This is a genomic window from Ruegeria sp. CDSA079 (assembly GCF_059612245.1).
Genome location: NZ_JBXWQF010000004.1, coordinates 229197 through 273310, shown reverse-complemented (window position 1 = coordinate 273310; position 44114 = coordinate 229197). Strand labels below are relative to the sequence as shown.

The 44114-nt window shown below is 56.7% G+C and carries 46 protein-coding genes and 2 tRNA genes (1 of these 48 only partly in view); 22 read left to right on the top strand and 26 right to left on the bottom strand.

Translation table 11 applies throughout. The features are described 5' to 3' along the window. Window positions 1-77, bottom strand: a tRNA-Asp gene (locus tag AC2FJZ_RS06440). 181 nt (window positions 78-258) lie between these two features. On the opposite strand from AC2FJZ_RS06440, the gene AC2FJZ_RS06435 reads away from it, so the two are divergent. Next, window positions 259-333, top strand: a tRNA-Val gene (locus AC2FJZ_RS06435). Between the two features lie 111 nt (window positions 334-444). Next, window positions 445-2031: an APC family permease gene (locus AC2FJZ_RS06430; protein WP_496776599.1), complete on the top strand. Its 1587-nt coding sequence runs from the start codon at window positions 445-447 to the stop codon at window positions 2029-2031. Window positions 2032-2080: 49 nt separating this feature from the next. Here the strand turns inward: AC2FJZ_RS06430 and lon are convergent, their stop codons facing one another. The 4 genes from lon to AC2FJZ_RS06410 form a co-directional block, all read right to left on the bottom strand. Then, a complete protein-coding gene (lon, locus tag AC2FJZ_RS06425) occupies window positions 2081-4489 on the bottom strand; it encodes an endopeptidase La (protein ID WP_050603494.1) in 2409 nt (802 codons plus the stop codon). A 223-nt stretch (window positions 4490-4712) separates the two neighbouring features. Further along, window positions 4713-5120, bottom strand: a complete 408-nt coding sequence (locus tag AC2FJZ_RS06420) for a DUF6636 domain-containing protein (RefSeq protein ID WP_050603495.1) — start codon at window positions 5118-5120, stop codon at window positions 4713-4715. A 91-nt stretch (window positions 5121-5211) separates the two neighbouring features. After that, window positions 5212-6342: a tRNA guanosine(34) transglycosylase Tgt gene (tgt, locus tag AC2FJZ_RS06415; protein ID WP_496776598.1), complete on the bottom strand. Its 1131-nt coding sequence runs from the start codon at window positions 6340-6342 to the stop codon at window positions 5212-5214. A 63-nt stretch (window positions 6343-6405) separates the two neighbouring features. After that, complete coding sequence (locus AC2FJZ_RS06410) at window positions 6406-7317, bottom strand: nucleoside hydrolase (RefSeq protein WP_496776597.1); 912 nt, start codon at window positions 7315-7317, stop codon at window positions 6406-6408. A gap of 175 nt (window positions 7318-7492) precedes the next feature. Between AC2FJZ_RS06410 and AC2FJZ_RS06405 the strand changes: the two genes are divergently transcribed. From AC2FJZ_RS06405 to AC2FJZ_RS06395, 3 genes are all read left to right on the top strand, one after another. Continuing rightward, entirely contained in the window at window positions 7493-8383 is an 891-nt protein-coding gene (locus tag AC2FJZ_RS06405) for an SPFH domain-containing protein (RefSeq protein WP_496776595.1), read from the top strand. Continuing rightward, window positions 8383-8661, top strand: a complete 279-nt coding sequence (locus AC2FJZ_RS06400; protein ID WP_496672955.1) for an NfeD family protein — start codon at window positions 8383-8385, stop codon at window positions 8659-8661. Before AC2FJZ_RS06405 ends, AC2FJZ_RS06400 begins: the two co-directional genes overlap by 1 nt. A 94-nt stretch (window positions 8662-8755) precedes the next feature. Continuing rightward, window positions 8756-9118 carry an SUF system Fe-S cluster assembly protein gene (locus AC2FJZ_RS06395; RefSeq protein ID WP_496776594.1) on the top strand — a complete coding sequence of 121 codons (363 nt, stop codon included), beginning with the start codon at window positions 8756-8758 and terminating at the stop codon, window positions 9116-9118. Window positions 9119-9157: 39 nt separating this feature from the next. Here the strand turns inward: AC2FJZ_RS06395 and AC2FJZ_RS06390 are convergent, their stop codons facing one another. Then, window positions 9158-9499 (bottom strand): hypothetical protein, encoded by a 342-nt coding sequence (locus AC2FJZ_RS06390; RefSeq protein ID WP_496776592.1) that lies wholly within the window; start codon window positions 9497-9499, stop codon window positions 9158-9160. Window positions 9500-9707: 208 nt separating this feature from the next. Between AC2FJZ_RS06390 and AC2FJZ_RS06385 the strand changes: the two genes are divergently transcribed. Next, the gene (locus AC2FJZ_RS06385; RefSeq protein WP_050603502.1) at window positions 9708-10073 is read left to right on the top strand and encodes a HesB/IscA family protein; all 366 of its coding nucleotides are present in this window, start codon (window positions 9708-9710) and stop codon (window positions 10071-10073) included. A gap of 109 nt (window positions 10074-10182) precedes the next feature. Further along, window positions 10183-10932 (top strand): triose-phosphate isomerase, encoded by a 750-nt coding sequence (gene tpiA, locus AC2FJZ_RS06380; protein ID WP_496776590.1) that lies wholly within the window; start codon window positions 10183-10185, stop codon window positions 10930-10932. Between the two features lie 9 nt (window positions 10933-10941). On the opposite strand, the gene AC2FJZ_RS06375 is transcribed toward tpiA, so the two are convergent. The 7 genes from AC2FJZ_RS06375 to AC2FJZ_RS06345 all read right to left on the bottom strand — a co-directional run bounded on the left by AC2FJZ_RS06375 (window position 10942) and on the right by AC2FJZ_RS06345 (window position 18392). Further along, entirely contained in the window at window positions 10942-11439 is a 498-nt protein-coding gene (locus tag AC2FJZ_RS06375) for a nucleoside deaminase (protein ID WP_496776607.1), read from the bottom strand. 14 nt (window positions 11440-11453) lie between these two features. Then, entirely contained in the window at window positions 11454-11765 is a 312-nt protein-coding gene (locus AC2FJZ_RS06370; protein WP_050603504.1) for a DMT family transporter, read from the bottom strand. A gap of 154 nt (window positions 11766-11919) precedes the next feature. Then, on the bottom strand, window positions 11920-13296 hold the full coding sequence (locus AC2FJZ_RS06365; RefSeq protein WP_496672965.1) for a TRAP transporter large permease: 1377 nt from the start codon (window positions 13294-13296) through the stop codon (window positions 11920-11922). Beyond that, window positions 13296-13973 (bottom strand): TRAP transporter small permease, encoded by a 678-nt coding sequence (locus AC2FJZ_RS06360; RefSeq protein WP_050603506.1) that lies wholly within the window; start codon window positions 13971-13973, stop codon window positions 13296-13298. Before AC2FJZ_RS06360 ends, AC2FJZ_RS06365 begins: the two co-directional genes overlap by 1 nt. 117 nt (window positions 13974-14090) lie before the next feature. Further along, a complete protein-coding gene (locus AC2FJZ_RS06355; RefSeq protein ID WP_050603507.1) occupies window positions 14091-15092 on the bottom strand; it encodes a DctP family TRAP transporter solute-binding subunit in 1002 nt (333 codons plus the stop codon). Window positions 15093-15384: 292 nt separating this feature from the next. Further along, window positions 15385-16614: a sigma-54-dependent transcriptional regulator gene (locus AC2FJZ_RS06350; RefSeq protein ID WP_496776589.1), complete on the bottom strand. Its 1230-nt coding sequence runs from the start codon at window positions 16612-16614 to the stop codon at window positions 15385-15387. Further along, on the bottom strand, window positions 16611-18392 hold the full coding sequence (locus tag AC2FJZ_RS06345) for a sensor histidine kinase (RefSeq protein ID WP_496776587.1): 1782 nt from the start codon (window positions 18390-18392) through the stop codon (window positions 16611-16613). Before AC2FJZ_RS06345 ends, AC2FJZ_RS06350 begins: the two co-directional genes overlap by 4 nt. Between AC2FJZ_RS06345 and AC2FJZ_RS06340 the strand changes: the two genes are divergently transcribed. Then, complete coding sequence (locus tag AC2FJZ_RS06340) at window positions 18391-19572, top strand: cytochrome P450 (RefSeq protein WP_496776586.1); 1182 nt, start codon at window positions 18391-18393, stop codon at window positions 19570-19572. The genes AC2FJZ_RS06345 and AC2FJZ_RS06340 overlap by 2 nt on opposite strands. Window positions 19573-19596: 24 nt before the next feature. On the opposite strand, the gene AC2FJZ_RS06335 is transcribed toward AC2FJZ_RS06340, so the two are convergent. Then, window positions 19597-20079, bottom strand: coding sequence for an Lrp/AsnC family transcriptional regulator (locus AC2FJZ_RS06335; RefSeq protein ID WP_050603511.1), 483 nt, complete (start codon window positions 20077-20079; stop codon window positions 19597-19599). 144 nt (window positions 20080-20223) lie between these two features. On the opposite strand from AC2FJZ_RS06335, the gene cobA reads away from it, so the two are divergent. The 7 genes from cobA to infC all read left to right on the top strand — a co-directional run bounded on the left by cobA (window position 20224) and on the right by infC (window position 25845). Then, window positions 20224-21000: a uroporphyrinogen-III C-methyltransferase gene (gene cobA / locus AC2FJZ_RS06330; RefSeq protein WP_496776584.1), complete on the top strand. Its 777-nt coding sequence runs from the start codon at window positions 20224-20226 to the stop codon at window positions 20998-21000. Beyond that, a complete protein-coding gene (locus AC2FJZ_RS06325) occupies window positions 21000-21314 on the top strand; it encodes a DUF2849 domain-containing protein (protein ID WP_496672979.1) in 315 nt (104 codons plus the stop codon). Before cobA ends, AC2FJZ_RS06325 begins: the two co-directional genes overlap by 1 nt. 64 nt (window positions 21315-21378) lie before the next feature. Then, window positions 21379-23043 carry a nitrite/sulfite reductase gene (locus AC2FJZ_RS06320; RefSeq protein WP_496776582.1) on the top strand — a complete coding sequence of 555 codons (1665 nt, stop codon included), beginning with the start codon at window positions 21379-21381 and terminating at the stop codon, window positions 23041-23043. Beyond that, complete coding sequence (locus AC2FJZ_RS06315; protein WP_050603515.1) at window positions 23033-23794, top strand: phosphoadenylyl-sulfate reductase; 762 nt, start codon at window positions 23033-23035, stop codon at window positions 23792-23794. Before AC2FJZ_RS06320 ends, AC2FJZ_RS06315 begins: the two co-directional genes overlap by 11 nt. After that, window positions 23791-24198 (top strand): DUF934 domain-containing protein, encoded by a 408-nt coding sequence (locus AC2FJZ_RS06310; RefSeq protein ID WP_050603516.1) that lies wholly within the window; start codon window positions 23791-23793, stop codon window positions 24196-24198. Before AC2FJZ_RS06315 ends, AC2FJZ_RS06310 begins: the two co-directional genes overlap by 4 nt. 107 nt (window positions 24199-24305) lie before the next feature. Continuing rightward, window positions 24306-25139, top strand: a complete 834-nt coding sequence (locus tag AC2FJZ_RS06305; RefSeq protein ID WP_496776580.1) for a ferredoxin--NADP reductase — start codon at window positions 24306-24308, stop codon at window positions 25137-25139. 115 nt (window positions 25140-25254) lie between these two features. After that, window positions 25255-25845: a translation initiation factor IF-3 gene (gene infC / locus AC2FJZ_RS06300; protein ID WP_496776605.1), complete on the top strand. Its 591-nt coding sequence runs from the start codon at window positions 25255-25257 to the stop codon at window positions 25843-25845. Between the two features lie 68 nt (window positions 25846-25913). Here infC and AC2FJZ_RS06295 read toward each other — a convergent pair whose 3' ends face one another. Next, window positions 25914-27230, bottom strand: a complete 1317-nt coding sequence (locus tag AC2FJZ_RS06295; RefSeq protein WP_496776577.1) for an aspartate aminotransferase family protein — start codon at window positions 27228-27230, stop codon at window positions 25914-25916. Beyond that, a complete protein-coding gene (locus AC2FJZ_RS06290) occupies window positions 27227-28003 on the bottom strand; it encodes a beta-keto acid cleavage family enzyme (protein WP_496776574.1) in 777 nt (258 codons plus the stop codon). Before AC2FJZ_RS06290 ends, AC2FJZ_RS06295 begins: the two co-directional genes overlap by 4 nt. An 84-nt stretch (window positions 28004-28087) precedes the next feature. On the opposite strand from AC2FJZ_RS06290, the gene AC2FJZ_RS06285 reads away from it, so the two are divergent. After that, window positions 28088-28987 (top strand): MurR/RpiR family transcriptional regulator, encoded by a 900-nt coding sequence (locus tag AC2FJZ_RS06285; protein WP_496776572.1) that lies wholly within the window; start codon window positions 28088-28090, stop codon window positions 28985-28987. Window positions 28988-29019: 32 nt separating this feature from the next. Here AC2FJZ_RS06285 and AC2FJZ_RS06280 read toward each other — a convergent pair whose 3' ends face one another. Together AC2FJZ_RS06280 and AC2FJZ_RS06275 are read right to left on the bottom strand one after the other, a co-directional pair. Next, window positions 29020-30021, bottom strand: a complete 1002-nt coding sequence (locus AC2FJZ_RS06280) for a molybdopterin-binding protein (RefSeq protein ID WP_496776571.1) — start codon at window positions 30019-30021, stop codon at window positions 29020-29022. Continuing rightward, window positions 30018-30986, bottom strand: a complete 969-nt coding sequence (locus tag AC2FJZ_RS06275; protein ID WP_496672998.1) for an XdhC family protein — start codon at window positions 30984-30986, stop codon at window positions 30018-30020. The genes AC2FJZ_RS06280 and AC2FJZ_RS06275 overlap by 4 nt, the downstream gene beginning before the upstream one ends. A 230-nt stretch (window positions 30987-31216) precedes the next feature. On the opposite strand from AC2FJZ_RS06275, the gene AC2FJZ_RS06270 reads away from it, so the two are divergent. Further along, on the top strand, window positions 31217-31717 hold the full coding sequence (locus AC2FJZ_RS06270; RefSeq protein ID WP_050603522.1) for a hypothetical protein: 501 nt from the start codon (window positions 31217-31219) through the stop codon (window positions 31715-31717). Window positions 31718-31721: 4 nt separating this feature from the next. Here AC2FJZ_RS06270 and AC2FJZ_RS06265 read toward each other — a convergent pair whose 3' ends face one another. Together AC2FJZ_RS06265 and AC2FJZ_RS06260 are read right to left on the bottom strand one after the other, a co-directional pair. Continuing rightward, window positions 31722-32981, bottom strand: coding sequence for a vWA domain-containing protein (locus tag AC2FJZ_RS06265; protein ID WP_496776603.1), 1260 nt, complete (start codon window positions 32979-32981; stop codon window positions 31722-31724). 58 nt (window positions 32982-33039) lie between these two features. Next, on the bottom strand, window positions 33040-33948 hold the full coding sequence (locus AC2FJZ_RS06260) for an AAA family ATPase (RefSeq protein WP_496776569.1): 909 nt from the start codon (window positions 33946-33948) through the stop codon (window positions 33040-33042). Between the two features lie 161 nt (window positions 33949-34109). Between AC2FJZ_RS06260 and pyrC the strand changes: the two genes are divergently transcribed. After that, window positions 34110-35147 (top strand): dihydroorotase, encoded by a 1038-nt coding sequence (gene pyrC, locus AC2FJZ_RS06255; protein ID WP_496776568.1) that lies wholly within the window; start codon window positions 34110-34112, stop codon window positions 35145-35147. On the opposite strand, the gene AC2FJZ_RS06250 is transcribed toward pyrC, so the two are convergent. Further along, window positions 35144-36436 (bottom strand): MmgE/PrpD family protein, encoded by a 1293-nt coding sequence (locus AC2FJZ_RS06250; RefSeq protein WP_496776567.1) that lies wholly within the window; start codon window positions 36434-36436, stop codon window positions 35144-35146. The two genes, pyrC and AC2FJZ_RS06250, sit on opposite strands and share 4 nt — an antisense overlap. Window positions 36437-36473: 37 nt before the next feature. Then, the gene (locus tag AC2FJZ_RS06245; RefSeq protein ID WP_050603671.1) at window positions 36474-36920 is read right to left on the bottom strand and encodes a type II toxin-antitoxin system RatA family toxin; all 447 of its coding nucleotides are present in this window, start codon (window positions 36918-36920) and stop codon (window positions 36474-36476) included. Between the two features lie 72 nt (window positions 36921-36992). Here AC2FJZ_RS06245 and hpt point away from each other — a divergent pair, with 72 nt between their 5' ends. Next, window positions 36993-37535 carry a hypoxanthine phosphoribosyltransferase gene (gene hpt / locus AC2FJZ_RS06240; RefSeq protein ID WP_496776565.1) on the top strand — a complete coding sequence of 181 codons (543 nt, stop codon included), beginning with the start codon at window positions 36993-36995 and terminating at the stop codon, window positions 37533-37535. A gap of 108 nt (window positions 37536-37643) precedes the next feature. Then, window positions 37644-38000 carry a hypothetical protein gene (locus AC2FJZ_RS06235; protein WP_496776564.1) on the top strand — a complete coding sequence of 119 codons (357 nt, stop codon included), beginning with the start codon at window positions 37644-37646 and terminating at the stop codon, window positions 37998-38000. Window positions 38001-38011: 11 nt separating this feature from the next. Here AC2FJZ_RS06235 and AC2FJZ_RS06230 read toward each other — a convergent pair whose 3' ends face one another. Next, complete coding sequence (locus AC2FJZ_RS06230; protein ID WP_496776563.1) at window positions 38012-39163, bottom strand: amidohydrolase; 1152 nt, start codon at window positions 39161-39163, stop codon at window positions 38012-38014. Then, on the bottom strand, window positions 39160-40110 hold the full coding sequence (gene lipA / locus AC2FJZ_RS06225) for a lipoyl synthase (protein WP_496673013.1): 951 nt from the start codon (window positions 40108-40110) through the stop codon (window positions 39160-39162). Before lipA ends, AC2FJZ_RS06230 begins: the two co-directional genes overlap by 4 nt. A gap of 262 nt (window positions 40111-40372) precedes the next feature. Between lipA and AC2FJZ_RS06220 the strand changes: the two genes are divergently transcribed. Next, window positions 40373-40921 carry a peroxiredoxin gene (locus AC2FJZ_RS06220; RefSeq protein ID WP_496776561.1) on the top strand — a complete coding sequence of 183 codons (549 nt, stop codon included), beginning with the start codon at window positions 40373-40375 and terminating at the stop codon, window positions 40919-40921. A gap of 61 nt (window positions 40922-40982) precedes the next feature. On the opposite strand, the gene AC2FJZ_RS06215 is transcribed toward AC2FJZ_RS06220, so the two are convergent. Then, on the bottom strand, window positions 40983-42065 hold the full coding sequence (locus AC2FJZ_RS06215) for a DUF6456 domain-containing protein (protein WP_496776560.1): 1083 nt from the start codon (window positions 42063-42065) through the stop codon (window positions 40983-40985). A 241-nt stretch (window positions 42066-42306) separates the two neighbouring features. Between AC2FJZ_RS06215 and AC2FJZ_RS06210 the strand changes: the two genes are divergently transcribed. Continuing rightward, window positions 42307-42606: a DUF6477 family protein gene (locus AC2FJZ_RS06210; protein WP_496673020.1), complete on the top strand. Its 300-nt coding sequence runs from the start codon at window positions 42307-42309 to the stop codon at window positions 42604-42606. Here the strand turns inward: AC2FJZ_RS06210 and AC2FJZ_RS06205 are convergent, their stop codons facing one another. After that, window positions 42607-44114, bottom strand: partial view of a trimethylamine methyltransferase family protein gene (locus AC2FJZ_RS06205; protein ID WP_496673023.1) — the 3' portion only. It continues 37 nt past the right edge of the window; the window shows 1508 of its 1545 coding nt (coding positions 38-1545); the start codon falls outside the window, past its right edge — the gene reads right to left on this strand; its stop codon occupies window positions 42607-42609.

Here is a 44114-nt window from a genome sequence, read left to right as displayed (position 1 = left end):
TGGCGCGGTTGACGGGGCTCGAACCCGCGACCCCCGGCGTGACAGGCCGGTACTCTAACCATCTGAGCTACAACCGCCCGCTGCATGTTCATTGCTGAACGTTTGGGTGTATTATGGCTACGGTCGGGCAGCGTCAAGCGGCGTTTTGAAGTTTTTTGTCAGAATCCAGGTTTTTGTTCTGCGCTTCGATTTTTACGTGCAGATCAAAGCCTAATTCGCTTGCAGCCGTTCCGCTGGACAGATATCAACACGTCCCATGGGTGATTAGCTCAGTGGTAGAGCGCTTCGTTCACATCGAAGATGTCAGGAGTTCAAATCTCTTATCACCCACCACTCCCTTTCGAAGATTACGCTTGAAATTGAGGGGCTTGCCAGCGCGCAACCTCGGTGACTATCGTGTTCTATCGGCCAAGTCTTGGACCGATTGCAGAGTCTGGGGTCATCATGGCAGAGCTAAAGCGGGACATCGGCCTGATCGGACTGACCTTCATTTCGGTTGGAGGAATCATCGGTTCAGGCTGGTTGTTCGGCCCTCTTCTGGCAGTTCAGCACGCTGGGCCCGCGGCCATTCTTTCTTGGCTGATCGGCGCTGGTGCGATGTTCATTTTGGCGATTACATTCGCGGAAATCTCAGCCATGTTGCCCATTTCCGGGGGGATTGCCCGGGTTCCTCAGTTTTCACACGGCAATATCGTATCAATGGCCATGGGCTGGACTGCATGGATTGGTTATAACACCACCGCCCCCATCGAAGTGGAGGCGATGCTGAAATACCTTGCGCCCTACGCCCCCTGGTTGCACGCTGCCGATACGGGCGATCTGACCGGTGCAGGTATCTTTGTGGCACTTGTCTTCATGTTGCTTTTTGTTGCGGTCAACGCGCTTGGGGTCAAGTTCTTCACACATGTGAATGCAGCGCTGACCTGGGCCAAAATCGCCATTCCGGTGGTTCTGTCTGTTCTACTGATTGCCAACCGTTTCAACGCTGACAATTTCACCCAACCGGACGGGTTTGCCCCTTACGGGTTGCAGGGAATCATGGCTGCCGTTTCGACCGGAGGTGTCATTTTCTCGTTCATAGGATTTCGCCATGTGGTCGATATGGCGGGTGAAGTACGCAATCCGAAGTTGGCCATCCCGGCGGCTTTGATCCTGTCGATCATCATGTGCGCCGCAATTTACCTTGGCCTGCAAGTGGCCTTCATCGGCGCGCTGGACCCTTCTTTGCTGGCCAAAGGCTGGGCGCAATTAAGCTTTGGGGGCGAAGGCCCTTTGGATGCCGTGATCATGTCCGTCGGACTGGTCTGGTTCCTCAGCCTTTTGAATGTGGGATCCGTCGTTGGCCCCTTTGGCAACGGTTTGGTCGCGACGGGGTCGAATGCCCGGATTGCCCTCGCCCTTTCTCAGAACGGATTTCTGCCAAAACGTCTGCAAACCCTGTCTTCATTCGGGGTTCCTGTATGGGCTCTGGCATTAAATTTTCTGATCGGAACATTGTTCTTGCTGACCATTCCCTTCACCACGGTCATTGCCCTGAACGGAGCGGCAATTGTCTTGTCCTTCGCCGTTGGTCCCATCGCCGTCGTTTGCCTAAGGGACCTTCTGCCAGACCAACCCAGATCGATCCGCATTCCAGCGGTGCGTCTGGTGGCGTTGACCGCATTCGCCATCGCAACTCTGATCGTCTATTGGAGCGGATGGGACACGGTCTGGCGACTTGGCATCGCCCTGATCGTCGGAAAAATTCTGCTGCTCATCCGGTTCCGAGGGCGGTTGGACGAAATGGACCTGACAGAAGCCATTTGGCTGATGCCTTATTTTGCCGGGCTTGGTTTGATCTCATTTCTGGGTCAATTCGGTACCGGGTCTTTGAAACAGATCCCGTTTGGGTGGGACATTCTGCTTTGCGTCTTGTTTTCCGCAATCATCTTCGCCTTGGCCATACGTTCGGCGCTGTCGGACGAAAAATTCATGAAATACATAGCGGAAGAAGAAATACTTGATCCTAAACAACCTGTCATAGGGCTATGAAAAAAGGCAGAGCAATGCTCTGCCTCTTCCGGAATTCATTTTACGCTTCTTAGTGCGCAGTGGCTGATGCATCAGCAGGTTTTACCGAAGCAGCAGCCGCAGCTGCAGCTTCTTCAGCTGCCTCATCCCACTCGATCGGTTCGGGCTTGCGCACCAGCGCCTGCTCCAGAACTTCCGAGACATGCTTCACAGGGATGATCTCCAACCCTTCCTTCACATTGTCAGGGATTTCCGCCAGATCCTTTTCGTTCTCTTCCGGGATCAGGACTGTCTTGATACCACCACGCAAAGCCGCCAGCAGTTTCTCCTTCAAACCACCAATCGGCATTGCGTTACCGCGCAGCGAGACCTCTCCGGTCATAGCGATGTCCTTGCGCACAGGAATGCCGGTCAGAACCGAGACAATCGATGTCACCATCGCCAAACCAGCCGACGGACCATCCTTGGGGGTCGCGCCATCCGGCACGTGTACGTGGATATCCAGGTTATCGAATTTCGGCGGCTTGACCCCGATCTTTGGCGAAATCGACCGAACGTAAGACGAGGCCGCATCAATGGATTCCTTCATCACATCGCCCAGCTTACCTGTGGTCTTCATCCGCCCCTTGCCGGGCAGTTTCAACGCCTCGATATGCAGCAGATCGCCACCCACGGATGTCCAGGCCAGACCAGTAACGACGCCGATCTGATCGTCCTGCTCAGCCAGACCATAGCGGAACTTTGGCACACCCAGGAAATCATCCAGATTATCCGGCGTTACCGTGACCGAGTCCGCCTCTTTCTTGATGATCTTGGTCAGCGATTTCCGCGCCACCTTGGCGATCTCACGTTCAAGGTTCCGAACGCCCGCTTCACGGGTATAGGTGCGGATAATCTTTTGCAGCGCTTCATCCGTCAGGTCAAATTCCTTGGCTTTCAGACCATGGTTCTTGACCTGCTTGCTGATCAGGTGCTGTTTCGCGATCTCGCTCTTTTCGTCCTCAGTGTAACCGGCCAGTGGGATGATCTCCATCCGGTCCAGCAGAGGCCCAGGCATGTTATAGCTGTTCGACGTGGTCAGGAACATCACGTTTGACAGGTCGTATTCAACCTCCAAGTAGTGGTCCATAAACGTGTTGTTCTGCTCTGGATCCAACACCTCAAGCATTGCCGACGCCGGGTCGCCACGGAAGTCCTGCCCCATCTTGTCGATCTCATCCAACAAGATCAGCGGGTTCGTGGTTTTTGCCTTTTTCAGCGCTTGGATGATCTTACCCGGCATCGAACCGATATAGGTCCGCCGGTGGCCACGAATCTCGGATTCGTCACGCACGCCACCCAGCGAGATTCGAATGAACTCGCGCCCAGTGGCTTTCGCAACCGATTTACCCAAGCTGGTCTTACCCACACCCGGAGGGCCAACAAGGCACAAGATTGGGCCTTTCAGCTTTTTCGAACGCTGCTGAACGGCGAGGTATTCGACGATCCGTTCCTTGACCTTTTCAAGGCCGTAATGGTCGTCGTCGAGGATTTCCTGCGCCTTACCCAGATCCTTTTTGACGCGGGATTTGGTGCCCCAGGGCAGCGCCAGAATCCAGTCGAGATAGTTGCGCACCACCGTCGCTTCGGCTGACATCGGTGACATGTTGCGCAGCTTCTTCAGTTCGCCCTCGGCCTTTTCGCGGGCCTCTTTGGACAGCTTGGTTTCGGCGATTTTCTCTTCCAGCTCGGCAACTTCGTTCTTGCCGTCCTCGCCATCGCCCAGTTCCTGCTGAATGGCTTTCATTTGCTCATTCAGGTAATACTCGCGCTGGGTCTTCTCCATCTGGGATTTAACGCGGGTCTTGATCTTTTTCTCGACCTGCAGAACCGACATTTCGCCCTGCATCAGGCCATAGACTTTCTCAAGCCGCTCGCTGACGCTGAGGGTTTCCAGCAGTTCCTGCTTTTGCTCGACCTCAATACCCAGATGACCCGACACAAGGTCAGCCAACTTTGCGGGCTCGGTGGTTTCACCTACGGCGGTCAGGGCTTCTTCAGGGATGTTCTTGCGCACTTTGGCATAGCGCTCGAACTCATCCGTGACGGTTCGTAACAGGGCTTCCGTCGTGGTGACGTCGCCGGGAATTTCGGTCAGATATTCAGCCCTGGCCTCGAAAAACTGGTCGTTTTCAAGAAACTCGGTGATCTGCACACGCGCCTGCCCTTCGACCAGCACCTTCACGGTGCCATCGGGCAGCTTCAGCAGTTGCAGCACATTGGCCAATACGCCCGCGCGATAAATCCCATCTTCATCGGGATCATCAACGCCAGGGTCGATCTGGCTGGACAACAGAATTTGCTTGTCATCCTGCATCACCTCTTCCAGTGCGCGGACCGATTTGTCACGGCCCACGAAAAGCGGCACGATCATATGCGGGAACACCACAATATCGCGCAGCGGCAGGACGGGGTATGAGGAATTCAGAGGCTCTTGCATGCTCTATCCTTATCGTTGGCAAGACGGCTCTTGTCCCTCATCGAGGCAACACTTGGCCGTCTCCTGTCTTGGACGATAAAGGTGGGGCCTCATCGCCCTTTTTCAACCTTACCGCCATGTATCGTCATTCAGAATGAACCGAGGTTTGACCGACTGCAAGGCGTCCCGCGAACATATCCACCGAAATTAGCACGACAAGCATAGGCAACGCGCAATTCAAAGGTCAGAACACCCGCTGTACTGCACGAGACAAGAAAAACCCGTGACCGTCCAAGTTGCGACATTCCAGACCTTTCGTTGAAGAACTGCAGGTGAATCCTCCAAACTGACCTGTGACACCGTATTCCGCGCGGTCAAATCCGTCTTTGTTTCGGTTCAGCGGCTGGCACAATATCTCTACCGGGCCAGTGTCGAACATTAGAAAATCATGCCCCCAGTCTGATTGACAATTCGCGGGGCGCGGCATCGCAGGTGGGCCGGATTTCTCTATGATCGTGCACTGGATATCCGAGGACGACGCGCTTTCCCCGACTGAGCACTGAATATTTTCGGACGGCGTTTCGAAGGTCCAGACATCTGAAATAGCGGGTGTCGCGCTCAAAAGCGCGGCGCCTAGAAAAAGGCGAAACATGAAAAATCTCCGGGTCACGAACTAAAATAGTATTGCTTGAAGTGGCCCAAGTTTACTGGAAAACCACTCAATTGTCACCCGAATGGAAAGGCTACAAGGGCTCGATATCGCCTTGGGCACGTTGCGCGTGGAACTCGGCCTGCCAGGCATCGAAGGTGCCAGCGGCAATCGCATCGCGCATGCCCTGCATGATTTCCTGAAAATAATGAAGATTATGCCAGGTCAGCAACATGCCCGAGATCATCTCGTTGGCGCGGAATACATGGTGCAGATAGGCCCGCGAATAGTTCGAGCAGGCAGGACACGAACACTGTTCGTCCAGCGGGCGCGGATCGTCAGAATGGCGCGCGTTCTTAATGTTCACCACGCCATAACGGGTAAACACCTGACCAGTACGCCCCGAGCGGGACGGCAAAACGCAATCCATCATGTCGATACCGCGAGCGACTGCCCCAACGATATCGTCAGGCTTGCCAACCCCCATCAAATAGCGCGGCTTGTCCGTCGGCAGACATTCGGGGGCATAGTCGAGGCAAGAGAACATGGCCTCCTGCCCTTCGCCCACGGCCAGCCCACCCACCGCGTAACCTTCAAATCCAATGGATTTAAGTGCTTCGGCGCTTTCTTCGCGCAAATCTTGTTCAAGACCGCCCTGCATAATGCCAAACAGGGCGTGACCCGGACGATCCCCGAAGGCCTCACGAGACCGTTCTGCCCAACGCATCGACAGGCGCATGGACTCGGCAATCCTGTCCCGGTCGGCTGGCAACGCGGGGCACTCGTCGAAACACATGACAATATCCGAGCCCAACAGTCGCTGAATCTCCATTGACCGTTCCGGAGTCAGCTCATGTTTTGACCCGTCGATATGAGATTTGAACGTCACGCCTTTTTCAGTCAGCTTCCGTAGCCCGGCCAGCGACATGACCTGAAACCCGCCCGAGTCGGTCAGAATGGGGCGTTCCCAGTTCATGAACTTGTGCAACCCGCCCAAACGGTCAATCCGTTCCGCAGTTGGGCGCAGCATCAGGTGATAGGTGTTGCCCAAAAGAATATCCGCCCCCGTGGCGCGTACGCTTTCCGGCATCATCGCTTTGACCGTGGCGGCTGTCCCGACCGGCATGAAGGCCGGCGTCCGCACCTCTCCGCGCGGTGTGCTGATCACACCGGTGCGTGCCTTGCCGTCTGTGGCCTTTAGCTCAAATGAGAATTTCTGGGTCATGTCATCGCCTCGGATCGCCGAACCGGGCAGGCTTTGCCCGATCCGATCCGTCTTTGCAACCCGTCAGGGCAACGAGGCAACGCGGTCGGTGAACAGACGAACAACCCCTGCCCCGTCCACGTCGCGGCACACCCGGATCGTGGGTCGTTCGGGATCTGGTTGTGTCGCCCCCATCATGTCGCCGTCGGTGACAACCCGCAGCCCTGTTTCGACCATGTTGAACATGGCCTGATGGGAACACGCGATCACGGCGGTTGAATCGTGCAGGCCGCAGCCTTCCAGCCCCCCAATTTCTTTGTAAAACTTCAGATAGAAGCGGGAGATGTCGCGCAGAAATGATCCCATGCCCGGTGACCTCTGCGCCAGGGCTTCGAAATCGGCTGTTTCGTAAAGCGTCTTCAGCGTCACGTCCAATCCGACCAGAACAGTGTTGGGCGGTGTGGAAAAGACCTCCTCGGCTGCGAGGGCGTCGTGATAGATATTGGCTTCAGCGTGTTGGGTGATGTTGCCCGGGCAATAGACTGCGCCCCCCATGATCACCAGTTGGCGCAGATTACCTGCAAACTCTGGGTCCAGACGCATTGCATTCGCGATATTAGTCAATGGACCCACAGCACAGACCACCAGTTCACCCTTGTGGGTTCGTGCCATTTCAACCAGAAACTCAGCTGCTGGCAGCGCGTGGTTTTGTCCAATCTCGGGAATTTCGGTCAGATCACCAAAACCTTCGGGACCGTGAACATGTTCCGACGGGGCATGGGTATCTGCCCCTAATGGGTATGAGGCACCTTCGGCAACCGGAAGGTCGAGACCCAGCTTATCCAACAGAAACCGAGCGTTACGGCTGGATTGATGAACCTGTGTGTTGCCGAACACCGTGGTCAGCCCGATCAGGTTAAACTCAGACGCAGCGGCGGCGTAAGCGATAGCCATGGCATCGTCGATGCCGGGATCTGTATCGATAATCAGTTTCATCCCCGCCCGATACCGCAAACAAGTCAGGATGCAAAGCGGTCACAGCAGTTCAGTTCAATGTCGAATTCCCATATTGGGACGTTTGCATTTAGCGGCTTTCCCGCCATACCAGAGTTGAAATCGGGCGACTCAATTCCCACATGTATACCATAGTACACAATAATAAGAGGACAGAATGACCGAAGATCAGATTATCGGATTGATTTCGTCAAACATCATTTACCTGCTGGCCGCTGCGCTGGTGATTATCGTTATCCTCAAAGGCATCAAGATTGTGCCGCAATCTGAGAAATACGTCGTTGAACGTTTTGGTCGCCTGCATTCGGTGCTTGGCCCCGGCATCAACTTTATCGTTCCGTTTCTGGATGTTGCACGCCACAAAATCTCGATCCTTGAACGCCAGCTGCCCAATGCGACACAAGACGCGATCACCAAGGACAACGTGCTGGTGCAGATCGACACCTCGGTCTTCTATCGCATTCTTGAGCCGGAAAAGACGGTTTACAGAATCCGCGACGTCGATGGTGCGATTGCAACCACCGTGGCCGGTATCGTCCGCGCCGAGATCGGCAAGATGGACCTGGACGAAGTACAGTCTAACCGGGCACAACTGATTGAACGCATTCAGGAAAGCGTTGAAACCGCCGTTGACGATTGGGGTATCGAAGTGACCCGCGCCGAAATTCTGGATGTGAATCTGGATCAGGCGACCCGCGATGCTATGCTACAGCAGCTAAACGCTGAACGCGCCCGCCGGGCACAAGTGACCGAAGCCGAAGGTCAGAAGCGTTCTGTTGAACTGCAGGCTGATGCCGAACTTTACGCCGCTGAACAAACCGCCAAAGCCCGCCGCATTCAGGCCGATGCCGAAGCTTACGCCACTGGCGTTGTCGCCAAAGCCATTCAAGACAACGGTATCGAGGCCGCCCAATATCAGGTTGCTTTGAAACAGGTCGAAGCCCTTAATGCACTGGGTAATGGTTCCGGAAAGCAGACCATCGTAGTTCCGGCAAACGCACTTGAAGCCTTTGGTGACGCGTTCAAAATGCTCAAAGGAGGAAAATGATGGCTGATCCCTTTTGGCTGACCTGGTGGATCTGGCTGGCCGCCGCGCTGGCACTGGGGATTCTCGAGATTGTTCTGCCAGGATTCATCTTTCTTGGCTTCGCGATTGGCGCTGCAATCACAGGTCTTGTCCTGATCATTCCGGGTCTGACACTGTCGCTTCATGTCCTTGCGCTGGTTTTTGCGGTACTGTCGCTGATCGCCTGGCTTGTCTTGCGCAAACTCTTTGCCCTGCCGCATGGTCAGGTCAAAACTTTCAAGCATGATATCAACGATTGAATCGCTGTGGCGCTCGCTCGAGCGCCACTCCCCTACTGGACGCTGTCGCAGCTATTCCCTATATAATCACTCAGGCAACTGACCCGAGGCAAAGATGACTCACCCGAGCGAACAGTTTGAAGGCACCCCGCTGATAGCGCCGTCAACGATTGAACACCCGTTGTACGACCTCGTGGTTGAGGCGTGCCGCACGGTCTATGACCCGGAAATTCCGGTCAATATCTACGACCTTGGCCTGATCTACACGGTTGATATTTCTGCGGATAACGCAGTCAAGGTGATCATGACCCTTACTGCGCCCGGATGCCCGGTGGCCGGCGATATGCCCGGCTGGATCGTCGAAGCCGTTGAACCCGTTGCAGGTGTCAAAGAGGTTGATGTCGAGCTGACCTGGGAACCGCCCTGGGGTATGGAGATGATGTCGGACGAAGCGCGTCTTGAACTGGGCTTTATGTAAAACCAGCACCCGTCGCGCCTTACTCATCTGAAAACGCGATTAATTTAGATTGCAGGTTTCCTTGATCTCTGCGGCACGCGCATCCAGCTGTTTGATGTAGTCACCAGACAACATCTGAAGGTGTTTCTGCTCGGTTCCGGTGACCAAACCCAACAGTGCCCCGGCAGGTGTAATCGCAGCCACGCTTTCCAATTGCTTGTCTTCAGCGTGTTTCTTTTCTGCCGCAATGGCACGCAAATCACCTTCGGCGGTCGCACAATTGACTGGGTGCCGTTCGGCATCAGATGCGGCCTGTGCATCAACCGGTGCAAAACATGCAACAAAAACGGCTACTGCCCCACACAGAAATACTGGTTTAGAAAACTTTCGTAAAACATTCATTTATATAACCTTTCCCACCCAAGTTGCACATGTGTCAGCACTGGGCCTTACATATACAAGAACAGCTAAACCCGCTTTCTTATCCAAAGCAAGGTCGCATGGCACTTCTTGCACCTTTCAAATGAACATCACGCTTTATCCCTCACCATCTTGAGCCTGAGGGACTTGGACCCTAAGTTAGAAGGGACGCGCGACAACGGAGACTTAAATGTTCGGCATTCCCGGCAAACAGGCTGTGACCATGACGCCCAAGGCCGCAGAGCAGATCACCCGCCTGATGAGTTCAGGCGGACACGCTGGCCTGCGCATCGGTGTCAAGAAAGGCGGCTGCGCAGGCATGGAATACACCATGGAATATGTCGATCAGTCAGATCCGCATGATGAGGTGGTTGAACAGGACGGCGCCTGCATAATGATCGCGCCAATGGCGCAGATGTTCCTGTTTGGGACCGAGATCGACTATGAAGTGTCACTGTTGGAATCGGGATTCAAATTCAAGAACCCGAATGTCGTTGATTCCTGTGGATGCGGTGAATCGATCAAGTTCGACGAAAACATCGCCCAGCAAAGCTAGATCATCGTTCTTGTGCTGACCTTAGCGAGGTCGGCAGGCGGAATTGTAAGATCCTGCAGACAATGCTATCCGCATCCTTAAATCATCGAATGATCAGGGAGATACGGGTATGCGGCGGAAGCTGGCGGCTGGAAACTGGAAAATGAACGGAACCGGCGCAGCGCTGAGTGAGCTAGAGACGCTGTCGCAAAGCCACCCCCAAGCCTCGGTCGATATCCTGATCTGCCCCCCCGCCACCTTGCTCAGCCGCGCCGCGGACTCAGTGGCAGGCACTGAGGTTTCGGTTGGCGGGCAGGATTGTCACTTAGAACATTCAGGTGCGCACACAGGCGATATCAGCGCGGATATGCTTCTGGATGCCGGCGCGACTTCGGTCATTCTGGGCCATTCGGAACGGCGCGTGGATCACAGTGAACATGACGAAGATGTTCGTGCCAAGGCGCGAGCGGCAATGGATGCGGGTCTCAAAGCGATCATTTGCGTCGGCGAAAGTCTGGAACAGCGAGAGGCAGCCAACACGCTCGATATCATTGGCGGCCAGATGTCTGGTTCGATCCCGGATCAGTCTACCGGCGAGAATCTGATCGTCGCGTATGAGCCGATCTGGGCGATAGGAACCGGCAAGGTTCCGACCCTGGAAGAGATCGGGGAGGTTCACGACTTCATGCGCACGCGGCTGGAACGTCGTTTTGGCGAAGGCGTAGGTCGGTCGGTGCGACTGCTGTATGGCGGATCTGTCAAACCCAGCAATGCGGCCGACATTTTTGCAGTCTCGAATGTGGACGGCGCTCTGGTCGGTGGTGCCAGCCTGAAGGCTGCGGATTTCTCGGACATCATTCAGGCGCTGGAAAGCGCCTGACCCCAGACTTCATTCCGCAATATCTTCGGCCCAAAGCTCGGGCTTTTCTTCGATAAACCGCTGCATCAAAGCGATACAGTCGGGGTCGTCGGCAATAACAACCTCGACCCCGCGCTCACGCAGGAAGTCTTCATTGCCTCCGAAGTTCTGCGTGTCACCGATCACAACGCGCGGAATGCCGAATTGAACGATAGTGCCGGAACACATCATGCAGGGCGACAGCGAGGTATAGAGCACCGTGTCGCGATAGGTTTTCTGCCGCCCTGCTTTGCGTAAGGCATCCATTTCCCCATGCGCGATGGGATCACCCCCCTGCACACGCTGATTGCGACCTTGCGAAACAACCTCGCCGCCCCGCGCCAGAACGGACCCAATGGGGCATCCGCCCTCGTCAAATCCGGCTTTGGCCTCTTCATAAGCCACGCGTAGCAGGCGTTTGTCGGTCTCGGTCAGCATTCCGGGCTCCATGTCTTGAGTTTCGCGCAGACTGCCGAAGACCAAGGGCATGGTCAATGACGGGCTCAGGCCAGCTTCATCACGACAAGACCGGTCACGATCAGTATCGCCGCTGCAATCCGTGCCGGTGTCAGGGCTTCGCCCAGAAACAGGATACCCACGCTGAACGCCCCCACCGCGCCGATCCCGGTCCAGATCGTGTAAGCGGTGCCCAATGGCAGGTCGCGCATCGCCAGCGCCAGCAGACCGAAGGAACCAATCATCGAAACGCCCATCAAAGCCGTCGGCCACAATCTGGTGAAACCAGCCGATTGCTTCATGGCTACGGCCCAGACGATTTCCAACAGGCCGGCAAAAAGAAGAAAGATCCAGGGCATAAGAGAACCTCGTATCTGTTCGGGTCGTCCCGAAAGATGTCCCAAAATGGGGAGGTCGTCCTCTGAAACCTGAGATAAGTACCCGATATATGGTTTCAAGACACGAAAAAGCCGGGCAGTCGAAACCACCCGGCAGTGTTCATTGTCAGACCATCTAATTGGTAATGATTTCCGGCCCCATGAAGGTGTTGGGCAGGAAGGTCGATATCCAAGGTATGTATGTAACCATGATCAGGAAGACGAAGAGTACGGCCAGGAACGGCAGCGCCGCCTTCACAACACTCATCATCGGCATTCCCGCAACGCCCGAGGTCACAAACAGGTTCAGACCGACCGGAGGCGTGATCATCCCGATTTCCATGTTCACCACCATGATGATACCCAGATGGATCGGATCGATGCCCAATTCGATGGCAATCGGAAACACCAGCGGAGCCACGATGACCAGCAGACCCGAGGGTTCCATGAACTGACCGCCAATCAGCAGGATGACGTTGACTACAATCAGGAAAGTGACCGGTCCAAGACCCGCTGAAAGCATGGCGCTTGCAATGTGCTGTGGCACCTGCTCGTCCGTTAGCACGTGCTTGAGGATCAGCGCGTTGGCAATGACGAACAGCAGCGTGACCGTCAGCTTACCCGCCTCAAACAGTGTGTGTTTGGTGTCTGGGTGAAAGAATGCCGTAACCAGCGCATAGGGCTTTTTAAGCAGTGACGCGTTGGATTGACCTTCTTCGGTGCTGAGCGGGCCCATGTCTTTGTAGACAAAGCTGGCAATGAAGAACGCGTAGACAGCAGCGACGGCAGCGGCCTCAGTCGGAGTAAAGATGCCCCCATAGATACCACCCAGAATGATGACGATCAGGAACAGGCCCCAACCGGCCTCACGGGCCGAGGTAAAGACCTCTCCCCAGCCTTTCCAGTCACCCTTGGGCAGATTCTTGACCTTGGCCATAACATAGATGGTGATCATCAGCATCAGACCAGCCATCAGGCCCGGAATGACACCCGCCAGGAACATTCGCCCAACCGAGACCTCAACGGCTGCCGCATAGACAACCATCACGATGGACGGTGGGATCAGGATGCCCAAAGTACCGGCGTTGCAGATCACACCAGCGGCGAATTCCTTGGAATACCCAACCTGACGCATCCCGGCGATGACAATGGAACCAATGGCCACAACTGTTGCTGGGGACGATCCCGAAAGTGCTGCAAAAAGCATACAGGCAAACACGCCAGCAATTGCCAGACCACCGGGCAAGTGCCCCACACAGGCAATCGAGAACCGGATGATCCGGCGCGCCACGCCGCCTGTTGTCATGAAAGACGAGGCCAGGATGAAGAACGGGATCGCCAGCAGGGTAAAGTGTCCCTCGAACGCCTCGAACAACGTGCCCGCGACCGAGGCCAACGAACTGTCCGAATAGATCAGCAGAAACAGGGTCGAGCTGAGGCCAAGCGCAACCGCAATCGGAACACCGATCAGCAGCAGGCCGATGACCATCGAGAAAAGAAGTACAACGTCCATCAGTCATGCTCTCCCTGCTGAGCGCGGACTTCTTCGATCTCGTCCTCGACTTCGTGGCTGGCGACAAGGCGATCCGTTTCACCGCGCCAGATTTGAACGGCGACCTGCGCGAACCGGATCACCAACAGCAGCATCGAAACTGGCAGAACCAGATACGGCACGACCTTGGGCAGTTTTTCGTAGTACTCACCGTAGTTGATCAGGTCTTCCAGGAACCGCAAAGGCGCAACCATCGGGATGTCGTCGACCTCGTAAAAACTCTGACTGCGGGCGTCGACATTGAACCCGGTAGGGAACCAGCGCCCCGACGTGGGCGGCAAATCGGCGAACACAGCCCAATAGTCATAAGCCCCTTTCAGCAGAAGCAGCGAAAACACCAGACAGCAGCCCACTGCAATTAGCGCCAGAATGCGGCGCGGCGCCGGGGCCAGCATGTTCAGAATGGCATCCACGCCCAGATGCGCATGTTTTTTCACCGCATAAGACGCACCCAACAGCACCAGCCACCCGAAGGTGAACACCGTCAGCTCCAGCGCCCACAGGATATTTGAGTTAAAAACAAACCGCGCAATCACGTTGGCAAATGTCACGACCGTCATCAGGCCCAACAGCAACGCAATCAGGGTTTCTTCGATATGGTCGACCAGCCCGCCTTGGCCGGAATTCGCACCAGACATCTTTCTGTCCCCGCATTTTTTTGATGATGAGAGAGTGTGTAAGGGCGGGCCTGATCAGCCCGCCCGGCCAACGCGTCAAATACTCCCCAGTCCCCGGACGCGTGGCCTATGACCGGTTTAGAAACCGGCGTTGATGGCCTGCGCGGCGTCGATCTTGTCCTGACCCACATCACCAGAGAACTGGTCCCAAACCGGCTTCATTGCGTCGACCCAGGCCTGACGCTGTTCAGGGTTCAGTTCACGAATGATACCGCCTGCGTCTGTAATCGATGCTTTGGCTGCTTCGTTGACGGTAAAGGCTTCTTTGTTCCGGGTTTCGGTCACTTCGGTCAGAATGGTCATGAACTGGTCACGCACCGCCGGATCCAGGCTGTCCAGCCAGTCAACCGAGGTCACAACAAGATAGTCGATAATACCATGGTTGGTCTCAGTGATGCCGTCCTGAACTTCGAAGAACTTCTTGCCATAGATGTTCGACCAGGTGTTCTCCTGCCCGTCCACAACGCCTTGTTGCAACGCACCGTAAACTTCCGAGAACGCCATTTTCTGCGGGCTGCCACCGATCGCTTCCATCTGCGCAACCAACACGTCCGAGGACTGAACACGGAACTTCAGGCCGTTTGCGTCCGAGGGATCTTCCAACGGCTTGTTGGCCGACATCTGCTTCATGCCGTTGTGCCAGAAGGCCAGACCCTGCAGGCCGCGGCGCTGCATGCTGTCTTTCATTGCCTGACCATCGGCCGACGCTTGGAATGCGTCCACGGCATCAATGTTCTTGAACATGAACGGCAGGTCGAACAGGCGGAATTGTTTGGTGAACTTCTCAAACTTCGACAGAGACGGCGCGGCCAGTTGAACGTCGCCTTGCAGCATCGCCTCAAGCACCTTGTCGTCATTATAGAGGGTCGAGTTCGGATAGACCTCCATGCACATCACACCGTTCATCTCGTCATTGACGCGCTGCTCCAGCAGCGAGGCGGCGATGCCTTTGGGATGTTTGTCGGTGTTCGTCACATGCGCGAACTTCACAACAATTTCACCGTCGTCACAGGCTGCCATACCCGCAGTTGCGGTGACTGTCAGCGCCAGAGCCGTTGCGGCTGTTGTCAAAATCTTCATCTGTTTTCCTCCCAGACTTCCTAAATACAAGCGATCAGCGCCAGACAGGCACCGTATGGCGTGCAGTGAAGCGACTCAGCCGTAAGCACACAACTTTTCCCTCCAGAAGCCGATTCAGTTGTTTTAAGTGTTTATTACCAGCGCTTTACACCACACCAAACACAAGGAGAAGAATCACCTTTTCTTCGACGTGCGAAAATCCGCACACAAAAAATTGCTGATTGTGCGGATTTCCGCACAATTTGCGAATCAATCATGCGAATCAATGTGCAGCGTAAGTTTGCCAGGCGAATTACCTGCGATAATCCTCTGGGCGGATTTGATAACGGGCCAGCTTGTCATAAAATGTTTTGCGCGGAAGCTTCAGCGCCTTTGCCGCGTCTGACGCCTTTCCATTGTGCCGCCCCAGCGCCGCGATCAGCAGCGATCGTTCGACCCGCGCCATCTGTTCACTAAGACCCAGATCCGTAGCCTGTGCGACCTCTTCCGGCATCCCCAACACAAAACGCATGGCAGCGGACATAAGCGACCGCGCATTCCCCGGCCAGTCGCTGGCCATCAATGCTGCCAGATGTTCCGAGGATATTTCGGGAACAGGGATTCCAGCCTGTTCAGCCGCCTGTGCCACATAGAGACGAAAGACAACGGGAATATCGTCAGGCCGCTCCGCCAGGGATGGAATACGCACGCGCATCACATCCAGCCTATAGAACAGATCAGCATTGAAACGGCCTTCGGAGCTTAAGGCAGACAGATCAGCGGTGGTACCAGCGATGATCCGCCCTCCCGGCCCACGTTCAATCAGCTCAAGGGCCGCAAATTGCGTGGCCTGCGGCATGGCCGAAACTTCGTCAAGAAACAGCGACCCACCCGCTGCATCCTCGCAACTGCGGGTCAGTTCTTCGGGGCTGAGCGTCGAGGCCGGGCGTTTCACAAACGGCCCCTGCCCCATCGACGACATAAGATGAACAACTTCGGCCACTTTTGAAATCCCGCTGCCTGGCGGGCCAGTCACCAGAACTTCGGCCCCTGTGGGCGCAACAGTTCGAACCCTTTCACGCAACGCCTCCGCCTGCGGCGACAGGCCAAACAGCAAGCGCGCCGCCGGGTCTCCACGTTCGAGTTCGGATTTCACAGCTCTCTGCTCAATGACCTCGGATCGGGCTGCAAAAGCACGCTCCAGCACATCCAACAGATCAGACGCCGCGCAGGGTTTTTCCAGAAAGTCGAACGCGCCCTTACCCATCGCGTCAACAGCCATGGGAATATCCCCTTCACCGGTCAGAAGAATGACGGGAAGATCGGGATCAACCTCTCTTGCATAGGTCAAAAGATGGAACCCATCCCGGCCCGGCATTCGGATGTCCGAGATTATGACACCGGGAAAATCCGCTCGGATATGATCCTTGGCCGCCACAAAAGAGCCTGCAGTTGTCGGCTGAAAATCTGCCAGTTCAAGCGTTTGTGCCAAAGCCTCGCGAACGGCTGCGTCATCATCGACCAAAAGGACTTTTCGGGTCATGCCGCCTCGTCTTCCCGATAGTATTCCAACTCCACAGTGAACATCGCACCTGTTGGCGCATTGGTCCCGCGAATGTTCCCACCAAAACTCTGGACCAGACCGTAAGAAATCGAAAGCCCCAGCCCCATTCCTTCGGACGAACCCACGGCCTTGGTGGTGTAAAACGGCTCAAAAAGCTTTTCCGTGTTCTCGATGCCAGGGCCGATATCTCGCACGGTGACTGAAAGCCTGTCCCCAGTGTTGATCACAACTTGAATAAGGCGGTCATCCTGCTGGCTCATCGCATCTGCGGCGTTGTTGATCAGATTCACAAAGACCTGTACCAACCTCACTTCGCCGCCCCATGCGTAGACCGGTTCGTTGGGCGGCTGCCAATCCATCGTAACATTTTCTGCGCGTAACCGAGCATCGGTCAGTTCAACGGCCGTATTCAGAACTTGCACCAAATCCACACGCCCCATCGGTTCGCTTTCGTTGCGGGCAAAGGCTCGCAGGTTCTTGATGATCCGCGCCATGCGCGCAGCCATTTCGGAAATACGGCCCAAATTTTCCGCGGCCTTTTCGGGCTTTCCGCGTTCCACGAAAGCCGCGCCATTATCCGCAAACTGCCGGATCGCCATAAGTGGCTGGTTCAGTTCGTGGCTGATCCCTGCCGACATCTGCCCAAGCGCGCTGAGTTTTCCGGCCTGAACCAAATCCGCCTGCGCCCGCCGCAGCGCCGCTTCGGCTTCCTGACGTTCCGCGACTTCCTTGTGCAAGCTGGCATTTGCAACGGTCAGGTCAAGAGTTCGTTTGGCCACTCGACTTTCCAGAACGGCATTGGCTTCTGCCAACGTCCGCCGCCGCTCCATCGCAAGAAAAAGCATTGCACCGAAAGCCAAACAGATCGCTGCAACTGCTGCCGCCTGAAGCCGCGCAAGTTGCAGGGCTGGCGCCACGTCTACCAAAACCTCAGCGGTCATATCGATCACCGGCAAATCGAGGGTAAGGTGCAGAGCATCGCGCGGCAGATAGCGCCCCCAGTTCAATTGCCATAGCTCGTGCCCACCGACCCGCGTCGACGCAAAATTGACGGTCGCGCCATTTGGCGGTGTAAGTCCTGCCTCTCCTTCCTCCCGAGACCAGAACAGCAGGTCCGATCTGTTCGAAATGAAGACAACACCATCTGCATCGACAAAGAAGACCGCCTCGGTACTGCCGCGCCACGTCTGCTCGACATCCTGAACGTCGGCAACGACCATCACTACGCCTTTGATCCGGCCAAATGGGCCGAAAGCAGGTGCAGCGTAGGAGTAGATCCGATCATCTCCGACCGGTGTAACCTCATGCGCACTGCCTAAGGCCCCTTGCATCGCACGACGGAAAGCGGGGTGCCCGGCCATGTTTCGCTGCGGCACCGGCTGCGCCGAAACCAAGACCTGCCCATTTTGGTCCAAGTAGATCATGTTGACTGCCGCAGTCTTGTCTGCAACGTCCAACAACATCGCCTGAGCTTGGCGTATGTTGGCTTGCCGATCCAATTCATGCAGAATCGGATGGGTTGCCATCAGCACTGCAAGCTCTTGATACACCTGCATTTGTGTACTGAGCCGGTCGGCCGCCAGTTCAAGATCAGCCTCGGCCTTTTCGCTCAGCTGAGACAGCGCCTGACGATAGCCATAGGACCAGACGAGTCCGGACAACACCCCGACGGCAAGCAGAAAACCGACAATGATCGAAACCCTGTGCATATACAGGGTCTTGCATTCAATGCGTCGCGTGGCAAGTGTGCGTCGCATGGAGTCACTCTCACAATCTCCGACAGACCCCGGGTTCGTCCAGAACCCCTATCCGTTCTACGACACAGCCCGACAAGCCGGTGACCTGTTTTATTGGGCTGATTACGGCATGGTTGCTGCTGTGTCCTGCCATGCCGTCCGCACCTTGCTGAAAGATCGCCGGTTCGGGCGCGAAGTTCCCCCCGAGCACGCAACGCAAGGCCCCGCGCATCTGGCTCCATGGTTGTCTGTCGAGGCCCATTCGCTGCTTGAAGCCGAGCCACCACGGCACACGCGCCTGAGGGCGCTGGTTATGCGGGCCTTCACATCGCGGGCGATTTCCGCTCTGCAACCCTCGATCGAAACCCTCTGTCACGATCTGATCCGGGATTTTCGGCAAGAGCCGTTTGACCTGTTGCACGCCTACTGCACACAGGTCCCGGTGATCACCATCTGTCGCCTGCTGGGCGTACCCGAAGACATGGCCCCTGACTTGTTGCGTTGGTCACATGATATGGTTGCCATGTACCAAGCCAACAGAACACGTGACACCGAAGACAAGGCCGCGCAATCGGCACAGGAATTTACCGCGTTCCTGGAACGTTATGTCGACCAGCGGCGGCGTGACCCGCGTGACGACCTGATCACACGATTGATTTCTGCTGAAGAGGAAGGCGAGAAACTGTCCCGCGATGAGTTGGTTGCAACCTGTATTCTACTGCTGAACGCCGGTCATGAGGCGACGGTTCATTCGTTGGGAAACGGGGTCAAAACCCTGCTGGAAACACACACCGGCCCCAGCGTTTTGCGGCCAGACAAGATTGACGCAACTATCGAAGAAATCCTGCGCTATTATCCACCCCTGCACATGTTCACGCGCTACGCCTATGAGGAAGTGGAGATTTTTGGCCATACGTTCAAACGCGGCGATCAGGTTGCCCTGTTGCTGGGGGGTGCCAACCGCGATCCCACTGTCTGGAATGAACCGAACACATTCCGCCCCGCACGATCCGTCGATATGAACACAAGCTTTGGCGGCGGCATACATTTTTGCGTCGGCGCACCTTTGGCGCGGTTAGAAATGCGTATCGCCCTGCCTATCCTGTTCGACACCTGTCCAAATTTGCGGCTGGCTGCGCCTCCGACGTATTCGGACAGCTATCACTTCCATGGCTTGGAACAGGTTCTGGTACATATCTGAGGACGCGTTACCGCCTACGCCTCGTTACGCCTTCTCTACCAATGCGTTTAACGGCAGCATTGTGGTGGATTTGATTTCCTCCATCGACAAAAGCGCCGTCACGTTGTGCACCCGCACCTCTGATATCAGAGATTGATAGAACACGTCATAGGCACGGGCATTCTTGACCCTGACTTTGAGGATATAGTCGATGTCGCCCGCCAACCTGTGGGCCTCTTGCACTTCGGGGTGATCGCGCAAGGCTTTCAGGAACTTGTGTTGCCACTCGGCCTCGTGTTCCGATGTGCGGATCAATACAAAGAATGTCGCCTCGAACCCAAGCGCTTCGGCATCCAACAGAACCGTTTGCTGCCCAATGATACCCGCCCCCTTGAGCTTGCGGATGCGATTCCAGACCGGGGTCTTTGAACTGCCCACACGGGCCGCAATTTCATCCAGTGACTGACCCGCATCGCGTTGCAACTCGGCTAGAATTTTCCGATCCGTTTCGTCTATTCGCACCGACATTCCAGTTTTCCTTCCAATTCGAGGTCTTCGTTCCATTTTTCAATCTCAATGGAACGAATGTTCTTATTTGAGCGCCCATATGGCGCTTTGGCGGGAATATTTCCTATATTGCAAGGTAAGTCAAACCACACCCAAGGCGATCCGATGCAGGACTTGCATACATTCAGACCCAAAGGACATGTCGATTTTGTCGGCGCTGGTCCCGGTGATCCCGATCTGCTGACACTCAAGGCGCTCACCGCGTTCGAGAAGGCAGACATCGTACTTCATGACCGCCTGATCAGCGCGGCGGTGCTGGATCTTGCAGGTCAGAACGCCAAGTTGGTTGATGTTGGCAAAGCTGGGTTTGGTCCATCCTGGAAGCAAAGCGATATCGATGCGCTTTTGGTGGAATATGCCCTTAAGGGCAACCATGTCGTGCGCCTGAAGTCAGGGGATCCCACCGTCTTTGGTCGTCTGGACGAAGAAATCCAAGCTGTCGAGGCCGCAGGCATTTCGTGGCAGATCGTCCCCGGAATCACGGCCGCTTCGGCGGCGGTTGCAAGCATTGGCCAAAGCCTGACCCGCAGGGGCCGCAACTCTTCCGTGCGATTTCTGACGGGTCACGACATGAAAGGCTTTGCCGACCACGACTGGACGGCGCTGGCGCGCGAAGGATCGGTTGCTGCGATCTACATGGGCAAAAAGTCCGCCCGGTTCATTCAGGGCCGCCTGATCATGCACGGCGCGGATCGCGCCACACCCGTCACCCTGGTCGAAAACGCCTCGCGCCCGAACCAACGCATTCTGGCCACCACATTGGATCAGCTGCCCACCGATCTGGCCGCCGCCGAAATGGACGGCCCGGCCCTGACTTTCTACGGCCTTGCCCCGCGCGAAGCGGCGCAGGCTGCGACCGAATTCAATAAGGAGCTTGCCTGATGGCCCGCGCTTTTACCCCCAAAGTCGTCACCGCAAATGATTTGCTGGAAGGTGATGTAATTTATCAAACCGAAGATGACCGCTGGTCGCGCGATCTGTCCGAAGCGGAACTGATCACCGACGAAGCGCACGCTCAGGTACGTCTGCTGGATGCCGCACGTCAGGCAAGTAAGATTGTCGGCGCGTATCTGGCTGACGCCGTCGCCGGCGACAACGGCCCTGAGCCAGCCCATTTTCGGGAAGATTTCCGCCGGACTGGTCCGTCCAACTATGCCCACGGCAAACAGGAAACTTCCCCGCAGCCCCGGGCCTGATCTCTGGCCCTTCTCTCTCCCCTTCAAGGCCCCGGTTCGGGGCTGCAACTAAGGACAGCTAATCATGTATCGCTACTCCGAGTTCGACACAGCATTTTTGGCAGAACGTAACGCGCAGTTCCGTGCGCAGGTTGAGCGCCGCATAGACGGATCGCTGACCGAAGACGAATTCAAACCACTGCGCCTGATGAACGGCCTGTATCTGCAGCTGCACGCTTACATGCTGCGGGTCGCTATCCCCTATGGCACGCTCTCCAGCGCGCAAATGCGCCAACTGGCGCTGCTGGCCGAGAAATGGGACAAGGGCTATGGCCACTTCACCACCCGTCAGAACATCCAGTACAACTGGCCGAAACTGAACGATGTACCGGATATGCTGGACGCGCTGGCCGAGGTTGGCATGCACGCCATTCAGACCTCGGGCAACACCATCCGTAACGTGACCGCCGACCACTTTGCCGGTGCCGCCGCGGATGAGGTCGCCGATCCGCGCCCTTATGCCGAACTGCTGCGTCAGTGGTCCACCGACCACCCGGAATTCCAGTTCATGCCGCGCAAATTCAAGATTGCCATCACCGGTTCGGAAAACGACCGCGCCGTGATCAAGGCCCATGACATCGGCCTTCAACTGGTCGAGCGCGACGGCGTTCTGGGCGCGCGCGTGATTGTTGGCGGTGGTTTGGGCCGTACGCCGATGATCGGCAAGGAACTGTCCGAATTCGTCGCCTTTGACGACCTGCTGGCTTACCTCGAAGCCACCGTTTCAGTGTGGAACCAGATCGGCCGTCGTGACAACAAATACAAAGCACGTATCAAGATCACCGTTCACGAAAACGGCATCGACACGATCCGCGCCAAGGTCAACGAGCGCTTTTTGCAGGTTCGCCCGCAGTTCAAAGGTGCCGACATGAACCTGCTGGAAGAGATCAAGGGCCACTTCGCCCCGCCCGCCTTCCGCGAAGGTTCGGTTGCGTCGTTCGAAAGTGCATATACCAACGATCCGGTCTTCCGCTCATGGGTCGACACCAACATCGCGCCGCACAAGAACGCGGACCACGCGATTGTCACGATCTCGATCAAAAAGCACGGCCAGACACCGGGTGATGCGACAGCTGAACAGATGCGCGTGATGGCCGATCTGGCCCAAGAGTTCGCCTATGACGAGCTGCGCATCAGCCATGAGCAGAACGTGATCCTGCCGCATGTCCACAAATCGGACTTGCCCGCGATCCATGCCAAGTTGAAGGAATACGAACTGGCGACCGCCAATATCGGCCTGATCAGCGACATCATCGCCTGCCCCGGCATGGATTACTGCGCGCTGGCCACGGCGCGCTCGATCCCGGTCGCTCAGGAAATTGCGACACGCTTTGAAGATATGAAGCTTGAGCATGATATCGGCCACCTGAAGATCAAGATCTCGGGCTGCATCAACGCTTGTGGTCACCACCATGTGGGCCATATCGGCATTCTGGGTCTGGATCGGGCCGGCGTCGAGAACTACCAGATCACTCTAGGCGGCGACGCGACAGAGGCGGCTGCCATCGGTGACCGCACCGGCCCCGGCTTTGCATATGATGAGATCGTGCCCGCCGTGGAACGCATCGTAGACACCTACCTGGAACAGCGTGAGAGCGCTGAAGAAACCTTCCTGGAAACATACCGCCGCGTCGGCATGGCTCCGTTCAAAGCGGCGCTTTACCCCGAGGCACAGGCCAATGCCGCTTGATCTGATCCAGACGGAACTGGGGGCGGACCGGCGAGCGTTGACCGAACGGGTCGACGCGCTGAACGACCGGTTTCGCCACCACAGCGCCCATGATGTCATGCATGGTGCGCTGGATGAGATCGAGGAGCTTGCCCTCGTCTCCAGCTTTGGTGCGGAATCCGTCGTGCTGCTGCACATGGCAGCGGTTGTCGACAAGATGACCCCGGTTCTGTTTGTGGACACGCAGATGCTGTTTGCTGAGACACTGGAATACCAGCAGGACGTCAGCGAGCGTCTCGGTCTTAGAAACGTCCAGATCATCCACGCGGATGACGAGGATGTTCAGCGCGACGACCCCTATGGTGCACTTCGCATGCGGGACACAGACGCGTGCTGCAACCTGCGCAAGACCTTTCCACTGCAGCAGGCTCTTTCGGGCTATTGTGGCTGGATTACGGGGCGCAAACGGTTCCAGTCAGGCACGCGCGCCGCGCTAGATTTCTTCGAAGTCGAAGACGGAACAGGCCGGATAAAGGTCAACCCATTGGCCCACTGGGCACCCGAGGATGTGCGCGCCTATATGGAAGAAAACAATTTGCCCCGGCATCCGCTGGTGGCCAAAGGATACCCTTCGATCGGGTGTGCGCCCTGCACCTCGCCGGTCAAAGAGGGCGAAGACCCCCGCGCCGGACGCTGGCGCGATCAGAACAAGGAAGAATGCGGCATCCATTTTGTCGACGGCAAGATGGTGCGCATCGGAGAGAAAACATGAACGTAATCGTAACGGACGAGGGCTTTTCGCCCGATGACTGGACCGACGGCTTTGTCACTCTGGATGATGCCGCCAATGACGTGGTCGCGCTTGACGTGGCTTCGGACACTGACCCCGATGAGCTGATTGACCGTCTGGGCAATGCCAAGATGGTACGCGTGGACTTCCCGTCCTCGGCCGATGGACGCGGCTTTACAATCGCGCGCGTTCTGCGCCTGAAAGGCTATACCGGTCGCCTGCGCGCCCGGGGCCATGTATTGGCTGACCAGTACGCCATGGCCCGCCGCAGCGGGTTCGATGAGGTCGAAATTGATCATACCCTTGCAGACCGTCAGCCCGAGGATCAGTGGTTGGCTCGCGCCAATTGGCAAGACAACAACTATCAGGCCCGCCTGCGTGGATAAGGCCGCACTCGCCAGCTTGTGATACAGAGGGGGCAATCTGTCCCCTTTTCCTGACTTGGATCAAAGATTAAACGGAGATGTCGGTTTAGCTGATCGGCAGTGAAACGATGACAGAGATGAAATCCGTGAGTGAAGCAACCGCCGTCAAGGCCCCCGTTCTGCCAGATGCCCAGACCGTCACCGAGGTGAAGCACTGGACCGACAGCCTGTTCTCTTTCAAGGTGTCACGCCCTGCCTCGCTGCGATTCCGCTCGGGTGAGTTCGTGATGATCGGCCTGCTGGGTGACAACGGCAAGCCCTTGTTGCGTGCCTATTCGATCGCGTCGCCGTCTTGGGACGAAGAGTTGGAGTTCTATTCGATCAAGGTGCAGGACGGCCCGCTGACCTCGAAACTGCAACACATCAAACCGAGCGACCAGATCATTTTGCGCCCCAAACCTGTTGGCACGCTGGTTCATGACGCCCTGCTGCCAGGCAAGCGCCTTTGGTTCTTTGCCACCGGCACCGGTTTCGCGCCTTTTGCCTCGCTGCTGCGTGAACCGCAGACGTACGAGGATTATGACGAGATCATCATCACCCATACCTGCCGCGAAGTGGCGGAACTGGAATATGGCCGTCAGCTGATCGACAGTATCCGTCAGGACGAGTTGCTGGCCGAGCTGATCGGTGAAGGCTTCGCTGAAAAAATCCGCTATTACCCGACAACCACCCGGGAAGAGAGCCCCAAGATGGGCCGCATCACCACCCTGCTTCAGGATGGCACCGTGTTTGCTGATTTGGGCATTGAAGGCGGCATCAAACCCGAGACCGACCGCGCGATGGTCTGCGGATCGCTGGCGTTCAACCTGGATATCAAGGAAATCCTTGAAGGGTTCGGCCTGCGCGAAGGGGCGAACTCCGATCCCAAGGAATTCGTGATCGAAAAGGCCTTTGTCGGTTAACACCTCTTTGCGTTCGGGGCTTTCATGCTCCGAACGCGAAAAACGCCCGATAAAACAAGTTTTTTCGCAGGAACCTGTATTTATGCCGCTTGAAGTGCGGCGCAGCCCGGTTTAAATTCCGGGCTCGAAATTCTGCAATCATCAAAGGAATGAACCCATAGCTCGCAGACCTCACAACGCGCCGCCTCAACGTGACACCGGCCCGCGCGTCAATGATAAGATCCGTGCCCCCGAAATTCGCCTGATTGGCGCCGAAGGTGAAAATGTCGGGGTGGTTCATCCCGCCAAAGCCATGCAAATGGCCGCAGATGCCGGTCTTGATCTGGTTGAGATTTCGCCCAATGCGAACCCGCCGGTCTGCAAGATCATGGACTTCGGCAAGTACAAATACGAACAACAAAAGCGCGAAAGCGAAGCCCGCAAAAAGCAAAAAGTCATCGAGGTGAAAGAGGTCAAGTTCCGACCCAACACCGACACGCATGACTATGACGTGAAAATGCGTAATGTGTTCAAGTTTCTGGAGAACGGCGACAAGGTCAAGGTTACCCTTCGCTTCCGTGGCCGCGAAATGGCGCACCAGAACTTGGGCCGCGAATTGCTGGAGCGTGTTGCCGAGGACATCAAAGACCTTGGTAAGATCGAAAACATGCCTAAGATGGAAGGCCGTCAGATGATCATGATGATCGGCCCGCTTCCACAGAAATAAGCCAAACAAGGGCTGCAATATCTCAGGCTCTCGCTGGAATGGCGAGAGCCTTTTCGTTTCTGCAGCCGTTAGATGACGGCGTTCAACGCACGTTCCAGTTTGCCGACAAGCTCGTCAATCTGCGCGTCTTCGATAATAAAGGGCGGTGCCAACAGGATGTGATCCCCGTTGCGGCCATCCCGCGTGCCTGCCATGGGATAACAGATCAAGCCTTCGGCCATCGCAGCCTTTTTCACCTTGCCGGCGATGCCCATGGACGGATCGAACGGTGCTTTGGTGCCCCGATCCGACACCAGCTCGATCCCCAGGAACAAGCCACGCCCGCGCAGATCGCCTACATTCGGGTGCTGTCCAAACGCAGCCTCCAGGGCCGATTGCACTTTGTTTCCCATGACCCCGGCGCGGGCTGGCAAATCCCGATCCGTCAGCTCACGGACGACCGCGAGCGCCGCAGCCGTGGCAACCGGATGGCCGATGTAGGTGTGCCCATGTTGAAAAAACCCTGACCCATCCCGAATTGCATCATAGATAGCGCCGGTGCAAAGCATAGCTCCGATCGGTTGATATCCGGCCCCCAACCCTTTGGCAATGCACAGAATATCCGGCGCAATACCGTCATGATTGCAAGCAAACAGGTGGCCGGTGCGCCCCATACCGCACATCACCTCATCCAGGATCAATAGCACCCCATATTGATCGCAGATTTCCCGGATACGATTGAAGTAACCCTCAACCGCAGGAACTGCGCCAAGAGTTGCGCCAACAACTGGCTCTGCCATGAAAGCCATAACCGTGTCCGGTCCCAGACGCAGGATTTCGGCCTCAAGCTCGTTGGCAACGCGTTGACCATAGTCAAAGCTGCTCTCGCCTTCGGGTTTTTCGGCGTATTCATAACAGGCCGATATATGGGTCATCTCGATCAGCATCGGCGCAAATTGAGCCCGTCTCCAGGCGTTGCCCCCGGCGGACAAAGCGCCCAGCGTGTTGCCGTGATAGCTTTGTTTGCGCGCGATGACATGCCGCCGCTCAGGCTGACCTATTTCAAGAAAGTACTGACGCGCCAGTTTGATTGCCGCCTCGGTTGCCTCGGATCCACCCGATACAAAATAAACGCGATCCAAATCGCCGGGCGCGTGCTGGATCAACAGATCCGCCAGCGCTTCGGCCGGTTCAGACGTCATGAAGCCGCTATGGGCGAATGCGATCTGTTCGACCTGCTCTTGCACGGCGCGGATCACTGCGGCGTTGGAATGTCCCAGGCAAGACACGGCCGCGTCACCGCAGTCCAGGTACCGCTTGCCTTGCGCGTCGATCAGATAACAGCCATCCCCACCTGCCGCGACGGGCAGATTTGATTTGGTGTGGCGCGGGAATACGTGACTCATGTCTTGGCCTTTCCAAGCAATTCAACCAAAGCCGCGACCGAGGCCGCATTATCCGCCCAAGGCGTGCCATCCGGCCCCGTCAGGCTGTTTTCAAATCCGACCCGCACATCGCCCCCGCGCCGCGCAGCTTCGGCCAGACAGGCGTGTTCCTGTGTGCCGAACGCGCAGATCATCCAGCGGTTTGGACAATCCGGGAAGGCACCCAGATCTGCCGGTACCGATTGCTGACCTTCGCTATAGCGTCCCAGAACCAGCAATCGGTCTGTCTGATTTGCCTGCACAATGCCATCCCGCTGCCATTGGTCCAACAGCCACGCGTCTTCTGCATCGTACAGAATATGCTGCACCTGCGTCCCCTGATCGGCGCAGAGAGCATAGACCCGAGGCGCTAGATCCGGGTCGCGCGCAATCTCTCGTATCGAAATCGACGCCCAGTCCGGTTGCACCTGCTCCAAGCAGGCAAGCTGCGCAGGAACGTCGAATACCCCCGCCGCTTCGGTTGTGATTTGAACATCCAGCCCTGGCGCGACACGATGCAACTCGGCCACCGTTTCGCGATACGATCCGGCGTCCAGAGAATGCTGACCATTCGCGTCCCGTACGTGAACATGAACCCCGTGCGCACCTGCACGTTGGCAGGCCCGCGCGGTTTCGACGATTTCGTCCATCGTAACCGGAATGGCAGGATGATCCGCTGCCGTCCGCCGCGCGCCATTTGGCGCGATCAGGATATAGGGGGTGTTTTTGTCTTCAGCGGAGTTGGCTGTCATCATGCGTTCCTCTTCCTGAGTTGCAGCTAGACCTCGCATCATTCGTTTTCAATTTACGCAGTAGAAAACATATGTTTTATTTTGCGCATGACCCCTACCCTCACGGCACTTACAGATCAACTAAGGCGCGAGATCGATCAGATGCCCGCGCAAATGCAGGTCGCGGCTAAGTATATCGTTGACCATCCCGGTGACTTTGGACTGAACCCGATCCGCGAAACCGCCGACAAGATCGGCATCAGTTCAAACGTGTTGGTCCGGCTTGCGCAACGCATGGGCTTTGACAGCTTCGATGCGTTTCGCCAACCGTTTCGCCGCGCTCTGACGACAGACAGTGAAGACCGGCTGGGGCAAAGCTGGTTGGAGAATCCGGCGGGGCAAGACCCGTTCCATCTGGCACAGGCCAAGTTCGCTCAGAACGAGACAAACGTCGTTTCGCGATCCCTGCGCTTGATGGATCCGCATCTGACACAACAAGCCATCGGGTACATGGTTTCCGCGCGGCGCTGTTACGTGACCGCGACACGGTCCAGCCACGCGCTGGCCTATTACTTTCACTATGCAGGCCGCATGGCGCATCCCGGGTTGCAGCTGGTGCCCCGTCACATGGGGTCAGCCATTGACGATTTGGTCGAAGCCATGGCTGAGGATTGCCTGTTTGCCATCACCGTCCATCCCTATTCGGCCGATACGATCCAATCGATGCGCTTCGCCCGCGACCGGTCCATGCGCATCGTGCTGTTGTCGGATAGCGAGGTGATCGCGCCGGGGGTCGAACCGGACGTGGTCCTGCCTGTCAGCACCCGCACGTTGCACCCATTCTCAAGCTTTTCCGGCGCGATGGCAGTTCTGGAATGTCTACTAGGGCATCTGTTTGAGGCCAGCGGCAAGGAGGCCCGGACACGTGTGGAACAGTACCAAAAAGCGCGGGAGGACACGGGGGCATATTGGCAGCCCGGGGTTTTACCAAAGCTGAGGAAACCCTGAAACCGCGATGCGGTTCGCGCACGAACAGGGTGTCAGTTTTTGCGTTTGGCACGTGGCTGCGGCCTGGTCGGGATTTCCTTGAGCAGCCCACCAACACCCATCGCCGCAATGTCAGCTCCATTTGTCTCAATTCCACACGCAACACGGGACAGAACCCAATCGGCGCCGTTCAACGCCGGAGAGCGCGCGCAGCCCGGCAATCCAATGACCGGGCGATCCTGCAAGGCCCCCAAAAACAGCAGGTTTCCCGGATCCACTGGCATCCCAAAGCGATCCACCTGCCCGCCGGCCAAACGCACAGCCGAGGGCGCCACATCTTCAGTGTCCGACGTCGCCGATCCTGTCAGGATCATCAGCACATCACCATCGCTTTGCGAGACCGCTTCGGCCAGAGCGTCGACCCGGTGCGGGACGGTCCGCACATCACAAAGCTCCATATCCAGCAACTCGACCCGACCGCGAATAGCGGCAATCCCCTTCTCGTTCGACGGACCACCCTGAATGTCCGTTACGATCAGCCCGGCTGTTTGGTGAACCGGACGCGCCAGACGGATTGCGCGCTGGGCCAATGTGGCAGCACGTCGAACATCGTCTTCTGGCACGGCGTAAGAGATGACCTTGATGGTCGCCACCATACCGCCTGGTCCCATCTGCTGATGCTGCGGTACCGTGGCCACTGTGATCATCGGATTGACTTCGTTGAACCGCTCAAGCGCCGCGACATCCAGCACGGCCACCCCCGGTCCGTCCGCCAAAAGGTTGACCCGACCGGTAAACGCCTCGGTCACGCGCAGGTTGGCCGCGGCGGCATCAGGCGCAAGAGCTGCCGCCAAGGCACGCGCGGCCTCGTCTTCGTGGCAATCACCAGGTTCCAGACGCGCGACGATCACTTCGCTCAGCCCGGATTGCGCCAGCTGCGCGATATGCTCGGACTGTAATGCCAAACCTTTGCGCAGCTTACGCCCACCTGCTGTCACCGAATGCGCCAGGATGGCCCCTTCTGCCTGAGAAACGGGAACCGGCCCAAACCTCATGCTTTGCCCCGAAGAACCGCTGTCATCTCAGCCAGAATGGCGACAGCGATTTCCGAGGGCCCGGCAGCACCAATATCCAGACCGACGGGGCCGTGAATTCTGGAGATCTGCGACTCGGTGAAACCTGCGGCTTTCATGCGATCAACGCGCTTAGCATGGGTGCGTGTCGACCCCAGAGCGCCAATATAGAAGACACCTGCGTCAAGTGCCGCTTGCAGCGCCGGGTCGTCCAGCTTGGGATCATGGGTCAGCAAGACGATAGCGGTCCGCGCATCCAGCCCCAGCCTGGCGACCGCTTCATCCGGCCAATCGGTCAGGATCGTTTCCCCCGGAAAGCGTGCGCTGGATGCAAATGCATCGCGTGGATCAATGATCGCCGGATCATAGCCCGCAATGCGCGCCATGGGCACAAGGGCCTGTGCGATATGGACGGCCCCCACAACGATCAACCGCAAAGGCGGATTGTGAACGGCCACAAAGGTCTCGCCGTCCTCTTCAAAACCCGACCGGTCCATACGCAACCGATCGGCATAGGCGTTGCGACGCAAGGCCCTGTGTCCGGTATTTGTGTTTACCTCGTACGCCACGGGCGCGCGCGTGGCGCGGGCCGCGACCAGTTCTGCCAGCATGCGCTCGGGCAGGACCTTCCCAATGGGTTCGACCAGAACACGGATCGTTCCGCCGCAGGCCAGCCCCACGGCAAAGGCATCATCATCGCTGACGCCAAATTCCAACAGCCGGGCTTCGCCTTCGTCCAAGGCTTCAAGTGCTTCTACGATCACCGCGCCTTCCACGCAGCCACCGGAAACCGATCCTTCGATCCTCCCGTCGCCACCGATCACCAGTTGCGACCCAACGCGCCGAGGCGCGCTGCCCCAGGTTTCGACAACCGTCGCCAGGGCCGCGCCCCGCCCGCTGCGGTGCCAGTCCAAAGCCGTTTCCGGGCTGTTGTCGAATCGCTCCATCAGACCCTCCAAATGTTGTCCGTTTCCAACATAAGCAGGATTGCCGGGATGAAAAGCGCGGCTGCCTTGCCAAAACGTCTATATTTGGCCCCTTTTGATGCCACGAACACCTTCGCCGCATTCAATAAATCATAGCATTGATTGTTAGCGATCAGAGCTTTAGCCTGCGCCCACAACCGGTAGTTTGACCGGAATGCATATCCAGAAATTCGTAGATCGGAGACAAGCAGTTGAAACTTTTTCTTACACTGGGTGCAGCGGTTGGCATGTTGGCCTCGACCGCAGCGTGGGCTGATACGTTCGAACGCTATGGTGAGGTTGAAGGTTGGAAAGTCTTTATCGACAATGAGAAGAAATCCTGCCTGATCGAAGCTGTGGACGATGCGGAAAACGTCGTTCAGATGGGTCTGACCGAAGACCGCGGTGTTGGCTATGTCGGTGTGTTCACCAAAGCTGACACCGATATCAAACGGGGCGAAACGCAAGAAGTCGCTATCCTGATTGGGGACAATATTTATCTGGGTGAAGCCACCGGTATGAAGGGCAACATCACAAAGGGCTATTCAGGCGGGTATGTCCTGTCGGACGATCCCCAATTTGCGGATGACCTCGCCAAGAAAAAGGTGATGATCGTGTTCCCCGAGACAGCGTATGCGTTCACAGTCGACCTGACCGGCACGTACAAGGCCATGGAAATGGCACGCAAGTGCAACGCTGAGCAGCTTTCGTAAGCGTTTAACCGGAAAGCGCGGCCATCAGCCGGGCTTTCTGCCCCTGGTCGTCGGGGTGTGAGATCACGGCGGCCAAATCTTCGAGCGATGCAATCGAATGCCCTGCCCGGAAACTGTCGACATGCGGCAGCATAGCAGCCACCCCTTGCGCTTTAGGAGCGAACCCATCCCAACGCAAAAGCGGATTCAGCCAGATCAGGCGTCTTGAAGACAGGTGCAAGCGCTCAATCTCTTTCTGTAGGGTCTCCGGGTCGCCTCGTTCCAGTCCGTCGGTGATCAGCAGAACAACCGCCCCTTGCCCCATGACGCGGCGAGACCAGTCGCGGTTGAACTGGTGCAAGCAGTCCCCGATGCGCGTGCCCCCTTCCCAGTCCTGCGCCTCGGCTCCGGCAGCGGCAAGTGCTGCATCCACATCCCGTTGATGCAGGTGGCGGGTGATGTTGGTCAGTCGCGTGCCAAAGGTGAAAGCATGAACCTTGGCCCAACCCGCACCCTTGGCGTTGGACACCGTGTGCAGGAAATGCAAGATGATCCGGCTGTACTGGCTCATCGATCCAGAAATATCACACAGCGCGATAAGATTGGGCCAGCGCGGCTTGGGCTGAAGCTTGGCGATGTCACGCAGCTCGCCGCCTTGTCGCATCGCTGCACGCAATGTGCGGGCGCGGTCGATACGGTGCCCCAGATGGCTGGCCTGCCCCCGGCGCGACTCGATGGGTTTGACCGGCAGGGTCATTCGCGCCAAAACACGTTTGGCTTGCGCGATTTCAGCCGTGCTCATCTGTTCGAAATCCAGATTGCGCAGACGTTCCTCTGATGATGCCGTCTGAGTGGCGTCAATCTCGATTTCGGATTCACCTTCATCTTGCGCGGCTGGTTCAGGCACTTCTTGTTCGACACCGTCCAACAGCGCCTCGGCGGCGCGTTTTTCACCAGCATCGGCCTTGCGCTCTTCCTGAACGCCACGAATGGCGGGCAGCATCATGGCCATCATATGTTCCATGTATCGCGGATCGCGCCAGTACATTCGGAATACTTGCGCAAATACCGTGCGGTGTTCCGGGCGGTTCACGAAACAGGCGTGCAGTGTCCAGTAAAAATCTCGTTTCTCGGTAAACCCTGCCGCCTGTACCGCGCGGATCGCATCAATCACGCGCCCTGGGCCGATTGGCAGCCCCGCCTTTCTGAGCGCACGGGCAAAATGGGTGATATTCTGCGCCAGCTTGGGGTTATCCGGGATATCCAGTGGCAGTTGCTCGGCCATCAGCAACCATGGGGGCGCTGCCCCCATACCCCCGAAGTATTTAGGAAAAGATGAAGCATCAGGCTGGTTCGAGGGTGGCTTTGGCCTCGTCGAGAATGCGTTTTGCCTCGGACCCCTGCAGTTTCTGGATGTCGTCCTGGTACTTCAGGATTGCCCCCAGCGTGTCGCCGATCACCTCTGGGCTCAGGTTCATCACATCCAGCGCCAGCAAACACTTGGCCCAGTCAATGGTTTCGGCCACTCCGGGCTTCTTGAACAGATCCTCGGTGCGTAAACGTTGAACAAAAGCCACCACTTCACGGCTGAGAGCATCGGCTGCTTCTGGTGCACGGGCGTGCAGGATTTCAATCTCGCGCTCGAAATCCGGGTAGTCGACCCAATGATAAAGGCAGCGGCGTTTGAGGGCGTCATGCACCTCGCGCGTGCGGTTTGACGTAACGATAACAACGGGCGGCTCAGGTGCTTTGATCGTACCCAATTCCGGGATAGTAACCTGAAAATCGCTGAGAGCTTCAAGCAGGAAGGCTTCAAAAGGTTCATCGGTCCGGTCCAGTTCATCGATTAGCAGAACCGGTGCGCCGTGTTCGTCGGGCCGCATGGCTTGCAGCAACGGGCGTTCAATCAAGTATTCGTCCGAGAACAGTTCAGACTGCAATGCGCCCCGATCTGCCCCACCCGACGCCTCAGCCGTTCGGATTGCAACCATCTGCGCTGGAAAATTCCATTCGTAGACGGCCGATGACGCATCGAGACCTTCATAACATTGCAGTCGGATCAGGCGACGATTCAGGCCGGAGGCCAGGGCTTTGGCGATCTCGGTTTTCCCAACACCGGCTTCGCCTTCCAGAAACAGCGGTCGGCCCAGTTTCAGCGCCAAAAACACAACAGTCGCAAGGGCGCGTCCGCAGACATAGCCCTGGGTTCCCAACATCTGCTGCACGGCATCGATTGAATTTGGTTGCGTCATGGAACCCTCTCTACTTAGCGGACAAACAGGTCACGCGCGGGCCTGTGCGTCAAGACCTCGCGCCAAGTCAGAGCTACGACGTTCGGGTTGGTTGACAAGTTTTTTCACCACGAGGCTCGGTCGTGGTTGGTCTTTGCCAGCGGCTATGCTAGCGGAAAGCCATGACCGATACCCTTACGATCCGCCGCCCCGACGACTGGCATCTGCACCTGCGCGATGGCGCCATGCTGCAGGCCGTCCTGCCCGACACCGCGCGTCATTTTGGCCGCGCGATCATAATGCCCAATCTGGTGCCTCCGGTTGTGACCGGCGCAGACGCCGCCGCCTATCGGGACCGCATTATGACGGCGTTGCCCGAAGGGATGACGTTTGAACCGCTGATGACCCTCTATCTGACCGAGGATACGGACCCAGACGATCTGGCCGCCGCCCATGCGAGCGGACTGGTCAAGGCGGTCAAACTTTACCCTGCCGGGGCCACGACCAATTCGCATTCCGGCGTAAGGAACTTCGACAATGTTCGACCCGTGCTTGAGAGAATGGCCGAGATCGGCCTGCCCCTGTGCGTGCATGGCGAAGTGACTGATGCCGAGATCGACATCTTTGACCGCGAGGCCGTGTTCATCGACCGCGTTCTGGACCCAATCCGCAGGACCACTCCGGGCCTGCGTGTCGTGATGGAACATATCACCACCCGCGACGGTGTTCAGTATGTCAAAGCCAATGAGGCTGACTTGGGCGCGACGATCACTGCGCATCACCTGATCATCAACCGCAACCACATTCTGGTCGGCGGGATCAAACCGCATTACTACTGCCTGCCTGTTGCCAAACGCGAAGAGCATCGGCTGGAGTTGTTGAAAGCCGCAACCTCGGGCGATCCGCGTTATTTCCTTGGCACCGACAGCGCACCGCATACGGATGACAACAAGGAAATGGCCTGTGGCTGCGCAGGTTGCTTCACGGCGACCAACACCATGTCCCTGGTGGCCGAAATGTTCGATCGTGAAGACGCTTTGGACAAACTGGAAGGCTTCGTTTCGCTGAACGGGCCTGCGTTTTATCGCCTGCCCGTGAACGAAGACAGCATCACGCTGACCAAGGGCGCGCCGGTCGAATACCCCGACAAGATCGAAACTGACGACGGGCCCGTAACCGTGTTTGATCCCGGTTTTCCGCTGCACTGGCGCGTGGTTTAACCCGCCAGTTTGGCAGCCAGATCGCGGGCGCGGCCTCCGGTGCGTAGCATTGACCAGATCGCGTCCGCCTCTTCCGCTCCGATCAGCTTGGCCGCTTTGACGCGCACGCGGTCCTCTCGGTCCGGCAGCGACATCGGGGTCAACAGATCATGCGTTGCCTCGCGGCGGATACCGTCACGGCGCAGCAAAGCCAGCTGAGCCTGCGTCTCTGACAAACTATCATCTGCTTCGACTGTGATACGGTCGCGTAAGGACTTTATGCGGGGGTCGGCGCAGACCTTGTCCGTATAGCTTCCCGGCAAGGCGGTATCATATCCCAAAGCCTGCATCGCGATGACTGTACGATATGAGAACTTGGCCCCCAACCCGGTTTCAGGTGTAAGCTGATTGCACACACTCATCCAGCGGGGGTGGGTCTTGATCTTGATTTCGGCCACTTCGGGTTCTGCGATATCCAGTTGCCGCGCCGCCTCGAGCGCGGCATGCAAACCATGGCAACAGGCGTGGAACTTGTGGCTGACACTTTCAAACAGCCATTCATCATTCAAACCATCTAGTGCGCTTGGATCCGATGTGCCGTGATGGGTCGCACCAAAGCCAAAAGGACCTTCCAGCGCGTCGGCGTTGGCCTGAAACCCGCGCTGTACCAGCAAGGCTGTTTCGACCCCGGCGGCGGCTGCTAGACCCGCGTTATAAGGCTTGCCCATCGTCCCAAACTGGGCTTTCAGCCCGGCTGTCCGAGTTGCCGTCAGACCCAGAACAGACCGCATCTTGTTCGTATCGAAGCCCAGCAACCGCCCTGCGGCGACAGCGGCCCCAAATGCACCCGATGTGGCTGTCTGATGAAACCCGACCTGGTAGTGCCCCCGACCCAACCACAATCCAACGCGGATCGAGATTTCCATCCCGACCAGTGCGGCTTCGAGCAAATCAACCAGTATGCGGTCATCCCACTCAGACACGGCAAGGGCAGCAGGCAGGATGGCAACTGACGGATGCCCAATATGTGCGAAATGCGTGTCGTCATAATCCAGCGCATGAGACACGGCGCCATTCACCAGCGCCGCTCCGCGCAATGGCGCCGCTCCACCGCCAAAAAGATGGGCCTGTACATTGCCGCCGTCCTCCAGAACCATCTCACGGATGATGGATGAGACAGGTTCGTTTGCGCCTGCACGACCGACCGCGATCCAGTCCAGAACAGACAGAGACGTGACAATCCGCGCCTGAGATGTCGTTGAAATCGGGCCGACTGCAAACGCGGCCAATGATGCTGTAAAATCCGTCATGGGCGCAGTCTAGCGTGCGCCGTAGTCGCGTAAAGACCTAGCCGTAGAGTTCTTGGGCCCGTGCCTCGAACGCGCGTACGATCCGCTGCATGGCTTCGTTGAACACGACGCCGATGATCCCCTGCAGGATCGCATTCTTGAACTCGAAATCCACATGGAACGAGATATTGCAGCCTCCATCCGGCGCGTCATCGAACTGCCAGTCGGATTTCATGTATTTGAACGGGCCATCCAGATATTCGGTATCGATCTTCTTCTGATCCGCGAACAGAGTCACCCGGCTGCCAAATCGTTCGCGGAACACTTTGAACGAGATCACCAGATCGGCCTCCATCACCTCGGCCTCACCTGCCACAAAGGTCTTGCGGATACGGGCCGCGGCGCACCAGGGCAGAAACTGGGGATAATTGGCCACGTCGGCAACCAGATCATACATTTGCTGGGCGGTGTATGGCAGGTGGCGGGTTTCCGAATGGATAGGCATGGCGTCCGGTATTTGCAGGTGACAATGGCGCGTCATGTCGTATGTTGCGCGCCAAAGATCAAGGGGGCTGCGATGACTGACCGCGCATATGTGATAGATGAGATGATCTCGGCCAAGGCCATCGCCGCCCGAATCGAGGAGTTGTGCCGCGAGATCACGGCGGAATTCGGTGGCACCGACAAGCTGGTGGTCGTTGGTCTGCTGCGCGGCAGCTTTGTGTTCATCGCAGATCTGGTACGCGAACTGGATCTTCCCATTGAAGTGGATTTCCTTGAAGCATCTTCGTACGGGGATGCGATGGAGAGCAGTCGAGAAGTACGTATTCTCAAAGACTTGCGCGGCGCTATTGAAGGGCGAGACGTGTTGGTTGTGGAAGATATTGTTGACACCGGCCACACGCTGAATCACGTCACCAAGCTGCTGCAAAGTCGCAAACCCGAGCGCCTGAAATCCATTGCACTGCTCGACAAACCCAGCCGTCGCGAGGTGGATTTCCGGTCAGACTGGATCGGATTCGAAATCCCGGACGAGTTTGTTGTGGGGTACGGCATCGACTACGCACAGCGAAACCGTAATTTGCCTTTTATTGGTAAGGTTCGATTTACTGGGAATTAGATGTGACTTCCCAGTACTACCTGGCCCCTAAAATTCAAATACAAGAATATTTATAGACAAACTCGATTGCGCACCATTACCCTTCCTATCAACTTAGGAGGGTTATTGATGAAGCGTATTGTTGCGACAGCCGGTGTGGTTATGGCGATCGTGGCACTTGCAAGTTCGGGTGCCGCAAAGGACAATAAAGGCAAAGGGCAAGGTGCCAACAAAAACAAGGTAGAGAAATCTATCAAGTCAAACGGCAAAGCTGTTCCACCCGGTCAAATCAAAAGATACACGCGTGGCCAGAAGTTGCCGGATGATCTGAGTTTTGACTACATCGACGACCTCGACAACTGGAAGCTTAAGCCGTTGGGCCCCGGTCAGCGCTATGTCCGGGTAGATGATGAAGTTCTATCGATCTCAGATGACACGAAGACAGTCATAGAAGCTGTTGGAATTGTTAGTGATCTGGCCAATTGAATGGATCGACACTAGCGCTCGTCTCGAAGAATAGCATCAATACCGTTAAGGAAAATCCCAGTCCCTACAGGTATCACCGCATCCGGGAAATCGTAATCCGGATTGTGCAGTTGCGGATGATCCCGCCCTGATCCCAACCAGAACATGGCAGCTCTTGCGCTTTTGGCAAACTGTCCAAAATCCTCTGAAAACCGTTGCGGTTGATCGACCAGCCGGCATTCAATTCCCTGATCGAAACACGATTGCCTCAGAATTGAGACGGTTTCCGGATGATTGACGCAGGCTTCGAACACTTCGTCATAGGTGATCTCTACCGTCAATCCTTCTGCCTGCGCTGTCTCGTGCACCATCGCTTCGGCATCGGTCATCAGTCGCGTCATCCGGCGATCCGAGACTGTGCGCAGCGTCACCCATAGCTCAGCCCGCCCAGGGGCAACACCTACAGTGCGCTCACCCAAATTTGCATGCGTAACAGTGGTCAAGGCATAGTCATCATTCAACTCGCCGCCTGCCCCCAACTCGGCCAATGCGGGCATCAGTACCGACAAGGCACCTGCCGGTGAAACTCCATCTTGTGGGGCAGCCGCGTGTGACGTCTTACCCGTCAATACAATCTGCATACCGCGTGAGGCACAGTTTGCAGGTCCTGCACAGAGTTCAACCACACCAAGTTCCAACCCCGGCAGGTTATGGAGGGACAGCACGATATCTGGCGATATTTCAGAAAATTGTGGATCGGCCCTGAACGCGATGGCCCCATGGCCCGTCTCTTCTGCAGGTTGAAAGATCAGAACAACGCGGCCCTTTTTCGGTCGCTGTTCCGTCAGCGCTTCGGCTACGCCCAACACCATCGCCATGTGGCCATCATGACCGCAAAGGTGCCCTTTGCCTTTGATCTGTGACACGTATGGAAGGTCTGAAAGTTCCTGAATCGGCAGGCCGTCCAATTCGCAGCGAATACCCACTGCTGGGCCCGGCTTGCCACTTTCAAAAACCGCAACCACCCCATGCCCGCCGACGCCCGTCAGAACACGATCTGCTCCGGTTTCGCGCAAAACATCAGCAATCCGCGCCGCAGTTTGCTCCTCCTGCCCCGAGAGTTCAGGGTTTTGGTGCAATTCGCGGCGCAGGCGGGTTAGCCGCGCGATCTGTTCTGGTGTCACGCTTGTTGCAACTTTGCTTGCCGGGCGGCCCTCAGCCGGGCGAAATCGTCACCGGCGTGGTAAGACGATCGGGTCAGAGGCGTCGCTGATACCATCAGAAAACCCTTGCCATAGGCCGCCTTTTCATAAGAGGCGAACTCTTCCGGTGTGACGAAACGATCCACACCATGATGCTTCGGACTCGGTTGCAGGTACTGCCCGATGGTCAAGAAATCGATATCCGCCGCGCGCATATCGTCCATCACCTGACGCACCTGCTGTTCCTCTTCGCCCAATCCGACCATGATGCCGGATTTGGTGAAGATCGACGGATCAAGCTCCTTCACCCGCTGCAACAGTCGCAGTGAATGGAAATAGCGCGCACCTGGTCGCACCTCAGGGTAGAGACCTGGCACGGTTTCCAGATTATGGTTGAACACATCCGGTTTCGCCTGAACCACGACCTCCAGCACGTCCTCGTCACATTTCAGAAAGTCCGGGGTCAGAATTTCGATCGTGGTTTTAGGGGATCGATGACGCACTGCGCGAATAGTCTGCGCAAAGTGCTCGGCACCGCCGTCATTCAGATCGTCCCGGTCCACCGAAGTGATCACCACATGGTTCAGGCCAAGCTTCTCAACCGCGTGCGCCACACGACCAGGCTCAAACGCATCAAGGTCGTCTGGGCGACCGGTTGCAATGTTGCAGAAGGTACAACCGCGCGTACAAATCTCGCCCATGATCATCATGGTGGCGTGACCCTGGCTCCAACATTCGCCGACGTTGGGGCAACCAGCTTCTTCGCAGACAGTCACCAGATTGTTGTCGCGCATGATCCGCCGCGTATCCGCATAGCCTTTTCCACCGGGTGCCTTGACCCGGATCCAGTTTGGTTTCTTGGGCTGTGCGTTATCCGGACGATGAGCTTTTTCCGGATGGCGCTGTTCGGGGATCTTCAGATCTCGCACGTTGGTTTTCCTGACTTTGGGTCAACTCTTGTTACTCATAACATAGACAGAAGCACAGCGTTACACCAGCGACGCATAGCCGCTATGCAACGTCACTGTGCCGACGCAGAATAGTACAATATGAGATCTGAGTTTGCGGATTAAATTCAATGCGCAACACGACAATGCTATTATTCGCGCATGCGGCATTTCCTCAATTGAATGCGATTTAGAACTGTTTTAATTCACGACAAAATCACATGTGAATCACAGGAGCTTGAACATGAAATCCGGCGCGAAACTGCCTGACGTGACCTTTCACACCCGTGTCCGCGACGACTCTGTCGAAGGACCAAACCCTTTCCGCTGGGAAGACAAGACAACGGCCGACTATTTCGCCGGCAAGCGCGTAGTCCTTTTCTCGCTGCCGGGTGCATTCACTCCAACCTGCTCGACCTACCAATTGCCCGGTTTTGAAAATGGGTATGCCGATTTCACCGCCAAGGGGATCGACGCAATCTATTGCATGTCTGTCAACGACAGTTTCGTGATGAACAAATGGGCACAGGATCAGGGCCTGAAAAACGTCGATGTCATCCCAGACGGATCGGCGGAATTCACCCGAAAAATGGGTATGCTGGTCGACAAGGACAATCTGGGTTTCGGGATGCGTTCATGGCGTTACGCCGCCATCGTAAATGATGGTGTTGTCGAGGCGTGGTTCGAAGAGCCCGGCCTGATGGATAACTGCCCCGAAGATCCATATGGCGTGTCTTCGCCCGAAAACCTGATGAAGCATTTGCAAGCGTCGGCAGAGCCGGAATTGGCCTGACCAACAGCCGAAAGCAAAAAAGGCCCGCTTCGCGCGGGCCTTTTTTTGTTTCTGGCGTCACTCAACCAATCATGCGGTCGCGGTCGGCCTGATCTTTATAGTGCTGTTTGAACCTTTGCAAAGCGATACGCAGGACAATCTTGCCAGATCGGGCTGACCACCCCATACGCTTTTCTGCCAGCTCCAGCCCCTCAAGATAACAGCAGCAGCGCAGCGCAACATCACTCAGCCCCGGTCCCAGATCTGACAGCGCGCGCGCCACCCTATCCCTTGCATCAGAAAACCCCTTACTCCCATGCGATTCACTGTCATAGGCACCGCGCCCTCCGGCAGTCAGAAAACGATCCCAGTTCTGCGATACCTGCGGGCCGATTTGCGCCAGTTCAAAGTCTTCGCGCAGACGTTCACCGGCTTTGACGAGTGTTTCATCCAGAAACGGTTTGCCATCCCGGTCGCGGCGGCGGGACAAGGCGATCAAAGGGCTTTCCGCCGCACTGTAGCGAATGCGACTGACACCCGAGGCAAGCCCGGCAGACGACTTTGCCTGAAACGCGTTTTGTGCCTCGGCGAAGCCTGGATCGGTCTCTGACCGAGCCTTGTTTTCCGCTTGTGCAATCAAGTGGCTAAGTGCAGTTCTTCCTGCCGTAGATATCCGATAGCGCGAGATTCGTCCCGGGTTGTCGTAGCTGATCCAGTCTTTCAAGGCCAAGGCTTGGGCAATCTTGCAATCAACAACAGCTGTTCTGGTCGCTGCGCTATTGCCTGTATCGCGAACGACAACGGCCTTGTCCATTTCCTCAGCCACCGCAAGCACGGATCCGGTTTCGCTCAGACGACGCAGAATCCGAAGGGCTTCGCGTTCAAATTCCTCTTCCTTGGCAGCCTCATCGAACGTTTCCAAAGAACTGCGGACGTCGCCCAGTGTCGAAAAATGCGTTTCAGCCAAAGATTGCAGGGCGGCATCCACTAACGGATCGTCGCGACGCATTTCGATGCGCCGAATTTGCCTGAGGATCGTTGACGCATGGCATCCTGCTGATCGAGCGATATCGCGTATCGATCGGCCGGTTTCGGTATGAGCAAGGTATCTTTGCGCCCCCTCTGGAACCCACGCCGGAATGGAGAAAGCCATGTTGTTTTCCATAATTATTTGCCCTCATCGACAAAACAAACTGCCACTTTTCGCCCTCGGATTGCGGGTTAACCAAATCTAACTAGAGGTCCATTCGTTACTCGTTCGTTAACCACACAAGGCAAGAACCAGATTTGATTCAAAAAGATAAACAGTCGTGAAACCATCGTTCGGAGAGACTCTGGCACAGGCAACACCCGCTTAGGTTGTGCAACAAAGTCCATACGTTTCTTCAAGAAAAGGGATACACAACATGCAGGACCTGATGACGATGATCACAACCCTTCGCCGCCCTCGTATGCTGGCGCGGGCGGCCAAATTCGGGGCGCGGGATTACAATCGGGACCGTCATCTACAACGCATTATGGGATACGGTTCGCTGCCCAGTTCAGGTCCTGCGCTGCTGCGTTTGATGGAGATGGAAAAAGAGGTAAATGAACAGCGAAAAGAAGATGATGCCGCATATTCACTGGTGCGGCATCTGGATCTGCTTATTGCGCTGTTGGGTGAGGCGCAGCTGTATCAGGCCAGCCGCGCCTCGATTTTTCAATAATCAGGCGAACGCGTCCGGCATGGAGGCCTTCTTTTCGGTGATATAGGCTTCCAGCGCCGCAGCAATGTCAGGATCCATCTGCGGTTGCTGATAGTTGGCCAGCAAATGCTCGACCCGTGTGGTGGCCAAAGCCCGCGTATCACGCGCACCTTCTTCCTGCCAGGTTTCATACGGCTTGTAATCCAGCACTTCGGATTTCCAGAACGATTCCTTGAAGTTGGCCTGCGTGTGCGAACATCCGAGATAATGCCCGCCGGGTCCGACTTCGCGGATCGCATCCATGGCCTGTGCATTCTCGTCATACGCCACGCCTTTGGCCAACCCGTGCAGAACACCAAGCTGATCAGCATCCATGACGAATTTCTCGAAATCGGCGACCAAACCGCCCTCCAGCCAGCCGCAGGAGTGCAACATAAAGTTCACACCGGACATCAGACCCATGTTCAGCGAGTTTGCGGTCTCATAAGCCGCCTGCGCGTCAGGCAGTTTCGAACCGCAGAACGATCCCGACGAACGGAACGGCAGGTTCAGGCGACGCGCCAACTGGCCAGCCCCATAAGTAATATGCGAAGCTTCAGGCGTGCCAAATGTCGGCGCGCCCGAGTTCATATCAATGGATGTCACCATGGCCCCGAAGATTGCCGGTGCTCCCGGGCGAATGATCTGGCTATAGGCGACACCTGCCAGAACCTCGGCCAGAACCTGTGTCAAAGTCCCGGTGACGGACACCGGCGACATCGCACCACCAACAATAAAGGGTGAGATGATACACGCCTGATTGTTGCGCGCATAGACTTCCAGCGAGCCCATCATCACATCGTCGAACGTCATCGGCGAGTTGATGTTGGTCAGTGAGGTCATCACCGTGTTTTCCTGAACGAACTCCTTCCCGAACAGGATTTCGCACATCTCGACCGAATCCTGCGCCCGGCTGGGATCAGTGACCGAGCCCATGAAGGGCTTGTCTGACAGCGTCATATGCGCCTTCAGCATGTCCAGATGGCGTTTGTTCACCGGAATGTCGGTCGGTTCGCAGATCGTACCGCCCGAATGGTGCAACCACTTGGACATGTAGGCCAGTTTCACGAACTTGTTGAAATCGTCCATGGTCGCATACCGGCGGCCACCTTGCGCATCGCGCACAAACGGAGGTCCGTAGACGGGTGCCAAAACCATGTTGCGACCACCGATGACCACCGATTTCTCGGGGTTGCGGGCGTGCTGAGTAAACTCGCTGGGGGCGGTTTTGATCAACTCACGCGCAAGGCCACGCGGGATACGGACACGTTCACCATCAATATCCGCACCGGCATCACGCCAGCGCTCCAGCGCGGCGGGGTTGTCAACGAAGTTGACGCCGATTTCTTCCAACACGGTTTCCGCGTTGTTTTCAATGATCTCAAGTGCCTCTTCGTTGAGAACCTCGAAATTCGGAATGTTCCGTTCGATGTATTTCGCGGTCTCGATACGAACTGCGGTACGCTCGGCACGGCGGGCGGCGCCACCGC

What these genes read in the sequence shown, in the direction of transcription:
- pyrC (WP_496776568.1), top strand. Translation starts at nt 34,110, where the DNA reads ATGACCGATACCCTTACGATCCGCCGCCCCGACGACTGGCATCTGCAC.
- AC2FJZ_RS06430 (WP_496776599.1), top strand. Translation starts at nt 445, where the DNA reads ATGGCAGAGCTAAAGCGGGACATCGGCCTGATCGGACTGACCTTCATT.
- AC2FJZ_RS06215 (WP_496776560.1), bottom strand. Translation starts at nt 42,065, where the DNA reads ATGGAAAACAACATGGCTTTCTCCATTCCGGCGTGGGTTCCAGAGGGG.
- AC2FJZ_RS06245 (WP_050603671.1), bottom strand. Translation starts at nt 36,920, where the DNA reads ATGCCTATCCATTCGGAAACCCGCCACCTGCCATACACCGCCCAGCAA.
- AC2FJZ_RS06360 (WP_050603506.1), bottom strand. Translation starts at nt 13,973, where the DNA reads ATGTCTGGTGCGAATTCCGGCCAAGGCGGGCTGGTCGACCATATCGAA.
- AC2FJZ_RS06405 (WP_496776595.1), top strand. Translation starts at nt 7,493, where the DNA reads ATGACCGAAGATCAGATTATCGGATTGATTTCGTCAAACATCATTTAC.
- tgt (WP_496776598.1), bottom strand. Translation starts at nt 6,342, where the DNA reads ATGACCCAGAAATTCTCATTTGAGCTAAAGGCCACAGACGGCAAGGCA.
- AC2FJZ_RS06310 (WP_050603516.1), top strand. Translation starts at nt 23,791, where the DNA reads ATGAACGTAATCGTAACGGACGAGGGCTTTTCGCCCGATGACTGGACC.
- cobA (WP_496776584.1), top strand. Translation starts at nt 20,224, where the DNA reads ATGCAGGACTTGCATACATTCAGACCCAAAGGACATGTCGATTTTGTC.
- AC2FJZ_RS06385 (WP_050603502.1), top strand. Translation starts at nt 9,708, where the DNA reads ATGTTCGGCATTCCCGGCAAACAGGCTGTGACCATGACGCCCAAGGCC.
- hpt (WP_496776565.1), top strand. Translation starts at nt 36,993, where the DNA reads ATGACTGACCGCGCATATGTGATAGATGAGATGATCTCGGCCAAGGCC.
- AC2FJZ_RS06250 (WP_496776567.1), bottom strand. Translation starts at nt 36,436, where the DNA reads ATGACGGATTTTACAGCATCATTGGCCGCGTTTGCAGTCGGCCCGATT.
- AC2FJZ_RS06355 (WP_050603507.1), bottom strand. Translation starts at nt 15,092, where the DNA reads ATGAAGATTTTGACAACAGCCGCAACGGCTCTGGCGCTGACAGTCACC.
- AC2FJZ_RS06315 (WP_050603515.1), top strand. Translation starts at nt 23,033, where the DNA reads ATGCCGCTTGATCTGATCCAGACGGAACTGGGGGCGGACCGGCGAGCG.
- AC2FJZ_RS06370 (WP_050603504.1), bottom strand. Translation starts at nt 11,765, where the DNA reads ATGCCCTGGATCTTTCTTCTTTTTGCCGGCCTGTTGGAAATCGTCTGG.
- AC2FJZ_RS06420 (WP_050603495.1), bottom strand. Translation starts at nt 5,120, where the DNA reads ATGTTTCGCCTTTTTCTAGGCGCCGCGCTTTTGAGCGCGACACCCGCT.
- tpiA (WP_496776590.1), top strand. Translation starts at nt 10,183, where the DNA reads ATGCGGCGGAAGCTGGCGGCTGGAAACTGGAAAATGAACGGAACCGGC.
- AC2FJZ_RS06395 (WP_496776594.1), top strand. Translation starts at nt 8,756, where the DNA reads ATGACTCACCCGAGCGAACAGTTTGAAGGCACCCCGCTGATAGCGCCG.
- AC2FJZ_RS06345 (WP_496776587.1), bottom strand. Translation starts at nt 18,392, where the DNA reads ATGCGACGCACACTTGCCACGCGACGCATTGAATGCAAGACCCTGTAT.
- AC2FJZ_RS06340 (WP_496776586.1), top strand. Translation starts at nt 18,391, where the DNA reads ATGGAGTCACTCTCACAATCTCCGACAGACCCCGGGTTCGTCCAGAAC.
- AC2FJZ_RS06210 (WP_496673020.1), top strand. Translation starts at nt 42,307, where the DNA reads ATGCAGGACCTGATGACGATGATCACAACCCTTCGCCGCCCTCGTATG.
- AC2FJZ_RS06410 (WP_496776597.1), bottom strand. Translation starts at nt 7,317, where the DNA reads ATGAAACTGATTATCGATACAGATCCCGGCATCGACGATGCCATGGCT.
- AC2FJZ_RS06325 (WP_496672979.1), top strand. Translation starts at nt 21,000, where the DNA reads ATGGCCCGCGCTTTTACCCCCAAAGTCGTCACCGCAAATGATTTGCTG.
- AC2FJZ_RS06290 (WP_496776574.1), bottom strand. Translation starts at nt 28,003, where the DNA reads ATGATGACAGCCAACTCCGCTGAAGACAAAAACACCCCCTATATCCTG.
- AC2FJZ_RS06265 (WP_496776603.1), bottom strand. Translation starts at nt 32,981, where the DNA reads ATGGCCGAGCAACTGCCACTGGATATCCCGGATAACCCCAAGCTGGCG.
- AC2FJZ_RS06365 (WP_496672965.1), bottom strand. Translation starts at nt 13,296, where the DNA reads ATGGACGTTGTACTTCTTTTCTCGATGGTCATCGGCCTGCTGCTGATC.
- AC2FJZ_RS06220 (WP_496776561.1), top strand. Translation starts at nt 40,373, where the DNA reads ATGAAATCCGGCGCGAAACTGCCTGACGTGACCTTTCACACCCGTGTC.
- AC2FJZ_RS06320 (WP_496776582.1), top strand. Translation starts at nt 21,379, where the DNA reads ATGTATCGCTACTCCGAGTTCGACACAGCATTTTTGGCAGAACGTAAC.
- lon (WP_050603494.1), bottom strand. Translation starts at nt 4,489, where the DNA reads ATGCAAGAGCCTCTGAATTCCTCATACCCCGTCCTGCCGCTGCGCGAT.
- AC2FJZ_RS06335 (WP_050603511.1), bottom strand. Translation starts at nt 20,079, where the DNA reads ATGTCGGTGCGAATAGACGAAACGGATCGGAAAATTCTAGCCGAGTTG.
- AC2FJZ_RS06375 (WP_496776607.1), bottom strand. Translation starts at nt 11,439, where the DNA reads ATGCCCTTGGTCTTCGGCAGTCTGCGCGAAACTCAAGACATGGAGCCC.
- AC2FJZ_RS06235 (WP_496776564.1), top strand. Translation starts at nt 37,644, where the DNA reads ATGAAGCGTATTGTTGCGACAGCCGGTGTGGTTATGGCGATCGTGGCA.
- AC2FJZ_RS06280 (WP_496776571.1), bottom strand. Translation starts at nt 30,021, where the DNA reads ATGAGGTTTGGGCCGGTTCCCGTTTCTCAGGCAGAAGGGGCCATCCTG.
- AC2FJZ_RS06275 (WP_496672998.1), bottom strand. Translation starts at nt 30,986, where the DNA reads ATGGAGCGATTCGACAACAGCCCGGAAACGGCTTTGGACTGGCACCGC.
- AC2FJZ_RS06285 (WP_496776572.1), top strand. Translation starts at nt 28,088, where the DNA reads ATGACCCCTACCCTCACGGCACTTACAGATCAACTAAGGCGCGAGATC.
- AC2FJZ_RS06305 (WP_496776580.1), top strand. Translation starts at nt 24,306, where the DNA reads ATGACAGAGATGAAATCCGTGAGTGAAGCAACCGCCGTCAAGGCCCCC.
- AC2FJZ_RS06295 (WP_496776577.1), bottom strand. Translation starts at nt 27,230, where the DNA reads ATGAGTCACGTATTCCCGCGCCACACCAAATCAAATCTGCCCGTCGCG.
- AC2FJZ_RS06350 (WP_496776589.1), bottom strand. Translation starts at nt 16,614, where the DNA reads ATGACCCGAAAAGTCCTTTTGGTCGATGATGACGCAGCCGTTCGCGAG.
- AC2FJZ_RS06260 (WP_496776569.1), bottom strand. Translation starts at nt 33,948, where the DNA reads ATGACGCAACCAAATTCAATCGATGCCGTGCAGCAGATGTTGGGAACC.
- AC2FJZ_RS06400 (WP_496672955.1), top strand. Translation starts at nt 8,383, where the DNA reads ATGGCTGATCCCTTTTGGCTGACCTGGTGGATCTGGCTGGCCGCCGCG.
- AC2FJZ_RS06390 (WP_496776592.1), bottom strand. Translation starts at nt 9,499, where the DNA reads ATGAATGTTTTACGAAAGTTTTCTAAACCAGTATTTCTGTGTGGGGCA.